The sequence below is a fragment of the Candidatus Kosakonia sp. 282A-S69 genome, from assembly GCF_029433855.1.
Classification (GTDB): domain Bacteria; phylum Pseudomonadota; class Gammaproteobacteria; order Enterobacterales; family Enterobacteriaceae; genus Kosakonia; species Kosakonia cowanii_A.
Genome location: NZ_JAROAU010000003.1, coordinates 1,716,610 through 1,774,280, shown reverse-complemented (window position 1 = coordinate 1,774,280; position 57,671 = coordinate 1,716,610). Strand labels below are relative to the sequence as shown.

Annotated in this window: 48 protein-coding genes and 1 pseudogene (1 of these 49 running past the window's edge); 29 read left to right on the top strand and 20 right to left on the bottom strand. The window is 56.7% G+C overall.

Annotated features, from left to right (window positions below; all coding sequences use genetic code 11):
- Positions 1-120 precede the first annotated feature (120 nt).
- The gene (locus PU683_RS14035; RefSeq protein WP_277172432.1) at positions 121-1,359 is read right to left on the bottom strand and encodes an EAL and HDOD domain-containing protein; all 1,239 of its coding nucleotides are present in this window, start codon (positions 1,357-1,359) and stop codon (positions 121-123) included.
- Between the two features lie 313 nt (positions 1,360-1,672).
- Positions 1,673-3,139: an L-asparagine permease gene (ansP, locus tag PU683_RS14030; RefSeq protein WP_277172430.1), complete on the bottom strand. Its 1,467-nt coding sequence runs from the start codon at positions 3,137-3,139 to the stop codon at positions 1,673-1,675.
- Positions 3,140-3,600: 461 nt separating this feature from the next.
- Between ansP and PU683_RS14025 the strand changes: the two genes are divergently transcribed.
- The 11 genes and pseudogenes from PU683_RS14025 to pptA all read left to right on the top strand — a co-directional run bounded on the left by PU683_RS14025 (position 3,601) and on the right by pptA (position 13,942).
- Positions 3,601-4,617 carry an MsnO8 family LLM class oxidoreductase gene (locus PU683_RS14025; RefSeq protein WP_277172428.1) on the top strand — a complete coding sequence of 339 codons (1,017 nt, stop codon included), beginning with the start codon at positions 3,601-3,603 and terminating at the stop codon, positions 4,615-4,617.
- Positions 4,614-5,735 (top strand): amidohydrolase, encoded by a 1,122-nt coding sequence (locus tag PU683_RS14020; RefSeq protein ID WP_277172426.1) that lies wholly within the window; start codon positions 4,614-4,616, stop codon positions 5,733-5,735. Before PU683_RS14025 ends, PU683_RS14020 begins: the two co-directional genes overlap by 4 nt.
- A 63-nt stretch (positions 5,736-5,798) precedes the next feature.
- A pseudogene (locus tag PU683_RS14015) lies at positions 5,799-8,059 on the top strand (NtaA/DmoA family FMN-dependent monooxygenase).
- 10 nt (positions 8,060-8,069) lie between these two features.
- Complete coding sequence (locus tag PU683_RS14010) at positions 8,070-8,579, top strand: GNAT family N-acetyltransferase (RefSeq protein WP_277172424.1); 510 nt, start codon at positions 8,070-8,072, stop codon at positions 8,577-8,579.
- Between the two features lie 9 nt (positions 8,580-8,588).
- Positions 8,589-9,512, top strand: a complete 924-nt coding sequence (locus PU683_RS14005; RefSeq protein ID WP_277172422.1) for an amino acid ABC transporter permease — start codon at positions 8,589-8,591, stop codon at positions 9,510-9,512.
- The gene (locus PU683_RS14000) at positions 9,496-10,269 is read left to right on the top strand and encodes an amino acid ABC transporter ATP-binding protein (RefSeq protein WP_277172420.1); all 774 of its coding nucleotides are present in this window, start codon (positions 9,496-9,498) and stop codon (positions 10,267-10,269) included. The genes PU683_RS14005 and PU683_RS14000 overlap by 17 nt, the downstream gene beginning before the upstream one ends.
- 8 nt (positions 10,270-10,277) lie before the next feature.
- Positions 10,278-11,171, top strand: coding sequence for a transporter substrate-binding domain-containing protein (locus PU683_RS13995; RefSeq protein WP_277172417.1), 894 nt, complete (start codon positions 10,278-10,280; stop codon positions 11,169-11,171).
- 286 nt (positions 11,172-11,457) lie between these two features.
- A complete protein-coding gene (locus PU683_RS13990; RefSeq protein WP_277172414.1) occupies positions 11,458-12,471 on the top strand; it encodes a LacI family DNA-binding transcriptional regulator in 1,014 nt (337 codons plus the stop codon).
- A gap of 4 nt (positions 12,472-12,475) precedes the next feature.
- Positions 12,476-13,003: a shikimate kinase gene (locus tag PU683_RS13985; RefSeq protein ID WP_277172412.1), complete on the top strand. Its 528-nt coding sequence runs from the start codon at positions 12,476-12,478 to the stop codon at positions 13,001-13,003.
- A gap of 33 nt (positions 13,004-13,036) precedes the next feature.
- Positions 13,037-13,657, top strand: coding sequence for a glutathione S-transferase family protein (locus tag PU683_RS13980; RefSeq protein ID WP_277172410.1), 621 nt, complete (start codon positions 13,037-13,039; stop codon positions 13,655-13,657).
- 54 nt (positions 13,658-13,711) lie between these two features.
- Complete coding sequence (gene pptA / locus PU683_RS13975; protein WP_023478779.1) at positions 13,712-13,942, top strand: tautomerase PptA; 231 nt, start codon at positions 13,712-13,714, stop codon at positions 13,940-13,942.
- An 18-nt stretch (positions 13,943-13,960) separates the two neighbouring features.
- Here pptA and PU683_RS13970 read toward each other — a convergent pair whose 3' ends face one another.
- Both PU683_RS13970 and PU683_RS13965 read right to left on the bottom strand, forming a co-directional pair.
- Entirely contained in the window at positions 13,961-14,533 is a 573-nt protein-coding gene (locus PU683_RS13970) for a flavin reductase family protein (protein WP_277172407.1), read from the bottom strand.
- A gap of 28 nt (positions 14,534-14,561) precedes the next feature.
- Complete coding sequence (locus tag PU683_RS13965) at positions 14,562-16,340, bottom strand: diguanylate cyclase (protein ID WP_277172405.1); 1,779 nt, start codon at positions 16,338-16,340, stop codon at positions 14,562-14,564.
- A gap of 153 nt (positions 16,341-16,493) precedes the next feature.
- Here PU683_RS13965 and PU683_RS13960 point away from each other — a divergent pair, with 153 nt between their 5' ends.
- The 5 genes from PU683_RS13960 (at position 16,494) to PU683_RS13940 (ending at position 21,376) form a co-directional block, all read left to right on the top strand.
- Entirely contained in the window at positions 16,494-16,859 is a 366-nt protein-coding gene (locus PU683_RS13960) for a hypothetical protein (protein WP_277172402.1), read from the top strand.
- A gap of 235 nt (positions 16,860-17,094) precedes the next feature.
- Positions 17,095-17,796 carry an ABC transporter ATP-binding protein gene (locus tag PU683_RS13955; RefSeq protein ID WP_277172400.1) on the top strand — a complete coding sequence of 234 codons (702 nt, stop codon included), beginning with the start codon at positions 17,095-17,097 and terminating at the stop codon, positions 17,794-17,796.
- The gene (locus PU683_RS13950) at positions 17,793-18,761 is read left to right on the top strand and encodes an ABC transporter substrate-binding protein (RefSeq protein ID WP_277172398.1); all 969 of its coding nucleotides are present in this window, start codon (positions 17,793-17,795) and stop codon (positions 18,759-18,761) included. The genes PU683_RS13955 and PU683_RS13950 overlap by 4 nt, the downstream gene beginning before the upstream one ends.
- 41 nt (positions 18,762-18,802) lie before the next feature.
- Entirely contained in the window at positions 18,803-20,458 is a 1,656-nt protein-coding gene (locus PU683_RS13945; protein WP_277172396.1) for an ABC transporter permease, read from the top strand.
- 75 nt (positions 20,459-20,533) lie between these two features.
- Complete coding sequence (locus tag PU683_RS13940) at positions 20,534-21,376, top strand: arylamine N-acetyltransferase (protein ID WP_277172394.1); 843 nt, start codon at positions 20,534-20,536, stop codon at positions 21,374-21,376.
- Here the strand turns inward: PU683_RS13940 and PU683_RS13935 are convergent.
- On the bottom strand, positions 21,373-21,948 hold the full coding sequence (locus tag PU683_RS13935) for a TetR family transcriptional regulator (RefSeq protein ID WP_277172392.1): 576 nt from the start codon (positions 21,946-21,948) through the stop codon (positions 21,373-21,375). The genes PU683_RS13940 and PU683_RS13935 overlap by 4 nt on opposite strands.
- A 119-nt stretch (positions 21,949-22,067) precedes the next feature.
- Between PU683_RS13935 and PU683_RS13930 the strand changes: the two genes are divergently transcribed.
- The 4 genes from PU683_RS13930 to fdnI all read left to right on the top strand — a co-directional run bounded on the left by PU683_RS13930 (position 22,068) and on the right by fdnI (position 28,453).
- On the top strand, positions 22,068-23,555 hold the full coding sequence (locus PU683_RS13930; protein WP_277172390.1) for a SmvA family efflux MFS transporter: 1,488 nt from the start codon (positions 22,068-22,070) through the stop codon (positions 23,553-23,555).
- A 304-nt stretch (positions 23,556-23,859) separates the two neighbouring features.
- Positions 23,860-26,907: a formate dehydrogenase-N subunit alpha gene (gene fdnG, locus PU683_RS13925; protein ID WP_277172388.1), complete on the top strand. Its 3,048-nt coding sequence runs from the start codon at positions 23,860-23,862 to the stop codon at positions 26,905-26,907.
- A 12-nt stretch (positions 26,908-26,919) separates the two neighbouring features.
- The gene (fdxH, locus tag PU683_RS13920) at positions 26,920-27,804 is read left to right on the top strand and encodes a formate dehydrogenase subunit beta (protein WP_277172386.1); all 885 of its coding nucleotides are present in this window, start codon (positions 26,920-26,922) and stop codon (positions 27,802-27,804) included.
- Complete coding sequence (fdnI, locus tag PU683_RS13915) at positions 27,797-28,453, top strand: formate dehydrogenase-N subunit gamma (RefSeq protein ID WP_277172384.1); 657 nt, start codon at positions 27,797-27,799, stop codon at positions 28,451-28,453. The genes fdxH and fdnI overlap by 8 nt, the downstream gene beginning before the upstream one ends.
- Positions 28,454-28,806: 353 nt before the next feature.
- Here the strand turns inward: fdnI and PU683_RS13910 are convergent, their stop codons facing one another.
- A complete protein-coding gene (locus PU683_RS13910; RefSeq protein ID WP_277172383.1) occupies positions 28,807-29,997 on the bottom strand; it encodes an MFS transporter in 1,191 nt (396 codons plus the stop codon).
- Between the two features lie 109 nt (positions 29,998-30,106).
- Here PU683_RS13910 and PU683_RS13905 point away from each other — a divergent pair, with 109 nt between their 5' ends.
- Positions 30,107-31,018 (top strand): LysR family transcriptional regulator, encoded by a 912-nt coding sequence (locus PU683_RS13905; RefSeq protein WP_277172381.1) that lies wholly within the window; start codon positions 30,107-30,109, stop codon positions 31,016-31,018.
- A 118-nt stretch (positions 31,019-31,136) separates the two neighbouring features.
- On the top strand, positions 31,137-32,306 hold the full coding sequence (gene araJ / locus PU683_RS13900) for an MFS transporter AraJ (protein WP_277172379.1): 1,170 nt from the start codon (positions 31,137-31,139) through the stop codon (positions 32,304-32,306).
- 267 nt (positions 32,307-32,573) lie between these two features.
- Here the strand turns inward: araJ and adhP are convergent, their stop codons facing one another.
- The 6 genes from adhP to PU683_RS13870 all read right to left on the bottom strand — a co-directional run bounded on the left by adhP (position 32,574) and on the right by PU683_RS13870 (position 40,981).
- On the bottom strand, positions 32,574-33,584 hold the full coding sequence (gene adhP, locus PU683_RS13895) for an alcohol dehydrogenase AdhP (protein WP_277172377.1): 1,011 nt from the start codon (positions 33,582-33,584) through the stop codon (positions 32,574-32,576).
- Between the two features lie 269 nt (positions 33,585-33,853).
- Positions 33,854-35,563 (bottom strand): ABC-F family ATP-binding cassette domain-containing protein, encoded by a 1,710-nt coding sequence (locus tag PU683_RS13890; protein WP_277172375.1) that lies wholly within the window; start codon positions 35,561-35,563, stop codon positions 33,854-33,856.
- A gap of 306 nt (positions 35,564-35,869) precedes the next feature.
- Complete coding sequence (locus tag PU683_RS13885; protein ID WP_277172373.1) at positions 35,870-37,573, bottom strand: NAD-dependent malic enzyme; 1,704 nt, start codon at positions 37,571-37,573, stop codon at positions 35,870-35,872.
- A 421-nt stretch (positions 37,574-37,994) separates the two neighbouring features.
- On the bottom strand, positions 37,995-38,132 hold the full coding sequence (gene sra, locus PU683_RS13880) for a stationary-phase-induced ribosome-associated protein (protein WP_023478646.1): 138 nt from the start codon (positions 38,130-38,132) through the stop codon (positions 37,995-37,997).
- 179 nt (positions 38,133-38,311) lie between these two features.
- On the bottom strand, positions 38,312-39,388 hold the full coding sequence (locus PU683_RS13875) for a mannuronate-specific alginate lyase (protein ID WP_277172370.1): 1,077 nt from the start codon (positions 39,386-39,388) through the stop codon (positions 38,312-38,314).
- A 54-nt stretch (positions 39,389-39,442) separates the two neighbouring features.
- Entirely contained in the window at positions 39,443-40,981 is a 1,539-nt protein-coding gene (locus tag PU683_RS13870) for a methyl-accepting chemotaxis protein (RefSeq protein WP_277172368.1), read from the bottom strand.
- Positions 40,982-41,457: 476 nt separating this feature from the next.
- Between PU683_RS13870 and PU683_RS13865 the strand changes: the two genes are divergently transcribed.
- The 3 genes from PU683_RS13865 (at position 41,458) to PU683_RS13855 (ending at position 46,210) form a co-directional block, all read left to right on the top strand.
- Positions 41,458-42,687 (top strand): diguanylate phosphodiesterase, encoded by a 1,230-nt coding sequence (locus PU683_RS13865; protein ID WP_277172366.1) that lies wholly within the window; start codon positions 41,458-41,460, stop codon positions 42,685-42,687.
- A gap of 77 nt (positions 42,688-42,764) precedes the next feature.
- Positions 42,765-44,315, top strand: coding sequence for a sensor domain-containing diguanylate cyclase (locus PU683_RS13860; RefSeq protein ID WP_277172364.1), 1,551 nt, complete (start codon positions 42,765-42,767; stop codon positions 44,313-44,315).
- A 116-nt stretch (positions 44,316-44,431) separates the two neighbouring features.
- Positions 44,432-46,210 carry a thiamine pyrophosphate-requiring protein gene (locus tag PU683_RS13855; protein ID WP_277172362.1) on the top strand — a complete coding sequence of 593 codons (1,779 nt, stop codon included), beginning with the start codon at positions 44,432-44,434 and terminating at the stop codon, positions 46,208-46,210.
- A gap of 124 nt (positions 46,211-46,334) precedes the next feature.
- Here PU683_RS13855 and PU683_RS13850 read toward each other — a convergent pair whose 3' ends face one another.
- A complete protein-coding gene (locus PU683_RS13850; protein ID WP_277172360.1) occupies positions 46,335-47,156 on the bottom strand; it encodes an alpha/beta fold hydrolase in 822 nt (273 codons plus the stop codon).
- Between the two features lie 167 nt (positions 47,157-47,323).
- Here PU683_RS13850 and PU683_RS13845 point away from each other — a divergent pair, with 167 nt between their 5' ends.
- Both PU683_RS13845 and PU683_RS13840 read left to right on the top strand, forming a co-directional pair.
- Positions 47,324-47,803 (top strand): GNAT family N-acetyltransferase, encoded by a 480-nt coding sequence (locus tag PU683_RS13845; protein ID WP_277172357.1) that lies wholly within the window; start codon positions 47,324-47,326, stop codon positions 47,801-47,803.
- Positions 47,804-47,805: 2 nt separating this feature from the next.
- The gene (locus tag PU683_RS13840) at positions 47,806-48,414 is read left to right on the top strand and encodes a class I SAM-dependent methyltransferase (protein WP_277172355.1); all 609 of its coding nucleotides are present in this window, start codon (positions 47,806-47,808) and stop codon (positions 48,412-48,414) included.
- A 36-nt stretch (positions 48,415-48,450) separates the two neighbouring features.
- Here PU683_RS13840 and PU683_RS13835 read toward each other — a convergent pair whose 3' ends face one another.
- From PU683_RS13835 to PU683_RS13825, 3 genes are read right to left on the bottom strand one after another with little or no spacing between them, the layout of a single operon-like run.
- Positions 48,451-49,782 (bottom strand): MFS transporter, encoded by a 1,332-nt coding sequence (locus PU683_RS13835; protein WP_277172353.1) that lies wholly within the window; start codon positions 49,780-49,782, stop codon positions 48,451-48,453.
- 22 nt (positions 49,783-49,804) lie between these two features.
- A complete protein-coding gene (locus PU683_RS13830; RefSeq protein ID WP_277172351.1) occupies positions 49,805-50,728 on the bottom strand; it encodes a hydroxymethylglutaryl-CoA lyase in 924 nt (307 codons plus the stop codon).
- A 4-nt stretch (positions 50,729-50,732) separates the two neighbouring features.
- On the bottom strand, positions 50,733-51,929 hold the full coding sequence (locus PU683_RS13825) for a CaiB/BaiF CoA transferase family protein (RefSeq protein WP_277172349.1): 1,197 nt from the start codon (positions 51,927-51,929) through the stop codon (positions 50,733-50,735).
- Positions 51,930-52,161: 232 nt separating this feature from the next.
- Between PU683_RS13825 and PU683_RS13820 the strand changes: the two genes are divergently transcribed.
- Positions 52,162-54,072, top strand: coding sequence for a sigma-54-dependent Fis family transcriptional regulator (locus tag PU683_RS13820; RefSeq protein WP_277172347.1), 1,911 nt, complete (start codon positions 52,162-52,164; stop codon positions 54,070-54,072).
- Between the two features lie 78 nt (positions 54,073-54,150).
- Here PU683_RS13820 and PU683_RS13815 read toward each other — a convergent pair whose 3' ends face one another.
- On the bottom strand, positions 54,151-54,513 hold the full coding sequence (locus PU683_RS13815; protein WP_277172345.1) for a hypothetical protein: 363 nt from the start codon (positions 54,511-54,513) through the stop codon (positions 54,151-54,153).
- A gap of 325 nt (positions 54,514-54,838) precedes the next feature.
- Here PU683_RS13815 and PU683_RS13810 point away from each other — a divergent pair, with 325 nt between their 5' ends.
- Positions 54,839-55,216 (top strand): nuclear transport factor 2 family protein, encoded by a 378-nt coding sequence (locus tag PU683_RS13810; RefSeq protein ID WP_277172343.1) that lies wholly within the window; start codon positions 54,839-54,841, stop codon positions 55,214-55,216.
- 73 nt (positions 55,217-55,289) lie between these two features.
- Here the strand turns inward: PU683_RS13810 and PU683_RS13805 are convergent, their stop codons facing one another.
- From PU683_RS13805 to PU683_RS13795, 3 genes are all read right to left on the bottom strand, one after another.
- A complete protein-coding gene (locus PU683_RS13805; protein ID WP_277172341.1) occupies positions 55,290-55,883 on the bottom strand; it encodes a hypothetical protein in 594 nt (197 codons plus the stop codon).
- Between the two features lie 10 nt (positions 55,884-55,893).
- The gene (gene ssp4, locus PU683_RS13800; protein WP_277172339.1) at positions 55,894-56,865 is read right to left on the bottom strand and encodes an Ssp4 family T6SS effector; all 972 of its coding nucleotides are present in this window, start codon (positions 56,863-56,865) and stop codon (positions 55,894-55,896) included.
- Between the two features lie 400 nt (positions 56,866-57,265).
- Positions 57,266-57,671, bottom strand: the final stretch of a protein-coding gene (locus tag PU683_RS13795) for a LysR family transcriptional regulator (RefSeq protein WP_277174294.1). Its footprint extends 500 nt past the window's final position; the window shows 406 of its 906 coding nt (coding positions 501-906); its start codon lies beyond the right edge, outside the window; the stop codon is at positions 57,266-57,268.

The window sequence follows — 57,671 nt, the reverse complement described above, 5'->3', positions numbered from 1 at the left end:
GGTTTTATTTAAGGGAAGAGTGAGTGTTAAATAATATCGGGAAGGGGTGTTAATTAATTGAAATAATATTTCACTTAAAGAGATAAATATTATTCGCGCACAGCCGTTGTGCGCGAATAATTAACCTTTAAGACTTAGCGGCAGTTCATCTGCCCACTTCGTGGCTTGCGTCATTAATTCCGATACCGCTGAGTAAGGCAGGCCGATATCGTCTGCGATTGCGCGGGTCTCGTCCCATAAACGCTGCTCATAGACGCGGGCGAGGTGAACATAGGGGTAGAGTTCACCGCTCTCTTTCTCCAGCGCCGTCGCCACATCCGGCGAGACGGAGATCTGCTCCATCAGCTCCTCCAGCGGCAGCCCGAGGATCACATCCAGCAGGGAGAAGAGCCCCACCAGAAAAGCGTCGTTGGCGACATTGTTACTGGAGGTGCGTGCCGCCACCAGTTCACAGAACTTGGCGCGGATCAGGCTCAGATAGTAGATTTCGGTATTGGTAACATGTTCAAACGAGGTAAGACAGGCCACCAGCACAAAACGGCGCATCTCGTTAATGCCGAGGTAAACCACAATGTCGCGTAAGGATTGGTTACGAAAACCGCTGATCCCGCGCGTGTTATATAAGATGTTCTGCGCGTAGCGCATGATCTTAAACGAGAGGGAGACGTCCCGTTTCAATAGCTCTTCAATACGGTTTAAGTTCGGCGACTCGACATTGACTTCCTGCATCAAGCGCAGTGCAAAGGCGCGGTTCTGCACCAGTTTATTACGCTTCGAGACCACCGGTTTGCTGAAGAAGTAGCCCTGGAAGAGGCGAAAACCCAGTTTTTTATAAGCTTCAAACTCCTCATACGTTTCCACCTTCTCCGCCAGCAGCACCGCGTGGCGCAGCGCATCGCGGTTGGCGTTGACCCAGGCCTCAATCTCTCCCAGCGAGCTTCGTCTGATATCGAACTTAATCACATCAATATAGGGCAGGAAGGCGTCCCACTGGTTGCCGGGCGCAAAATCGTCGAGCGCGACGCGAAATCCGAGCGTCTGCAGACGTTTTACCGTCTCCAGCAGCGGTTTGTCCGGCTGCGCATCTTCGAGGACTTCAATCACTACGCGGTTTTTCGGCAGCGTTTCGGCAAGGCCATCAATCAGTAACTGGTAGGGGAAATTGACATACACCGTCGTCAGATCGTTCTTACGTCCGACAGGCGCACTGAGAAACTGCTCTTCGATCAATTGGGTCGTGGCTTGCTCGGCAGAGATCTCAGGAAAGCGGTTATCCATGCTATTGCGGAACAGCAGTTCGTAACCGACGGTGTTCAGTTGGTTATCAAAGATTGCCTGTCTGGCCACAAAAGAAAACATTCACCACCCCGTACACCGTGTACTTTTCTATAAATATTAGAAATATATAAACTTATAACACACCCTGAGTAGCACAAGCGTGCGTCTGTTACTAAAAAAGTGACCTTTAGCGCTAAAAATATAGGCCAGCAAAGCGGTAAGTGTACAGGTAATGAGGATTTTCTTAAGCGTAACCGCTCAAAGTAGCAGCACGGCGCTGTAAAAAGCGGCAATTATGCAGAAAAGCGACAACCAGGCAGGGGAGAAAACAGGCGCTGCGCCTGCCTGACAGTCAACTTCACTGCCGGCACGGCGCAGCGCCAAAGGTGCGGGATCAGATCTGCGACGTCTGCTCAACCGTCGGCGCGGTGGCGTGTACTTCGTTCACGCGCTTACGCACGCCAAACCAGCCAGCAATCAGCAGAACGGCGATCAGCGGAATCGAGCCGATGGTGAAGGTGCCGTTCGGATAATCGAAGGCCATCAGCACCAGCACGCTGAGCAGGAACAGCAGCGTCAGCCAGGAGGTCACCGGCGCGCCGGGCATCTTGAAGCTGACATCGGCCGCTTTACCTTCGCGGATCGCTTTGCGCAGGCGCATCTGGCACACCACGATAAAGCCCCACGAAGCGATAATTCCCAGCGACGCCACGTTAAGCACAATCTCAAACACCTGAGACGGCACCAGGTAGTTCAGGAACACACCCACGATATAGACGCAGATCGTCGCCAGAATACCGGCATACGGGACCTGCTGGCGGCTCATCTTCGACATAAACTTCGGCGCAGAACCGCCCATCGACATTGAACGCAGAATACGCCCGGTACTGTAGAGGCCGGAGTTAAGGCTGGAGAGTGCCGCGGTCAACACCACGATATTCATTACGTCGCCAATGTACGGTACGCCAAGCTTCGAGAAGAAGGTGACGAACGGGCTTTGCCCTGCCTGGTAAGCGTTCCACGGCAGCAGCAGCACCAGCAGCACAACCGAGCCAACGTAGAACAGGCCGATACGCCAGATCACGCTGTTGATCGCTTTTGGCACCATCGTCTGCGGCTCTTTACATTCGCCTGCAGCGGTGCCGACCAGCTCAATAGAGGCGAAGGCAAACACCACGCCCTGCACCAGCACCAGCGCTGCCATCATGCCGTGCGGGAAGAAGCCGCCGTTATCGGTAATCAAATGGAAGCCGGTGCTGTTGCCGTCGAGCGGTTTGCCAGTGCCGAGGAAAACTGTCCCGACCACCAGGAACAGCACAATCGCCAGCACTTTCAGCAGCGCGAACCAGAACTCCATCTCGGCGAACCACTTCACGCCGATCATGTTCATGGTGCCGACAATCGCCAGCGCGCCGAGGGCAAAGACCCACTGCGGCACGTCGCCAAACGCGCCCCAGTAGTGCATGTAGAGCGCGACAGCGGTGATATCGACAATGCCGGTCATCGCCCAGTTGATGAAGTACATCCAGCCGGCGACATAGGCGGCTTTTTCACCGAGAAACTCACGGGCGTAAGAGACGAAACTGCCGCTGGAAGGGCGGTGTAGTACCAGTTCACCCAGCGCACGCAGAATAAAGAACGAGAAGATACCGCAAACGAGATAGACGATAGCCAGCGATGGCCCGGCCATTTGCAGACGCGCGCCGGCACCGAGGAAGAGACCGGTACCGATTGCGCCGCCAATGGCGATCATTTGTACATGGCGGTTACCCATCGCCTGGCTGTAGCCCTCTTCATGAGAGTTCAGCCAGCGACGTTTTGCCGCGTGATGCTCCGTGGTGTTGTTGTTCTCTGTTTTCATTGCATTACCCTGTTGACCTGTCTGACCTTGCGGAATGTCTCAAGCCGCAGCACAAAAACCACACGATTTGCACCGTCGGCTACACGTTCTCTCTTTCCATTGTTTCTCTGTATGGATAAGGGAAAACATGGCGCAGCATCGTAACCGCAATCGTTTACTGACGCAAAACATACCCAGCCGCAAACAGCACACTATTAGTCGAAATTGTGAAGTCAACTCCATCAAGCAGAGGAAATGATTCAGGATGGCGAAAAATGCAACAGAAAAAACCACAACCATAAAACGGTGTTTTACCCAGTCTGCACCGGGATTCAGCCTTATTTATTTCGCATGCTAATGGCTTTAGCGCCTGGCAACGCTGACTTTGCGAATTTTTTGCTTACCAAATGTAAATTAATTGTTTCACAGCAGATTCAGCGCGCTCCAATAATGGCCCATCTCCTCTGACACGAGAGCGTGCCATGTCTTACCGACTGAGTTTGCTGGACAAAAGCCCCATCGCCGGGCATGAGACCGCGCAGGATGCGCTCCTGCGCACGCTGCAACTGGCGCAGCAGGCGGAAAACTGGGGTTATCACCGCTTCTGGATAGCCGAACACCACAACACCTCACAACTGGCAAGCCCCTCACCGGAGCTGTTAATCGCCTGGATTCTCGGCCAGACGCGGCGTATCCGCGTCGGCTCCGGCGGCGTAATGCTGCAGCACTACAGCCCCTACAAAGTGGCGGAGAATTTTAACCTGCTGGCAAACCTCGCTCCGGGGCGCGTCGACCTCGGCATCGGTAAAGCGCCCGGCGGCTTACCGCTCTCCACCCGCGCTTTACAGCAGGGGGTGAACCATGAAGAGAAGGGGCGCTTTGCCGATCAGCTGGCGCAGCTCGACAACTGGCTCTCCCTGACCCCGGACGAGAGCGCAGAGGAGTCCTTACTGGCGACGCCGCTTGCAGCGGCCCCGGCGGAGCGTTTTCTGCTCGGCGCCAGCCTTGAAAGCGCCAGACTTGCGGCATCGCTCGACTGGAACTTTGTCTACGCCGCGCATCTGAATGGTGATAAAGCCCTCCTTCGTGACGTTGTCACAGACTGGCATCAACACAGCCGTCGCGACACGCTGGTTGCCGTGCAGGTGATTGTGGCCGAAACCCAGACGCAGGCTGACGCGCTGGCGCAGCAGGTGGAAGTGTGGGGCGTTGAGCTGGCGAACGGGCAAAAAGTGAGCGTGGCGAGTGAAGCGCAGGGACAGGCTTTTGCTCGCCAGGCAGGCAGCCCGGCGGTGCGTATTGCGCGGCGCGAAAGCGCAATTCTTGCCGGTACGCCAGAGAAGGTGCGGGCCGGGCTGGATGCGCTGCATCAGCAATTTGGCATTGACGAATTTATTATCGATACGCCGGTGGCGGAAGGGGGCGCACGCTTAACCTCGCTCCTGCTGCTGGCGCAGGCGGTCGCGCAGACGCCGACCCTACAGGAGGTGGCGGGATGAGCTTTACCGAACAGTTAATTGCGTGGCGGCGCGAGTTGCATCAGCACCCGGAGCTGTCGCTTCAGGAGTTTGAAACCACGCGGCGCATTCGCCACTGGCTGGAGGATGCCGGGCTGCGCCTGTTGCCGCTGGATCTGCCGACCGGAGTGGTGGCGGAAGTCGGCCGCGGTGAGAAGGTGATTGCGCTGCGCGCTGATATCGACGCGCTACCGATTGAGGAGGCGGTTGATTCGCCGTATGCCTCAAGTAACCCCGGCGTGATGCACGCCTGCGGGCACGATATTCATACCAGCGTGATGCTCGGCGCGGCGTTGCTGTTAAAAGCGCGCGAGCCGCACCTGGCGGGCAGGGTACGCATCCTGTTTCAGCCAGCCGAAGAGAGCTTTGGCGGCGCGAAGCGGCTGATGCGGGCCGGTGCGCTCGAAAACGTGAGCGCGATCTTTGGCATGCACAATGAGCCGGGCCTGCCGGTCGGGGCATTTGCCACCCGCGGCGGCGCCTTTTACGCCAATGTCGATCGCTTCAGTCTGAAGGTGAGCGGCAAAGGGGCGCACGCGGCGCGCCCGCATGAGGGCAACGATGCCATCCTGCTCGCCAGCCAGCTGGTTGTGGCGCTGCAAAGCATCGCCAGCCGCAACGTTAACACCCTCGAATCAGTGGTGTTGAGCGTGACGCGCATTCAGGGGGGCAATACCTGGAACGTGCTGCCGGAGCATGTCGAGCTGGAGGGAACACTGCGTACCCATGATGGGGCCATCCGCGCGCAGGTGAAAAAACGTGTTGAGGCGATCGCCGCCGGGATGGCGCAGGCCTTTGATGCGGGGATCGCCGTAACCTGGTTTGACGGCCCGGACGCGCTGGTCAATCACCCGCAGTGGGCGGATTTTGCCCGCGAGGTCGCCGACGAGCAGGGATACCGCACCGCAGAGGCAGATCTGCACATGGGCGGGGAGGATTTCGCCGTCTATCTCCAGCAGATACCCGGTGCGTTTGTCAGTATCGGCAGCAACAGCCCCTACGGTCTGCATCACCCCGCATTCAATCCTGATGAAGGGCTAATTGATGAGGCGGCGCGTTACTTTGCCCGCCTGGCAGAAAAAGCCTTACAGCACGTTTAACAATCCTTACATGACCTGGGGCGATGGCTCCGGGCCACCTGTTGCCTCAATTCCGGAGGGAGTATGTCTACAACTCGACAACTGCGGCTTGGCACCATCTTGCATGGCGCATCGGGAAATATGTCCGCCTGGCGGCATCCGGCGGCGGTCGCCGACGCCAGTATCAATTTTGACTTTGTGCGGGAGACGGCGCGGCTCGCGGAGCAGGGGAAATTCGATTTCTTATTTGTGGCTGATGGCTTATATATCAACGAAAAATCGATCCCGCACTTTTTAAATCGCTTTGAACCGCTGACGGTGTTGTCGGCGCTGGCGAGCGTTACCCGGCACCTTGGCCTGGTGGGCACGCTCTCAACCTCCTATAGCGAACCCTTTACCGTGGCGCGCCAGTTCGCCAGCCTCGATCACCTGAGCCAGGGTCGGGCAGGCTGGAACGTTGTCACCTCGCCGCTGGAGGGCTCGGCGAAAAACTTCTCCCGCGAAAAACACCCGGATCACGCCCTGCGTTACCGCATTGCCGATGAGTATCTCGAGGTGGTGAAAGGGCTGTGGAACTCCTGGGAGGAGGATGCCTTTGTTCGCGATAAAGCGAGCGGGCAATTTTTCGACCCGGCAAAGCTGCACACCCTTAACCACCACGGCGACTTTTTCCAGGTTGCCGGGCCGTTAAATATTGGCCGTACGCCGCAGGGCAGGCCGATTATTTTCCAGGCGGGGGCTTCAGAAGAGGGTAAAAAACTGGCGGCGCGCCATGCTGATGCCATTTTTACCCACCATGAAACGTTAGCGCAGGCGCAGGCCTTCTACCGCGACGTGAAACAGCAACTGGAAGCGCATGGGCGGCGTCATGACGAGCTGCATATTTTCCAGGGCGTCAGCGTGATTGTCGGCGACAGCGAAGAGGATGCCGAACAGCAGTATCAGACCACCGCCGCGCTGGTCTCCATAGATGATGCGCTCAATTACCTGGGGCGTTACTTCGAACACCACGACTTCAGCCAGTATCCGCTCGACGAGCCCTTCCCGGAGCTTGGCGAACTGGGGCAGAACAGCTTTCGCAGCACCACCGATGAGATCAAACGCAACGCCCGTGAACGGCAGCTGACGCTGCGCCAGGTGGCGCTGGAGAGCGCCTCGCCGCGCCCGCGATTTTCCGGCACCGCTGAGCAGGTCGCCGACGGCTTGCAGGCGTGGTTTGAGCACCATGCTGCCGACGGGTTCATCATCCAGGGCGGCACGCCGGATACCTTCCCGCGCGTTGTCGAAAAAGTCGTGCCGATCCTGCAAGCGCGCGGCCTGTTCCGCACCGAGTACCCAGGCACAACCCTGCGCGAACGTTTAGGCCTGGCGCTGCCTGCACACCCCCAGTCAATACCATAGAAGAGAACGCTATGCAGACACGTACCCTTATGCTGGCGGCAACGCTGGCATTGACGCCGCTGGCGCAGGCCAGCGACGTCACCATCAACGGCACCGGCGTCAGCCTTGAGGCCAACGCCACACCGATCCACACGGCGAAAAACCCACAGGCAATAAGCCTGCTGCCGCAAGGGTACCGCTTTGTGCAGCCGGGTAAATTCACCGTCGCGGTTGCCGCGCTCAACTCGCCGCCGCTGACCGTGTTTGCCGCCGATAACAAAACCCTGCTCGGCAGCGAAGTGGATATCGCCCGGCTGGTCGCCGACAGCATCGGGCTTGAGCTGAAGGTGGTGCCGACCTCATGGGAGGATTGGCCGCTGGGCGTGGCTTCCGGCAAATATGATGCCGCGATCAGCAATATCACCGTCACCCAGGCGCGCAAAGCGAAGTTCGATTTCGCCACCTACCGCAAGGACTCCCTCGGTTTTTATGTCAAAACCGCAAGCCCCATCACGCAGATCCAGCAGGCGGCAGATATCGCCGGGCTGCGCATTATTGTCGGCTCCGGCACCAATCAGGAGGCGATCCTGCTGGCCTGGAACGCGGAAAACCTGAAGAGGGGGCTGAAACCCTTTACGCCGGTCTACACCAAAGATGACGCCGCGCAGACGCTGGCGCTGCAATCGGGGCGCGCGGATGCCTTTTTCGGCCCCAACGTGATTGGTGCCTGGAAAGCGGCGCTGACCGGCAAAACCCGGCTGGTGGGGAGCGTTGACGGCGGCTGGCCGAAAGCGGCGCACATTGCCGTGACGCTGCGCAAAGGCAGCGGCCTGGCACCGGCTGTACAGCGCGCCCTGAATGGTGCGATGGCAAGCGGCGATTACGACAAGGTGCTCAACCGCTGGGGCGAAGGGGTGGAGCGTATCGCGCAGTCTGAGATCAACCCGCCAGGCCTTGGCGATTAAGGAGCAGTGGATGAACGAACGTTTCCGTGATGTTTCGCCCGATGCCGACGAGCTGCAACCGATCCTCACCGGGCTGTTTGCCGAGTATGCCGCCCGCTACGGCGACTACTTCTCCCGCGACGCGGAGGTGGAGCTGCCCGAATGGTATTTACCGCCGCAGGGGCTGTTTATCGTGCTTGAGCGTGACGAAAAAATTATTGCCACCGGCGCGTATAAACCCTTCGATCCGCGCACCGCTGAAATCAAACGCATCTGGACCGACGCCGCGCTGCGCCAGCAGGGGCTGGCGGCGCGCGTGGTGCAGGAGCTGGAGCGGCGCGCCGAGCTTGCCGGTTACAGCCAGATCTACCTGACCACCGGCTTTCGCCAGCCGGAGGCGGTGCGGCTCTACCTGAGCCAGGGCTACCAGCCGCACTTCGACCTGACGCGCGATGCAGAAGAGTACAGCTTGCCGCCGTTTGATGGCCGGCTGCGCTTCAGCAAAGCGCTGTCGTCGGCCCGTCTGAGCAAAACCGCCTGAGGAGCGACCATGAAAAGTACCGAAACAATCAAAGTGGTGCCGGCCCGCTACCCGCTGCGCACCGTGGGGGCTATCGTCGCGCTGTTTGTGCTGGCGACGGTGATCCAGTCCGTTGCGTTCAATCCCCGCTGGGAGTGGGGCGTCTTTGCCCACTGGTTTTTCGATCCGGTGATCCTCGAAGGGTTAGGGCAAACGCTGCTGCTGACGCTGGTCGGCACGCTGCTGAGCGTTGTTCTCGGTGGGCTGCTGGCACTGGCGAGGCTGTCGTCGTCGTGGCTGCTGAGCAGCCTCGCCTGGGGCTATATCTGGCTGTTTCGCTCGCTGCCGCTGATTGTGGTGCTGATCATTTTGTATAACTTCTCCTACCTCTATGACTCGCTCGCCATCGGCATTCCCTTTACCGGCATTGAGTGGGCGCGCTATGAGACGATTAATGTGCTCGGTCAGTTCGCCACGGCGGTGGTGGGGTTGACGCTGGTGCAGAGCGCCTATACCGCAGAGATCATTCGCGGCGGCTTTCTTGGCGTCGATCACGGGCAGTATGAAGCCGCCGCCGCGCTTGGTCTGCCCGCCTGGCGGCGCACGATGCGCATTATTTTACCGCAGGCGCTGCGCACCATTTTGCCCTCGGGGTTTAACGAAATTATCAGCCTCGCCAAAGGCACCGCGATGGTTTACGTGCTGGCGATGCCGGAGCTCTTCTACACCATCCAGATGATCTACAACCGCACCCAGCAGGTGATCCCACTGCTGATGGTCGGTGCCGCCTGGTATCTGGTGATCACCAGCGTGCTGTCGGCGATCCAGTATCTGGTTGAACGCTGGCTGGCGCGCAGTGAACGCCGCTCGGCTATCAATCCGTCCCTTTACCGTGCGCCAGCGACGGCGCTCACCCCACCTGCCACGGAGCCTGCTCATGCCCATCTCTCCTGAAGGTCATATCTCGATTAGCGGCGTCAGCAAATATTTTGGCCGCCATAAAGCGCTCGATAACGTGTCGCTGGAGATCCCACCCGGCACGGTGACAGTGATCCTCGGCCCCTCCGGCTCGGGTAAATCGACGCTGCTGCGTACCATTAATCATCTTGAGCGCGTCGACGAGGGCTTTATCCGCATTGACGGCGAGTATATCGGCTACCGCTTACAGGGCGACAAGCTCTACGAGCTGAAAGAGAAGGCGATCCTGCGCCAGCGCGCCAACGTCGGCTACGTGTTTCAGAACTTCAATCTCTTTCCGCACCTGACGGTGCTGGAGAATCTGATTGAAGCGCCGATTGCTCATAAAAAGCTGAGCCGCAAAGCTGCGGTCGAGCAGGCTTTCGAACTGCTGGATATCGTCGGGCTGCGTAACAAAGCCGATGCCTGGTCGCGTCATCTCTCCGGCGGCCAGCAGCAGCGCATCGCCATCGCCCGTGCGCTCTCGCTGCGCCCGCGCGTGATGCTGTTTGATGAACCCACCTCCGCGCTCGATCCCGAACTGGTGGGCGAGGTGCTGGATGTGATCAAAAAGCTGGCGCGGGCCGGCTCGACGCTGGTGGTGGTCACGCATGAGATCGGTTTTGCCCGCGAGGTCGCCGACCAGGTGGTCTTTATGGTTGACGGCAAAATTGTCGAGCAGGGGAGTAGTGAGGCGGTGCTGAACCAGCCGCAGCACGCCCGCACGCGCCAGTTTCTCTCTAAAGTGCTGTAGGGGGACCTATGAAACAGGCATTTGTGGCGCTGCTGTTGTTAAGCGCAGGCCCGGCTGTGGCCGCAGAGATCGATCTGCGCGCCAATGAGCAGCCGATTGTGGCGACGCGGGATGAGGCGGCAATCGCTAAAATCCCGCCGAATTACCCCTTTGTCGAGCCGGGGACGCTGACGGTTGCCATCTCTGCACTCAACTCCCCGCCGTTGGCCCTGCTGGCGAGCGATAACCGCACGCGCATCGGCAGCGATCCGGATATCGCCAGGCTGCTGGCGAGCAGCCTCGGTCTGAAGTTAAAGCTGGTGCCGGCCGCCTGGGAGGAGTGGCCGCTCGGCATCACCTCCGGGCGCTACGATGTGGCGCTGGTCAATATTGCGGTCACCGAGGCGCGCAAGCAGAAGTTTGACTTCGCCACCTATCGCGCCGATTCACTCGCCTTTTCGGTAAAAGCCACCAGCCCGATAAAGGCGATTAACGGCGCGGCCGACCTGGCCGGGCGCAGGGTGATTGTGGGTTCCGGCACCAATCAGGAGCGGATCTTGCTGCGCTGGAGTGAGGAGAACCGCGCCGCCGGGCGCGAGGCGGCAAAACCGATTTACCTGACGGATGACGCCTCCGGCAATCTCTATATCCAGTCCGGGCGTGCGGACGTGGTGTTTGGCCCGCAGTCGGTCGCGGCGTATAAAGCGGCGCTTAATGGCGCAACAAAAGTGGTTGGGCTGGGGCCGAAGAAAACATGGGTGGCAACCACCACCAAAAAAGGCAACGGCCTGGTGCTGGCTTTACAGGCAGCGATCAACGGCGCGATTGCGCGCGGTGAGTACCAACAGGTACTGGCCCGCTGGGGCGAGGAGGGGGAAGGGGTTGAAACCTCACTGGTTAATCCGCCAGGCGTAAACTGGTGAACAATGATAGCGCTAACATGCTTTCGCTGGGCTTTTGCAGCGTGTTTAGCGCACCAAACTTGTACAAAAAATGCAAAATGCGATCGGTGGCAAAAATAGTCATCTGAGGGGAGTTAGCTCACCGGTGTTAGCGCTGCTTGTTAGTGTTAGCGCTAACATTTTACGGATAAAAACAGGGTCTAACGCGCTGATTTAAAAGTGAACAGAGGTATTGATTGAAGTTATGGTTATACTACAAGATATAACGTAGCTACTGCTAACGCCTCTGCGGGCTCTGTGAGTGAAGATGGCAAGACCTTCTCGTGCTGTTACCTCCCGCGCGCCGACGCTGGATGACGTTGCCCGCGCCGCCGGGCTCTCCTCAATGACCGTTAGTCGGGCGCTTAACACGCCAGACCAGGTGCGGCCGGAAACCGTGAAAAAGGTGCTCGCCGCGGTTAAGGCGACGGGCTACATTCCCAACGCGCTGGCCGGTGGGCTGGCCTCACGGCGCAGTAAACTGGTCGCGGTGCTGGTCCCGCACCTCAACGATCCGCTGTTTGCCGATACGCTTCAGGCAATGGAAGCAATTTTCGCTCAGCGCGGTTATCAGATGCTGCTGTGCAGCACCGGTTACACGCCGCAACGGGAAACCGAGCTGGTGTCAAGCCTGATGTCGCGCCGCCCGGACGGCATTGTGCTCTCCGGCATTCATCACGGTAATGACCTGAAAAAGATGATCTTCAACGCCAGCCTGCCGGTGGTGGAGACGTGGGATATCACCCCCACGCCCATCGACATGCTGGTCGGCTTCTCCCATGAGAAAGCGGGCCAGGCAACGGCAGAGTATCTGCTGGGCAAAGGCTACCGGCGGCCGGGGCTGTTATGGACCAGAGAGCGAACGGCCACGCAGCGTAAAAGCGGAGTGTACGAAGGGCTGGCGCGTCACGGTATCACCGACGCGCCCTGCGTGGAGTCAGCGCTGCCTGCCCGCGTTGCCGATGGCCGGTCGGGGGCGGCGCACCTGCTGGAAACCGCAGAGTTAGATGTGATTATCTGCGCTTCCGACACGCTTGCGCAGGGGGCGATCGGTGAGTTGCACGCGCGGGGCCTGCGTGTTCCGCAGGATGTGGCGGTGGTCGGCTTTGGCGATCTCGATTTTGCGGCGGCAAATGTGCCCGCCATCACCACGGTGACGCTGGATCGCCACGCCATTGGTGCGCAGGCGGCGACACTGCTGGCCGATCGTATCGAAGGAGATCGCGAAGGCGGGCAGATTATCGACATCGGGTTTCATATAACTGAGCGGGAATCGGCGTAAGAAGATGAGAATCAACATTATTGGCACCAGCGGCAGCGGCAAATCGACGTTGGGAAAACGTCTGGCGCGCCAGCTTGACGTCCCTTATATCGATATGGACACCCTCTACTGGCGGCCTGACTGGCAGGGGACGCCGGACGAAGAGCTCTACGCCAGACTTGAGCAGATCCTGCAACAGCCGGGCTGGGTGCTGGACGGTAACTATAACCGCAGCCGCGAGATCAAATGGCGTAACGTCGATCTGATTATCTGGATCGATTACAGCTTCTGGCGCACCCTGCGCCAGGCGGTATTGCGGGCGATAAAGCGCGCGTGGCACAAAAAGGAGCTGTGGCCCGGCACCGGCAACCGCGAAAGTTTTCGCCGTGCCTTTCTGAGCCGCGAGTCGATCATTCTCTGGACGATCAAGACCTGGCGCAGCAACCGTCTGCGTTACGCCCAGGATATGGCCGACCCGCGCTACCAGCACCTGCGCTTTGTGCGCCTGACCTCGCCGCAGCAGGCCGACGAATTTCTCGCCACTCTGACCTAAGCTTAAGCTTCCTGTGACGTGCGAGGTAACCCTATGATCACCGTTTATGGCGTACCCGGCTTTGGATCGGCCATCAGCGAAGCGATGCTTACGCTGGCTGATATCCCTTATCAGTTTCACGATATCGCCGGGTTTGACCAGCCCGGCCCGCAGCAGGAGATGCTGCGCAAGCTCAACCCGCTCTGCCAGGTGCCAACGCTGCAACTGGCAGATGGCAGCGTGATGACCGAGTCCGCCGCCGTGGCGCTGATGATCCTCGACCGTCATCCTGATTTGGCTCCGCCAGAGGGCACGCCGGCGCGCCAGCAGTTCTGGCGCCTGCTGGTGTGGCTGGTGGCGAATGTCTATCCGACCTTTACCTATGCCGATTACCCCGAGCGCTGGGCACCGGACGCGCCGGAGCAGTTGCGAGAGAGCTGCATCGCTTATCGCAAAACGCTCTATCTGTGGCTGGAGAGCCAGCTGCAGGCCGCGCCTTACGCCTTCGGCGAACAGCTGACGCTGCTGGATATCTATCTTTGCGTCATGCGGAGCTGGGGGCCGCGCCAGGCGTGGTTTGCCAGTAACACGCCGAAGATCAACGCCATTGCCGATGCCGTCTGCGCGCTGCCAAAACTGGCTGCGGTGCTGCGGCGAAACGAAATTATTAGCTAGCGCGGGTTGCCCGCTGTGTTACCGTCCATTTTTTGTAAAAACAAGGAGCAGACCATGCCGCATATCGATATCAAATGTTTTCCCCGCGACCTGAACGACGAGCAGAAGAGCGCGCTGGCGGCAGATATCACCGAGGTGATTATTCGCCATCTCAACAGCAAAGAGAGTTCCATCAGCGTGGCGCTCACCGAGATCGCTCCGGAAGAGTGGCAGGTGAACGCCTGGGATAAAGAGATTGCGCCGCAGATGGAGAAGCTGATCAAAAAGCCCGGCTACAGCATGTAACGGCTGGCCGGGCAGAATTTACTGGCCGGCCACAATCGTTTTGCCGCTGGCGACAAAGGTACCGCCGCCGAGATGGTGGAGAGTGTTCAACTGGTCATCATCGAACTGCCAGCGCCCCTGCACAAAGGCGCGCTCATCGGCGGCGGCAGAGACCACCTCACCAAACAGCGTGTCATATCTCTCCTGGGCGGCGGTCGGCGGCAGCAAGCGGCACTCCATCCACGCCAGACACTTCTCCTCCACCACCGGCAAACCGAGCACCGGCCCGGCAAAGGCCGGAATGCCGTAACAGTTGAACTTATCCTCATCGCGACCGGTAATGCTGCCGACAGCATAGGTCCAGTTGGCGGCAGCGACGCCGGGAACCACAATACCGAACATGCCGCTGCGCTCAATCAGCTCGCGCGACCAGGTGCTTTTATCCACTACGATGGCGATGCGCGGCGGCGAAAACTCGACCGGCATCGACCAGGCGGCGCTCATCACATTGCGACGATCGATCTGCTCATCGCGGCTGGTGATCATCACGGTCGGGCCGTGATTTAACAGGCGGCTGGCGTGCTCTAACGCCACCGGGCGAAAATGGCTCATAACCTCTCCTTTAGCAAAATGACCGGTACTACCCGGCGTGGCGGGCCACCACAATCTGCCCGCGGCCCTGCTCTTTGGCCATATAGAGCGCGAGGTCAGCGGCGCGCACCAGGTTATCTGCCCTGGCGTGGCGTGGCCAGGTGGCGAGACCGATGGAGACTGACACCGGGCCGATATCCTGCGACTCATAGCGCATCGGGTGTTTAAGTATGGTGTTTAACAGCCGCTCGGCGAGCATTTTGGCTTCGGTTTCGCTCTTACCCGGCAGGATCAGCAAAAACTCTTCACCGCCGTAACGGAAGGCGACGCCGCACTCGCCAAGCGTGTCGGTAATAATGCGCGACAGCTCGCGCAGCACTTTATCGCCTGCGTCATGCCCGTACAGGTCGTTGAGTTTTTTAAAGTAGTCGACATCCAGCATCAGGCAGCTCAGTAGGGTATTGTCGACCATCGCCTGATCGATCATATTGCGCAGCGTCTCTTCAAGGCTATGGCGGTTACGCAGGCCCGTCAGGGAGTCATAGTTCGCTTTTTCGGTGAGCGTATCGCGCAGCATCTGGTTGGCTAACGCCAGCGCGAGGGTTTCGGCCAGCAGTTCAAGGTAGATATAGGGCGGCTCTTTGCCCGGTGTGTAGTTATCAAAGGTCAGCAGGCCGATACTTTTGTTCTGCGCATTGAGCGGCACGCAGATCGCCCGCGCGGCAATCTCAGGCACGACGTGATCGCAGGGCATATCGACGTCACCATTACCGGGGCTGTGCAGCTGGCCGCGCTTCAGCGCCCAGCAGGTTTCCGGCGCAAAAGGGGCATCGTCGCCGGGCGGCAACGCCCAGCGGGCAACACACTTCATCCGGTTAGTATCACTCTCCAGCAGATAGAGCCGCGCGCCCATCTCGGGGATGATCTGCGGCGCAAAACGGCTTACTACCCGCACAATCGCCTGTAGAGAGTCGCACCCCTGCAAACGCTGGGTCATGCGTGCCAGCAGGGTGCGCGTCGCCCATTCCGCATCGCGCTCCAGTTCAAGACGCTGGCGGGCTAAACCGTTCTCACGAAAAATGCGGATCGCCTGCGCCATATCGCCAATTTCATCAACCTGCGCCAGCACAGGCGCTTCAACGTTGTAATCCTGGGTCGCCAGCCGGTTCACCACGTCGCTCAGCGTCACCACCGGGCGCAGGATGCGGTGTTTGATAATAAAACCGAGCACAAAGAGAAACAGCAGGGCGGTCAGGCCGACCATAATCTCAGAGAGGGTGCGCAGGCGCAGGGAGAGGTCGGTGGCGTTAGCGATAGCACTTTGCGTGCGCTGATCGATCAGGCTGCGAAAGTGCGAAAAGCGGTACTCGGTTTCTGCCAGTCGCTCCTCATAGCTGGCGCTGAAGAGCAGGTTCATCGCCTCATCGATTTTCCCCGCCTCAATGTCACTGATGGCGATCCGCTGCTCATTTTCCAGCTGATCGAGGGTCGAGAGACCGTCGCGCAGAATAAGCAACTCCTCATCGGAGGCACCGCTATCGTGCAGCGCGGCGAGGTGATTCTCCAGCGCAATATCCTGCTCCGCGCGGGTCTTCCAGCTCTGGATTGCTTCAGGCTGCTTTTTGATCACCGCTTCGCGCGCCAGCTCGGTTAACGCCCAGGCCTCTTTCTCAAGCGTATCGGTGAGGGTATCGAAGAGACGGCTTTGCGTCACCGCCTCGCGCTCATTGCGCTCTGCGCTGGAGGCCAGTAAGAGCGCGACGCCGGAGCTGAGCGTTAACACCACCGTGGCGATATAGGCAAAATTGGTTATCGTGGCGATCCGCACGGGCATCCCTTTTGGTTATGAAGAGAATCATTTCAATTTAAAGATAGCTTTATCGCCATTTTATGCCGCTTTTCCCTCAATTGTGGGGAGTGTCCGGGATGCCGATTTCCGCTAGCATATCGGTATTTTCTGAAAAACCATAAAAGGAAGTTTATGTACAAGCCATTGACGTTTTTACTCTGTTTTGCGCCAGCCCTCTGTTTTGCGAAATTCATCCATCCGCTGGATTTTGATGGTTCAGAAGCGCAAAAGGCCGAAGTCATTAAGTACATCAAAGAGCGCGTGCATAAAGATTACTGCGAAGGTCAGCTCAATATGTGCCAGGAGAGCACGTTAAGAATGATGGAGCAGGAGAACCTGCGCGCATTTAAAGAGGCTACGCAGGCGAAAGAGAGAAAGATCATGGATAACGTGATCGATACCTACTGCAAAGGCGCGCTGGATATGTGCACCTATTCAAATATTCAGATGATGTATAACGAGAACGAAAAAGCCTCGAAGCAAGATCTGAAGTGGTAATGATGAATTGAGTAACATCACGCCCTGACATTCGTCGGGGCTATTCCTCCCTCAGAACCATTTAACCCGCAATATAAGTGTCATTTCAGCGTCACACTCCCTGCCTATAGTCAGCCGCAATCAAATCCCAAAGAGGATAACAAGATGTTCGCTCCCCTGACTTCTGCTCAGGTGGATGCGCCCTGCGGATGCAGACCGCGGGTTTCGCACGGCTCCCTGAAACAGGAGGCCGTCGATGAGCGCATTCACTGACATCCGGCTGCAAGGCGTGTCGTACGCTTTCGGCGCGCACACCGTTCTCAATCGTATCGACTTAGCCATCCCGGCGGGCACCATCGTCGCGCTGCTCGGCCCCTCCGGCTGCGGCAAAAGCACGCTGCTGCGCCTGCTGGCGGGGCTGGCACAACCGGCCGCTGGCGACATCTGGTTTGGCGATCGCTGCGTGGCGAAAGCGGGCTGGTCATTACCGCCCGACGCGCGCGACATCGGCATGGTCTTCCAGGATTACGCCCTGTGGCCGCACATGAGCGTGGCGCAAAACGTCGCCTTTCCGCTGAAGATGCGCAATGTCCCGCGCGCCGAGCGTGATGCGCGCGTCATGCAGGCGCTGAGGCGCGTCGGGCTGGTGGAGTTCGCCGAGCGTAAACCTGCCGGGCTCTCTGGCGGCCAGCAGCAGCGCGTCGCGCTGGCGCGGGCGATTGTCGCCGAGCCGGGCGTGCTGCTGTTTGATGAGCCGCTCTCCAATCTCGATACCGCGCTTCGCGAAGCGTTATGCCATGAGATGGCGCGCCTGTTGCGCCAGCTTGGCACCACCGCCGTCTATGTCACTCACGATCGCCGTGAGGCAGAGCTGCTCGCCGACCGCATTGTTCATCTCGCCTCCGGCGAGGTGGAGTCCGTTCGCACCGTTACGTCAACCTCAGGGGAATCTGCATGAAAGGCTTACTGTCCGTGAAAAAAGGAGTCGCCCTCGCTATGGCGCTGTCATCGATGATCATCTCCAGCGCGCATGCGCTGACGGTTTACACCGCCGGGCCGGGTTCGCTGGCGAAAAATCTCGCCAGCGGCTTCGAGCAGCAGAGCGGGATTAAAGTGAATATCTTCCAGGCCACCACCGGCAAAGTGATGGCGCGCCTCGAGGCGGAGCAGGCCAACCCGCAGGCAGATATTTTGATCTCCGCATCGTGGGAGACGGCGGAAGATCTGCATAAACGCGGCTGGCTACTGCCGTTTACCAGCGCCAATGCGGAAAACGTGCCAGAGACGCTGAAAAGTGCGGACTACGTGGCGCAGGGCATTTCGGCGCTCGGCATTGTCTGGAACAGCAAAAGCGGCACCCCGGAGCCGAAGGAGTGGCGCGATCTCACCGCGCCGGCGTTTAAAGATAAGGTCACGACGCCGGATCCGGCGCTCTCCGGCGCATCGCTCGATCTGCTGATCGGGCTGCAAAATGGCATGGGCGATAACGCCTGGCAGCTTTTTGACGATCTGAAAAAGAACGGCATGGTGGTGAGCGGCCCGAACGCGCAGGCTGTGACGCCGGTGATGCAGGGGGCAAAAGCGGCGGTCTTCGGCGCGGTGGATTACGTCACCTATGGCAATATCGCCCAGGGCGAATCGCTGAAGGTGATCTTCCCGGCCAGCGGCACGGTGATTGCGCCGCGCCCGATGATGATCCTCAAATCCACGCAGCATGAGCAGGAGGCGAAAGCCTTTATCGACTATGTGCTGTCGCCGGAAGGGCAGAAAATGGTCGCCGACGCCTGGCTGATGCCCGCCCGTACCGATGTTGCCGCCAAACGCCCGCTGTTAAGCGAGCTAAAACTGCTGCCGACCGGGAGCGACACCGGCGGCGAGCGCGGCGAGATCCTCACGCGCTTCAATACGCTGTTTGCCCAGTAAAACCCACCGCGGGGGCAACCCCGCTTTCAGGATCCCTTGCCGTGAATCAGACCGTTATCGCCCGGATAACCAAGGCGCTGCTGGTGATACTGGTGGCGCTGCCGTTGCTCTTTATTGTGCTACAGGCACTTTTTCCCCACTTCAGCGCAGGCTCGCTGAACGAGGCCTTCTCGACGATCCCGCACCTGCTCGCTGAGCCGCAGCTGTCGGCGATGTTTGGCGGCACACTGCAAATCGCCCTCGGCGTTGCGCTCTTCAGCGCATTGATTGGCCTGCCGCTGGGCGTCGCGCGCGGGCTGTTCAATGTGCCGTGCCCGAAGCTGTGGGATCTCTTGTTCCTGATCCCGTTTCTCACGCCGCCCTACATTGCCGCACTCTCATGGATGCTGCTGCTACAAACCCAGGGCTACCTGATGCAGCTTACCGGGCTGGATCTCAATAATCTGCTCTTCAGCAAGAGCGGCATTATTCTGGTGATGACGCTCAATATCTTCCCGGTGGTCTATTTTGCTGTCTCGCGCAGCCTGCTCGCCAGCGGGCAGCGGCTGGCGCTGGTCGCGCGGGTGCATGGCGCGACGCCGTGGCGTGCGTTTTACCACATCACTTTGCCGCTGCTTTCACCCGCGTTAGCGGCAGGGATGCTGCTGGCCTTTACGCTGGCGATTGAGGAGTATGGCGTGCCGGCGGCACTCGGTACCCGCTCAGGGGTGGTGATGCTGACGGTGGGTATTGAGGAGAAGCTCGCCGACTGGCCGATCGATCTGCCCGGCGCTTCGCTGCTGTCGCTGGTGCTGATTACGGTCGCGCTCGGCGGCTGGGTGCTGCAACGCAAACTGACCGGCGGAACGGATGTGACCAGCGTCTCCGGCAAACCCGCTGCGCATGTCGGCGCGAAACTGGGGCTGTTTACCGCACCGGTGGTGGCGGTGATGGCGATGGTCGGTTTTATTGCAGTCGTGTTGCCGGGGCTGTCAATGGCCGTGACCGGGTTTAGCGCCACGCTCTCTGGCGGGCTGGCGTGGAATAATCTCACCAGCGCTCACTTTGCCGCACTCTTTTCCCAGCGCGGCGATGCGCTTTTGGCGCTGGGTACCAGTGTTTCGCTCGCGTCTGCGGCGGCCCTGATTACCGGTCTGCTCGGGCTGTGCGCCGCCTGGCTGGTGGTGATGCAGAAGATAAAAGGGCGCGCGGTGATCGATGCCCTGTCGCTCCTGCCTGCCGCGCTGCCAGGGGTGGTGGTGGGGGTCGGGTTGATCCTGCTGTGGAACCGCTCGTTCTGGCCGCTTTCGCCCTACAACACGTGGGCAATTTTGCTGCTCTCATACTGCTGTCTGCTGCTCCCATGGCCGGTGCGTTACATCGGCAGCGCCATGCGCCAGCTGGGGGGAAATCTTGAACCGGCGGCGCGGGTACATGGTGCCAGCGCGTTTCAGGCCCTGCGCCTTATTGTGCTACCGCTGATTTTTCCGGCGATGCTGGCGTCAATGTTGATGGTTTTCGCCATCGCTTCGCGCGAACTGGTCACCTCGCTGCTGCTGTCCCCTGCGGGCACGCAGACCGTGGCGGTCTTTATCTGGCGGCAGTTTGAGCAGGGTTCGGTCGGCCAGGGGATGGCGATGGCAACGCTGACGCTGATCGTCGGGCTGGGGTTGATGCTGACGGCACTGGCCATCATGCAGCGCAGCACAAAGGGATAAAGTGAGGGCACGAAAACGCCAGTGGCGGGAAAAATATGGGTTATAACCAAAGGACATCACACGCAAGGAGCCTGTATGACCCCGTTTTTAAGCGCTTACCTGAACCGTATCGACTGGCATCACACGCCGGATGTTTCTCTTGAGACCTTACGCGCCGTGCATCTGCACCATAATGCCGCGATCCCCTTTGAAAACATTGACGTGGTATTGCCGCGTGAAATCGATCTCAGCGATGAGGGGATTTTCGCCAAGCTGGTAGTGGGCCGGCGCGGCGGTTACTGCTTTGAGCAGAACGGCCTTTTTGAGCGCGCGCTGCGCGAGATGGGGTTTGAGGTGCGCAGCCTGCTGGGGCGCGTGCTGCTGGCTAACCCGGAAGAGATGCCGCCGCGCACCCACCGCCTGCTGCTGGTACAGCTCGACGGTGAGCCGTGGATCGCTGACGTCGGTTTTGGTGGTCAGAGCCTGACCGCGCCAATCCGCCTGCAGGAGGAGATTGAGCAGGCGACGCCGCACGGGCTCTATCGCCTGCTGCGCGCGGGTGAAAACTGGCAACTTCAGTTCCGTCATCATGACCACTGGCAGACGATGTACCAGTTTGAGATGGGGGAGCAGTACCAGGCGGATTACGTGCTGGGCAACTTCCACTCCGCGCACTGGCCGACCTCCCATTTTCGCCACCATCTGTTGATGTGCCGCCATCTCCCGGACGGCGGCAAAATGACCCTGACTAACTTCCACTTTACTCACTGGCAGCAGGGCAAAGTGGTGGAAGAGGGACATCTGCCCGATGTTGCCGCGCTGTATGAGACGCTACAGCAGCGTTTCGGGCTCGGGGTGAGCGATGCGCAGTCTGGTTTTACCCTGCAACAGCTGCAAACCGTTATGGACGGCTTTGATCTGCAAAGCGGTAAGCGCTAGCAGAGCTCTTTCTCAATCATCCGTGTCAGATGGCGCTTGAAGGCTGATTCATCGACATCTGGCATACCGAGGATGCAAATCCCGTCCATGCCGCAGACCATCGCAATCAGCCGCCAGGCGATCTCTGCCGCCGGATCATGCAGGGTAAATTCGCCCGCGGCCTCGCCCTGTTTGATAAGCCTGACAACTTTGATGTGCCACATCTCCATCGTCAGCAGATAAGCGCCTTTGATTTCCGGATCTTTGCTCGCCAGCAGCAACGCTTCGCGCCACAGATGGATGTAGGGCTCCAGCCCGCCTTCATCACTGCCGAGCATGGCAAAGAGCTGCTCGCGCCACGGCGCGGTTTCCGGAACCAGTTCAACCTCCAGCAGTTCATCGATCAGCCGGATAAAGGCCTGCGATTTGAGTTCGTTAGACGAGATGAAATGGTGATGTACCTGGCCCGTTGCCACCCCGGCTTCGCTGGCAATGCGGCGTACCGTCATAGCGGAAAAGCCCTCCGCCAGCGCCACACGCATGGCGGCTTGCAGGATCACCTCCCGGCGATCGTCCCGATTTAGATAGTGCATTTAATATTTTCCCCTTGAAAGATGCCGCGGAGTGTAACAAAAAGCTGGACATGCGTTCAACAATCCGTAGGATCGCATTCCTGGACAGGCGTCCAGAATGGATAAAAGAGGAAGAAGTTATGTTTCGTCAGTGGTTAACGTTGGTCATCATTGTGCTGGTTTATATTCCGGTGGCGATTGATGCGACGGTGCTGCATGTTGCCGCGCCGACGCTCAGCACCGCGCTGGATGCCAGCGGGAATGAGCTACTCTGGATCATCGATATCTATTCGCTGGTGATGGCAGGAATGGTGCTGCCGATGGGCGCATTAGGCGACAAAATTGGCTTTAAGCGCCTGCTGCTGATTGGTAGCGGTTTGTTCGGCGGCGCATCGCTGCTGGCGGCGTTTGCCCCCACCGCAGGCTGGCTGATTGCCACTCGTGCGCTGCTCGCCGTGGGTGCGGCGATGATTGTACCCGCCACTCTGGCCGGGATCCGCACGACCTTTTCACAGGCGCATCACCGCAATACCGCGCTTGGCGTCTGGGCGGCGATTGGCTCCGGCGGTGCGGCATTTGGCCCGCTGATTGGCGGTATGCTACTTGAACACTTTTACTGGGGATCGGTATTCCTTATCAACGTGCCAATTGTGCTGGTCGTGATGGCGCTCACCGCCCGGTATGTGCCGAGCCAGCAAGGGCGGGCCGATCAGCCGCTGCACCTTAACCAGGCCCTGGCGCTGATTGCTGCCATCCTGTTGCTGGTGTGGAGTGCTAAAACCGCCATGAAAGGCACGCTGCCGCTGTGGCTGGTGACCAGCACACTGCTGTTTGGCGGCCTGTTACTGACCGGTTTTGTGCGCATTCAGCTGGCGGCGAGCCGGCCAATGATCGACATGCGTCTCTTTACGCACCGCGTGATCCTCAGCGGCGCGCTGATGGCGATCATGGCGATGGTGACGCTGGTGGGCTTCGAGCTGCTGATGGCGCAGGAGCTGCAATTTGTGCACGGCTTTACGCCTTTTGCCGCCGGGGTCTTTATGCTGCCGGTGATGATTGCCAGCGGCTTTAGTGGCCCGATTGCCGGGGTGCTGGTCTCAAAACTGGGGCTGCGTTGCGTGGCGGCAGGCGGGATGGCGCTCAGCGCAATCAGCTTCTTTGGGCTGTCGCTGACCAACTTCTCGACCCAGCCGGTGCAGGCGGCGGTGCTGATGGCGCTGCTCGGCTTCAGCGCCGCCAGCGCGCTGCTGGCCTCGACGGCGGCAATTATGGCCGCTGCGCCGAAGGAGAAAGCGGCGGCGGCGGGGGCGATTGAAACCATGTCCTATGAACTGGGCGCGGGTCTGGGTATTGCGGTCTTCGGCCTGATCTTAAGCCGCACATTTTCCGCGACCATCAACCTGCCACAACAACTGAGCGCCGAGGCGGCGGCACAGGCTTCATCATCCATCGGTGAAGCCTTCCGCCTGGCACGGGAGTCCGACCCGGCGCTGGCTGAAGGGATTATTGCCGCAGCGAAAGCGGCATTCACCCACTCCCACAGCGTCGCGCTCAGCACCGCCAGCATGCTGCTGGTGGTACTGGCAATAGGCATGTGGTTTAGCCTCGCGCGCGTTGAGAAACAGTAATCCTTCACCGCAACAGGGCGCTCTGCGAGCAGTAGAAGAGCGGGGCGCCCACCCCCTGGTCTCCCCCGGACGCTATTCCCGTCTCTATGCCTGCCAACTGCTAACTGCCAACTGCCGCTGCTTGTAAAATCAACGACCTTTTCGGTGCGGCCAGATCGCCCCTACCTCTTAGGAGGCACTCAAACGCAACGGCAGCGACTATTAGGAGTCAAGCCTCCGGCGTTATTGATTTACCGCAATTATTAAACCCCGAGAAATGTGTAGTTTCCCCGCCGCAAGCGAAGATTGATTATTGAGGAAAGCAATGAACGTCAACCGCAGACAATTTTTCCGTATCTGCGCGGGCGGGATGGCAGGAACCACAGTCGCTGCTTTAGGGTTCGCCCCAAAGATGGCGCTGGCTCAGACGCGAAATTATAAATTACTGCGCGCAAAAGAGACTCGAAACTCCTGTACTTACTGTTCCGTGGGTTGCGGGCTATTAATGTATAGCCTCGGCGATGGCGCAAAGAACGCCAGAGAAGCGATTTACCATATCGAAGGGGACCCGGATCATCCGGTCAGCCGCGGTGCGCTCTGCCCGAAAGGCGCGGGGCTGCTTGATTATGTTCACAGTGAAAACCGCCTGCGCTATCCCGAATACCGTGCGCCAGGCTCGAATAAATGGCAGCGCATTAGCTGGGATGAGGCGTTTAACCGTATCGCCCGCCTGATGAAAGCGGATCGCGATGCGCACTTTGTCGAAACCAATGACGCCGGGGTGAAGGTTAACCGCTGGCTCTCCACTGGTATGCTGTGCGCCTCGGCGGCAAGCAATGAAACGGGCATGCTGACGCAAAAATTTGTGCGCTCTCTCGGCATGCTGGCGGTAGATAACCAGGCGCGCGTCTGACACGGACCAACGGTAGCAAGTCTTGCTCCAACATTTGGTCGCGGTGCGATGACCAACCACTGGGTTGATATCAAAAACGCCAACGTGGTGATGGTGATGGGCGGCAACGCCGCTGAAGCCCACCCGGTCGGTTTCCGCTGGGCGATGGAAGCCAAAAACAGTAATGACGCGACGCTTATCGTTGTCGACCCGCGTTTTACACGCACGGCATCGGTGGCGGATATCTATGCGCCGATACGCTCCGGGACGGATATTACCTTCCTCTCCGGCGTGCTGCGCTACCTGATTGTAAACAACAAAATCAACGCGGAATACGTCAAACACTACACCAACGCCAGCCTGCTGGTGCGGGATGACTTTGCCTTCGAAGAGGGCTTGTTCAGCGGCTACGATGCTGAAAAACGGCAGTACGACAAAACGACGTGGAACTACCAGTTTGATGACAACGGCTATGCGAAACGCGATGAGACGCTGACCCATCCACGCTGTGTCTGGAACCTGCTCAGGCAGCATGTCGACCGCTACACGCCGGAGACGGTAGAGAATATTTGCGGTACGCCCAAAGCGGACTTCCTGAAAGTGTGCGAGGTGCTCGCCTCGACCAGCGCCGTAGACAGAACCACCACGTTCCTCTATGCGCTGGGCTGGACGCAGCATACGGTCGGTGCGCAGAACATCCGCACCATGGCGATGATCCAGCTGCTGCTCGGCAATATGGGTATGGCCGGCGGCGGGGTTAACGCCCTGCGCGGCCACTCCAATATTCAGGGGCTGACGGATCTGGGGCTGCTCTCGACCAGCCTGCCGGGTTACCTGACGCTGCCGTCGGAAAAACAGACCGATCTGCAACAGTACCTGGCGGCAAATACGCCGAAAGCGATGCTGCCCGATCAGGTGAACTACTGGAGCAACTATCCGAAGTTCTTCGTCAGCCTGATGAAATCGTTCTATGGCGATGCGGCGCAAAAAGAGAACGACTGGGGCTTCGACTGGTTGCCGAAGTGGGATCAATCCTACGACGTCATCAAGTACTTCAACATGATGGCGAAGGGCGAAGTGACGGGCTACATCTGCCAGGGCTTCAACCCGGTGGCTTCGTTCCCGGATAAGAACAAGGTCGTCAGCACTCTGAGTAAGCTGAAGTACATGGTAGTGATCGATCCGCTGGTGACCGAAACCTCCAGCTTCTGGCAGAACCACGGCGAGATGAACGATGTTGATCCGTCGACCATCGAGACGGAAGTGTTCCGTCTGCCTTCTACCTGCTTTGCGGAAGAGGATGGTTCGATTGCCAACTCCGGGCGCTGGCTGCAGTGGCACTGGAAAGGTCAGGATGCGCCGGGCGAAGCGCTTAACGATGGTGAGATCCTGGCAGGCATTTACCACCGGATGCGCGAAATGTACCGCATGGAGGGGGGCAAGGGCGCTGAGCCGCTGCTGAAGATGTCCTGGGGCTACAGCCAGCCGCATAACCCGCATTCCGAAGAGGTGGCAAAAGAGAACAACGGCTACGCACTGGCGGATCTCTATGACACCAACGGCCAACTTCTGGCGAAGAAAGGGCAGTTGCTCAGCAGCTTTGCGCTGCTGCGTGATGATGGCTCCACCGCCTCGTCCTGCTGGATCTATGCGGGCAGCTGGACCGAGCAGGGTAACCAGATGGCAAACCGGGATAACGCCGATCCGTCGGGTCTGGGCAATACGCTCGGCTGGGCCTGGGCGTGGCCGATGAACCGCCGGGTGCTCTATAACCGTGCGTCTGCGGATTTCCAGGGTAAACCCTGGGATGCGAAACGGATGCTGATCCAGTGGAACGGCGCAAAGTGGGTCGGGAATGACATTCCTGACTACAACACCGCGCCGCCGGGAAGCAACACCGGGCCGTTTATCATGCAGCAGGAGGGGATGGGGCGTCTGTTTGCGCTCAATAAACTCGCCGAAGGGCCGTTCCCTGAGCATTACGAACCGGTGGAAACGCCGCTTGGCACTAACCCGCTGCATCCGAGCGTGGTCTCCAGCCCGGTGGTGCGTATTTACGCAGAGGATGTGAGGCGCATGGGGAAAAAAGAGCACTTCCCTTATGTTGGCACCACCTATCGTCTGACGGAGCACTTCCACACCTGGACCAAGCACGCGCGGCTCAACGCCATCGCCCAGCCGGAGCAGTTTGTTGAAATCAGCGAAACGCTGGCCGCGGCAAAAGGGATCCGCAATGGCGATCGCGTGACGGTCAGCAGCCAGCGCGGTTTTATTCGCGCGGTGGCGGTGGTTACACGGCGTCTGCAAACCCTGCAGGTGCATGGTCAACAGGTTGAAACCGTGGGCATTCCGCTGCACTGGGGCTTTGAAGGCGTGGCGCAGAAGGGGTATATCGCCAACACCCTGACGCCTAACGTCGGTGATGCGAACTCGCAAACGCCGGAATATAAAGCGTTTTTGGTCAATATCGAGAAGGCGTAAGGGCGCGACATTATGGCTATGGAAACTCAGGACATTATCAAACGCTCTGCGACTAACCCCGTCACGCCGCCGCCAGGGACGCGAGACTATAAAGCGGAGGTCGCCAAGCTTATCGATGTCTCCACCTGTGTTGGCTGCAAAGCCTGCCAGGTGGCCTGCTCGGAGTGGAATGATATCCGCGATGAGGTGGGACACTGCGTCGGGGTCTATGACAATCCCGCCGATCTCAGCGCTAAATCCTGGACGGTGATGCGCTTTAGCGAAACCGAACAGAACGGCAAGCTGGAGTGGTTGATCCGCAAGGATGGCTGCATGCACTGCGCAGAGCCGGGCTGCCTTAAGGCGTGCCCCTCTGCCGGCGCAATCATTCAGTACGCGAACGGTATCGTCGACTTTCAGCAGGAGAACTGCATCGGCTGTGGCTACTGCATCGCCGGGTGTCCATTCAATGTCCCGCGTCTCAGTAAAGAGGACAATCGGGTCTATAAATGTACGCTCTGCGTCGATCGCGTCAGCGTGGGCCAGGAGCCCGCCTGCGTGAAGACCTGCCCGACTGGCGCTATTCATTTCGGCACCAAAAAGGAGATGCTGGAGCTTGCCGAGCAGCGCGTTGAAAAGCTGAAAGCGCGCGGTTACAGCAACGCGGGCATCTACAACCCGCAGGGCGTGGGGGGTACCCATGTGATGTATGTACTTCACCATGCCGACCGGCCGCAGCTTTATCACGATCTGCCCAACGATCCGCATATCGATACAGCGGTCGGGCTGTGGAAAGGTGTACTGAAACCGCTGTCGGCGGCGGGCTTCCTCGCCACGTTCGCCGGGCTGATTTACCACTACATAGGCATTGGCCCCAATAAAGAGGTGGATGACGAAGAGGAGGATCATCATGAGTAAGTCGAAAATGATTGTGCGCACTAAGTTTATCGATCGCGCCTGTCACTGGACGGTGGTGATCTGCTTCTTTCTGGTGGCGCTCTCCGGCATATCCTTCTTCTTCCCGACGCTGCAGTGGCTGACGGAAACCTTCGGCACACCGCAGATGGGGCGCATTCTGCATCCCTTTTTCGGGGTGGTGATCTTTCTGGCGCTGATGTTTATGTTCGTGCGCTTCGTGCACCACAACATCCCGGACAAGAAAGACTGGCCGTGGGTGAAAAATATCGTTGAGGTGCTGAAAGGTAATGAGCATAAAGTGGCGAAGGTCGGCAAGTACAACGCCGGGCAGAAGATGATGTTCTGGACCATTATGAGCATGATGAGCGTGCTGCTGGTCACCGGTGTCGTTATCTGGCGCCCTTACTTTGCCCACTACTTTCCAGTCCAGGTCATTCGCTACAGTCTGCTGCTGCATGCGACTTCGGCAATTATTTTGATCCACGCCATTCTGATCCATATGTATATGGCCTTCTGGGTGAAAGGTTCGATCAAAGGCATGATTGAAGGCAAAGTGAGCCGCCGCTGGGCAATGAAACACCATCCGCGCTGGTATCGCGACGTTGAGCGTCTCGAAGCTAAAAAAGAGAGTACGGAAGGCATTCAGTAACGCGCTTACCGCTCCGGCATCGCGCCCGGAGCGGCTTTTTGGCTGCTTCTTATTACGCTTTACCTCCGCTTTGCTGCGTACATTAACGCAATTTACCTCTCTTTTAATTCCACCCATACGCATCATCTCCCTGGTTATGTGCTGCGGAAATTAGCAATCCGCGCCCCCGCCAGCAATCTCTTCTCTTCAGGCTCATGCAGAAATTGCGAGGTCGCTTCCTGAATAAAGTAACGCCATGCAACCCGTGAAAATCTTTGCGAAGCATCTTCCATACTCCGGCATTACCGCTGGTTTAGCTGGTGACGCCGAGCGCCGTTATGACGATGATTGCACCCGTGATAAACACGCCGACCCTATTTGTTTGTGCATGGAGCCGGGTTGCGTGCCGCCAGCTTCCTCTGCAGCACCGGCACCAGCAGAGGAAAGAGAAGGGCACTGAGGGCGCAAACTAGCAGTAACGGTCGCAGAGCATCGAGTGTCAGCATGCTGGCGGAGAGCAGCCATGAAGAGAGTGAAAACGCGGCGGTGGTGATGAGGTGGATCAGTGCCGTTTGCAGTGAGCTATACCCCGCGCGTTGCGCATTATCCGGGAACTGCAGGGTGAGCACCGATGAAGAGACCAGGCGGCTATAAGCACCGGCGAGAAACAGCACGATAAAAAGCCACGCATTAGCGTAGTGCAGCGTGGGAATCAGCAGGCTGGCAATAAACAGGACGCTGGAGGCGAGCGCCAGCGTCAGGATGGTATAGCGTTGCGTGAGCAGGCCCGTAAGCCGGGTCGCGAGATACCCGGCGATTCCCCCGGCAAAAAAGAGCCAGGCAAGCTCCGTGACCGATGCACCTAGCAGGTGCATCAGAGGCACCAGCAGAGGAACGAGCAGCATTGGGCTGAACTGCACCAGCGCATTGCCAGAGGCGAAGAGCACTGTTTGAGCATCAAGGGTTATCTTCTGGCGTGGGCTTGCGCACGCCTGCTGGGCGGGAATAAAGCGCGCAATCAGTACCAGTGCCACAAGGCAGCAGGCGCTGATTGACAGAAGAGCGCTTTTCCATCCCCAGCGGGAGCAGATAAACAGTACCGCTGGCATGCCGACAATGCTGATCATGGAGAACGCGGCGATCACCGTCGACACCATTTTGCCGCGTAGCTGCGCTGGCGCAGCGTTGATGAGCAGGCTTATCGCCACACCCATGGTCGTGCCGCCGACCAGCCCGGCAAAAAAGCGCAGCGTCAGCAGCACGCCAAAGTGGGTGGTGAGTGTCGTCATGGCAGTCAGCATGCAGAGCAGCGCCATATTGCTGAGCAGGAAACGCTTCTGATTGATGACGCCGATGAAGTAGAAGGCGATCAGTCCGGAGAACATCGCCGCAAACGTATAGGCGGCAGAGACATAGCCAGAGAAGGCGAGCGGCACCGCAAAAGTCGGGGCCATAAAGGCGAACAGGGGATTGAAGGCCATATATTCCAGCGCGTTAGCGAACTGGATAAAGGAGACAGTGATGGCCATGCAGGTAAGAGTCCGGGACGCGTTTTGTTGTGACATAAGCAATAAGTTGAACCTGTAAAAAAGGGGAGTGGGCACTCTAATACCTGGCGGTTTTGAGAATAAGTCGGTAAAAATGACCATCATTGTTATCAAAAGTGGGATAAATATGCGGGCAGGACTCGATTTCACCGCGTTGAAGATCTTCTGTGCGGTGGTGGATAAAGGGAGTTTTGTGGCGGCGGCGAAGGCGCTGGCTATGCCGACATCAAATGTCAGCCGGACGGTTGCCCGGCTTGAAGAGATGCTCAACGTGCAGCTTATCGAGCGCACGACGCGTCACCGGAAACTGACACCCTCCGGGCAGCTTCTCTACACGCGCTCCAAACCCCTGCTTGAGTCGCTGGAGCAGACGGAGGCGGAGTTGATGTCGCGGCAGGTGCAGCTCAAAGGGCCGCTGCGCATTTGCATTCCGAGCGAGATGGGGCCAGCGCTCCTTGGCGATCTGCTGGCAGAGTTCGCCTGCCGTTACCCGGCCCTGGAGATAAGCTGCATAACCAATTTGTCCGGCTTCGAATCCCTGCGCGAAGAGGTGGATGTCGCCGTTATCGTCACCCGCGGAGAGCTGGATGACAGCGATTACATCGCCCGTCCTCTGGCAACGTTTCCCTGCACTATCGTGGCTGCGCCCGCGTTAATTGAACGCTATGGTCTGCCGGTTTCCATCCGCCAGTTTGAAACCTTACCCTGCATTACCACCGTCAGCGCACTGAACGGCGCGGCCTGGCAATTTGTCGATGCGGCGGGTAAGCATGAGGTGGTCAACGTGAAGGGCCATTATCGCGTTAACAGTGGTGAGATGGCCTTTAAAGCTGCGCTGGCGGGAGTGGGCTTCGCCATCCTGTCAAACCATGCCTGCCGGCAGCCCATCGACGAGGGGCGTCTGGTGGAGATCGCTTTCCCTGAGGCGGCCGCGCCGCTGCGTCTGGTTGCGATCTACTCCAGCCGACGCTATCTGCCGGTCAAAACACGAGCGCTAATTGATTTTCTGCAGCAGGGGCTGCAGAGCCCGGTTGATTAGGCAGGGGCAGAAAAACTGTATTCATGGATTAAAACGTCAGCGGGCAGGTTTCAACTGGTCTGCCTTACGCGAATGGTCAATAATGCCCGTCGCAAACTTTCAATAAGTGGTTAGTGGTATGAAAAAAACGGTTTTTTCGCTGGCACTTGCGACCTTTGGTCTTGGGATGGCTGAGTTCGGTATTATGGGCGTGTTGACGGAGCTTGCGAATAACGTGGGGATCTCCATTCCGTCGGCGGGGCATATGATCTCCGCGTATGCGGCGGGGGTGGTGATTGGCGCGCCAATCATGGCAATCTTCTCCAGTCGGTTTTCCCTCAAAAAAGTGCTGCTCTTTCTGGTGGCGCTCTGTTTTGTCGGTAACACGATTTTCACCTTCTCCAGCGCCTACCCGATGCTGGTGATTGGCCGGCTGATCTCTGGTTTCCCGCACGGGGCTATTTTTGGCGTCGGCGCCATTATCCTCTCTAAAATCGCGCCGCCGGGCAAAGTGACAATGGCAGTGGCCGGGATGATTGCCGGGATGACCGTCGCTAACCTGATCGGTATACCTCTTGGTACGTGGATCGGGCATCTCTTTAGCTGGCGCTACACCTTTGTGCTGATCTCGCTCTTCTTTGTGCTGGTAATGGTGTCGGTCATTTTCTGGGTACCGAGCCTGTATGACACCGCGCCGACCCGCCTGAGCGAGCAGTTTCACTTTCTGAAAAAGCCGGAGCCGTGGCTGATTTTCGCCGCCACCATGTTTGGTAATGCCGGGGTTTTTGCCTGGTTCAGCTACGTGAAGCCCTTTATGGTGAGCGTCTCCGGTTTTTCGCAAAACGCCATGACGCTGATTATGATGCTTATGGGGCTGGGGATGGTGCTGGGGAACATGTTCAGCGGCAAACTGTCGGCGAGGTTCAGCCCGATACGCATTGCGGCAGCGACTGAACTGGTGATCATGCTGGCGATGGTGGCGCTATTTTTCCTCGGTGACAGCAAAGCGGGTGCGCTTTCGTTAGGCTTTTTATGCTGTGCCGGGCTGTTTGCGCTCTCCGCGCCGCTGCAAATTATGCTGCTGCAAAATGCGAAGGGCGGCGAAATGCTGGGTGCCGCAGGTGGGCAGATGGCGTTTAATTTCGGTAACGCGGTGGGGGCATGGTTTGGCGGGCTGATTATCGCTTTCGGCTTGACCTATGACTATCTGGCGCTGCCAGCGGCGGTGTTGACCTTCGCCGCGCTCGCTTCGCTGCTGATTTACAACCGTCGCATTACCAGGCATCAGGCAGAAGTGGTGACAGTGTAACGCGTGACCGGGTGGCGACTTATGCCTTATCCCGCCAGCAGAAGATGAGAGAGTCAATGCTCCGTAGGCCGGATAAGCGCCGCATCATCCGATAAGCGGTGAATTCCTTTGTTATCTCGTATTTGAATCTCGCCCTCATCAACCAGGGAGCGCCAGAACAAGGGAATAGAGGAGATGAGACAAGCTTTTCAGAAAAACGCAAAACGGCGGGGATGGGGTGCAATTGTGAGAGCGGTGCAGGGCGCAAGCACCCTGCACCGTGCGCGATCAATGACGTAAATCGATCACCATACGGCCACGGATCTGGCCTTGCTCCATCTCTTTAAAGATGGCGTTGATATCTTCCAGCGGGCGCAGGGCGACTTTCGGCACCACTTTCCCTTCGGCGGCGAACTGGAATGCTTCGCTCAGATCCTGGCGGGTGCCGACCAGCGAACCCACTACCTGGATGCCGTCCAGCACCAGACGCGGAATATTAAGGCTCATCGCTTCCGGCGGCAGACCAACGGCGACAACGCGTCCACCGGCGCGCACGGCGTCAACCGCAGAGTTAAAGGCTGATTTCGCCACGGCGGTAACCACGGCCGCATGCGCACCGCCGGTTTTCTCCTGCACCACTTTCGCTGCATCTTCGCTGCGCGAGTTGATGGTCAGATCGGCACCCATGCTGGCGGCAAGCTTAAGCTGTTCGTCATTAACATCAATGGCGATCACTTTGGCATTAAAAACATTTTTCGCGTACTGCAACGCCAGATTGCCGAGGCCGCCCAGACCATAAATTGCGATCCACTGACCCGGTTTGATCTGCGACACTTTCACCGCTTTATAGGTGGTGACACCCGCGCAGGTGATGCTGCTGGCTTCCGCGGAGCCGAGGCCGTCCGGCACTTTTACCGCGTAATCCGCCACCACAATGCACTCCTGCGCCATGCCGCCATCTGCGGTGTAACCGGCGTTGACCACATCGCGGCAGAGGGTTTCATTGCCGCTGTTGCAATATTCGCAGTGACCGCAGCCCTGGAAAAACCGCGCAACAGAGGCGCGATCGCCCGGTTTAAGCGAGGTGACGCCTTCGGCGATCTCCGTGACGATGCCAATCCCTTCATGACCGAGGATCACCCCGGTTTTGTCGCCAAAATCACCATTTTTAACATGCAGATCGGTGTGGCACACGCCGCAACACTCCATTTTCAGCAGTGCTTCGCCATGTTTCAGCGGGCGCAGCGTCTTCTCTGCAATAGTGACCTGGTGATCCTGAGTAACAACCGCAGCTTTCATCTTTAATCTCCTTGCTGGCAAAAGTACGATGAAGCGCTATCGCTTCATCCCCCTATACCCTTTAAGAGTTAATGGTTCAGGGAAGGGATTCAATAGCCTGGCAACAGAATGACATACTTTGCTGGCATTACCCTTATATCAGGTAGGGTAAATGGTTAGTAATCATACGGTTAATACGGTTACAAATCGTGCTGCGCAGATGTCATCAATGTGTGGGGAATATGCAAAAAAAGGCACCTTACGGTGCCTTTACAGGAAAAGTAAAACGACTACAGCAGTAAGCGAAGACGCGCAATCTCCTCGCGCCACTGCGCCTGCAGCTGGGGCTTTTGATGCTTCGCTTTGCGCGCCAGATCCTCCTCCAGCCGCGTTTCCAGATCGATTAACCGCTCCAGCAGGATATCGGCATCGTCCGGCAAAGCGGCGTGGCCGGGCTGTGCGTCAACCGCCGCCACCGCCGAGCCAGCGCGTTCACGCAGACGCGCAAACACCGCGTCTGCATCATGCCACTCGCTCAGTTGACCCTCTTCCACCAGCCAGAAGCGGTTACAGCTCTGGCTGATGAGTTGCCGGTCGTGGCTCACCAGCAGCACGCCGCCGCTGAACGCTGTTAGCGCCTGGGCCAGCGCCTCTTTGCCCGCCATATCAAGATGGTTGGTCGGCTCATCAAGCATCAGCAGGTTAAAGCGCGCCAGCGACAGCCCGACAAAGAGCAGCCGTGAGCGCTCGCCACCGCTGAGCGTTGCCACACGCTGACCATGACGAGAGAAGGCAAACCCGGCGCTGATCAACGCCATTTTCCTCTCACCTGGCGCGGGGGCGAAAGGCTCCAGCGCATCGAACAGGGTCGCTTCATCCGGCAACTGGTGCAGGCTCTGATCGTAATACCCGGCATGCAGCCGCGGATGCAGGCGCAGGCCGTCGAACGCCTGCTGGTGGTAAACCTGCCAGATAAGCCTGAGCAGGGAGGATTTCCCGCAGCCGTTGCGTCCGAGCACCGCCACCCGATCGCCGCTTTTCAGGCGGGTAAGCGGGATACGGAACAGCGCGGGCAGCCCCGGCACGGCAGAGACCGCCAGGTTCTCCATCTCCAGCAAACGGTCAGCCGCTAAGGGCTCGCCGTGCAGCGCCAGCCGCCACTGGCTGCCGTCGGTCAGCGACGTCTGGCTCGCTTTCAGACGTTCCACCTGGCGAACCATCTGTTTCGCTTTGCGCGCCAGGTCTTCGTTGTCGTAGACGCGTCCCCATGTCGCCAGCCGTTTAGCACTGGCAGTCACGCGGTCAATCTCCTTCTGCTCCGCTTTATGCCGCAGGACATCGCTCTCATCCCGCTCCTCCAGCGCGTTGCGCGCCAGGGTGCAGGGTAAGGCGAAGCCGTGCAGCGTCTGGTCGCGCAGGATCCACGTACCGTTGGTGACGGCATCCAGCAGCGCGGCGTCGTGGGAGACCATCACAAAGCTGCCGGACCAGCTTTGCAGAAACTGCTCCAGCCACAGCAGGGTTGGCAGATCGAGGTGGTTGCCCGGTTCGTCCAGTAACAGCAGATCGGGCTCGCGGATCAGCGCCCGCGCCAGCAGCAGCCGGGTATGTTGCCCGCCGCTCAGCGTCGCGGCCGTTAAGGCAATCTCCTGTTCGTTGAGCCCCATTGTGGCGAGCAGCGTTTCTGCGCGCCAGCGCTGGGTTTCCCGTTCAGCAGGGGGGATCCGTGCCAGCACGGCATCAAGCAGCGTCATCGCCAGCAGCGCATTGGGAAGATGTTGTTCCACGCGCGCCAGCAGGCAGTGGTGCGCCTGTGTCACCGTACCGGAAAGCGGGGAGAGAGTGCCATCAAGCACCTTCAGCAGGGTGCTTTTGCCGCAGCCATTGTCGCCAATAAGCCCGAGGCGATCGCCCTTTTTCAGGGTAAAGGAGAGGTCAGAAAACAGCGGACCGAACGCGGTCTCAACACGGATTGATTGTGCAGATAGTAGTGTGCTCATTGCTTACTCAAGAGTTACAGGCGTGAAAACGCCTCGTCAAACATCGCTGACGACAACCCGGTAAGCCCGAGGGAAGGGAGAGTTATGCTTCGCTCAAGCAGAGGTTATCGCAGCACGATACCGGTAACGCTTGAGCTGGCGCGATCGCCAAATGCATGTGAATAGTCAAACAATTCACAATACAGCATAGGTAGCCTCCTTTTTTATATTCAGTAAGTTGATGGGTAAAAAGGAGTTTAGCGAGGAAGTGAATGATTTACCAGCAACAAAAAACCCGGAGCGGTGTGCTCCGGGTTGCGGTGAGAGTTAAATCGAGGTACGGCGGTAGTTGCGGTACTGCGGCTCCCAGAAGTTGTCATCAATGGCCTGCTTCAGCGCTTCAGGGGAGGTTTTCACCGCCACACCCTGCTGCTGCGCCATTTTACCAACGGCAAAGGCAATCGCACGCGACACTACCTGAATATCCTTCAGCTCCGGCAGCACCAGCCCTTCGCCGTTAAGCAGCAGCGGCGAGTACTCAGCCAGCGTCTCACTTGCCGCCATCAGCATATCGTCAGTGATACGCGATGCGCCGGAAGAGATGACGCCAAGGCCGATGCCCGGGAAGATATAGGCGTTGTTGCACTGGGCAATCGGGAAGGTTTTATCCTGCCACTGCACCGGGGCAAACGGGCTGCCGGTGGCAACCAGCGCCATGCCGTTGGTCCAGCTGATAATGTCCTGCGGCGTCGCTTCCACACGTGACGTCGGGTTAGAGAGCGGCATCACGATCGGGCGCGGGCAGTGTTTGTGCATCTCACGGATAATCTCCTCCGTGAACAGCCCGGTCTGGCCGGAGACACCGATCAGGATATCCGGCTTCACATTGCGCACCACATCAAGCAGGGAGATCGCTTCGTTCTCCGTACCGATGTCCCAGCTCTGCAGATTTTCGCGTTTCTGTACTAACCCGGTCTGGAACGGCAGCAGATTCGGCATACCATCGGTCAGCAGACCGAAACGGTCGACCATATAGACTTTCTGTCGCGCCGCCGCTTCGCTGAGCCCTTCACGCTGCGTCTGGGCGATGATCTGCTCGGCGATGCCACATCCGGCTGAACCGGCACCGAGGAAGACAATTTTCTGATCGCTAAGCTGGCTGCCCGCCGCGCGGCTGGCGGCTATCAGCGTACCGACGGTCACTGCCGCCGTGCCCTGAATGTCATCGTTAAAGGAGCAGATCTCATCGCGATAACGATTAAGCAGCGGCATGGCGTTCTTCTGCGCGAAATCTTCGAACTGCAGCAGCACATCCGGCCAGCGCTGTTTCACGGCCTGAATGAATTCATCCACAAAGGCGTAGTAGTCATCGCCGGTAATACGCGGATGACGGGAGCCCATATAGAGCGGATCGTTGAGCAGTTGCTGGTTGTTGGTGCCGACATCCAGCACCACCGGCAGGGTGTAAGCCGGGCTGATGCCGCCGCAGGAGGTGTAGAGCGACAGCTTACCGATAGGAATGCCCATCCCGCCAATGCCCTGGTCGCCAAGGCCGAGAATGCGCTCGCCGTCGGTCACCACAATCACTTTGATATTGTGGTTCGGCACGTTTTGCAGAATGTCATCCATGCTGCCGCGGTTTTGCCAGGAGATGAACACACCGCGCGCGCGGCGGTAGATATCTGAGAAGCGTTCGCACGCCCAGCCGACCGTCGGGGTGTAGATCACCGGCATCATCTCTTCGAGGTGGTTTTCGACGAGGCGGTAGAAGAGGGTTTCGTTGGTGTCCTGAATGTTACGCAGGTAAATGTGTTTATCGATATCGGTCTTAAAGCCCTGATACTGCAACCAGGCGCGCTCGGCTTGCTCTTCAATGGTTTCGACCACTTCCGGTAGCAGGCCCAGCAGGTTGAAACTGCTGCGCTCTTCAACGCTGAAGGCGCTACCTTTGTTCAGCAGGGGAAACTCGAGCAATACGGGTCCTGCGTAGGGAATATACAGCGACCGATTCTTATTATGTTTGGCATTCATCTAACAGCTCCTTGAGAAACGAACGCGCGCGGGGGGTGAGGTCGCACGCGGGTACAGCGGCGGGCGCAATTATAAAGCATTGAATGAGCAAATACTTCCTGATTGACCTATTGGTTGATTGAATTTTTATCAACTTTCCTGGTAATCGGTATCTGGCGAGCCGAAACGTGAGGCTGGCGGCATAACAAAAATAAAACCCGAAGCCGTTCACGATCTTCATGCAGTCAGAATAGACCTTCGGAGCCTGGTCGCCGACGAGGAAAACTGGCATGCAACCGTAAAGTTTCAGGGTCAATTCATTTTTGATGACGCGGTTTACGTTCAGGGAGCGGACGGGAAGCGGGTGAAGAAAGCAGAGACAGAGTAGTGCGAAGCAAACCGGGGATAAACACCACCCCGCAGGGTGGTGCGGGAGTGGGTGTTAACCCGCGCGGCGATGACGGCCGGAGCGGTGGGAGACAACGGTCTCTTCGTTGTTGTCTTTAGTAACAACCTTACGGGTGTTCGACACTTTGTAATCCAGTCCCATAAGATGACGTGCCTGACGGTTCGATTTCATGCTTACTCCTTAATCCAGTTGCGTGTTTCAAGGACAAGCCCGGTAACTGGCCGGGCGAAATACAATCACATCATTGCAAGGTATGTCTCCATACCGAACGATTATCCTCCGCTATCGTCGCGCAAATCGCAACCGTATCGGGCACTTTTAAGAACAGTCTCGCTACCCTGTGCGCCGCGTCACGCTTTTGGCCCGATCAGCAGCGTCACCGGCCCGCCGAGGCGCCTGTTTTGCAATGGTCGCAGGTTGGCCAGCCGCGTGCGCAGGGCGTTATCGCAGTCTGCGAGCTGACACCAGGCCTCAAGCCAGGCGAGATTGGCCGGATGCTGTAAAAAGGCGATATCCTGCGCAGCCCCGCTGCGTTCGGTGAAGGGTTGCGGGTTATCCAGCCCGGCAATCACCTGCGTGGCGAGGCGCGGTAACGCAGTGCTGTTTTCCTTAAGGGTATCGACCCCATTAGCGCGGGCGAAAAGGGCGATCATCACCAGCGGTTGCAGGGCGTAGTTGTGGTAGGCAAGCGCCCGCTGGCGGCGGCGCAGTTCATTGGGCAGAAAACCCTCGGCATCAATCTGTTGCAGGGCGGTGCGGTAGATCGTCAGTGACTGGTCAAAGAGATCCTGCCGCCCGGTCGCCACCGAGGTTGCCATTAATGCCCATGCCGCCCAGTAGCTGTGGTTGTTGACTTTGTTCAACGGTAAATCGCGCCACTCGCTGGCGGTCAAATCACCCATCTCTCCCAGCCAGCGGGTTATGTTTTGCGTCTGCTCAGGCCAGGCGCTCAGCGGATGGCTTTTCGAAAATTGCAGCTGAAGCCAGCCTGACGAGAAGGTCGCCAGCGCCCATTTGCGCATCGATTTGCCGGTGTGATTGCGCGCCTCGCCGAGTAGCGCCCCGGCTGTTGCCCAGCGATTCAGCGCGGTGACCAGACAGGAGACCTCACGTGTATCACCACTGCGGTGCCAGGCGGTGATATGCGCGCTGACAAATTTTTCCATTTCGGCGATGGCGCGGGTTTGCTGGTGGAAGGCTGCTTCCGCCTGCGGATTGAGCGTGGCGCGGGCGCTATCTGAACCTTCATATTTACTGCGAAAATCGAGTGTACCGGTAAAGGGCGGTGGGGCATCGGGGCAAGAGAACGTTTCAGCCAGCGCATGCGCTGCCGGCGGCTGCCTGAAACCGGCGGGGGGAACAAGGGGCGCGGCGAGCGTCGCCGCGGTTAAGAGAATAAAGATCAGCCCTGCGCGCAGAAACACCATGCTACGTTCTCCTTCCGCTACTGGAAGGGGGACTATAGCATGGGGGTTTGCTTCTCAGTTGCCGCCAAAAACATGCACCGCACGATTCAGGCGCGCGGCGCGGGCCGCGAGATTTTCTGCCGCCTGCGTGACATGGTCAACCATGCCGCTGTTGGTTTGCGTCATGCCGCCGAGTCGGGAAACCGAGTCATTAATCAGCGCCAGCGCCTGCGTCTGTTCATGGGTGGCGGTGCCAATCTCTTTTATCATCGTCGACATAGCGATCACATTGTCGATCATCGTCGTCAGATGGTTTTCCGTGCTGGCGACTAGCCCGACACCGCTTTTGACGTTTGCCACATTGTGTTCAATCAGCGTCTGGATCTGCCGCGCCGCTGAGGCAGAGTGCTGGGCCAGATTGCGCACCTCGGTGGCGACCACCGCAAACCCGCGGCCCGCTTCACCGGCGCGCGCCGCTTCCACCGCAGCGTTGAGCGCCAGAATGTTGGTCTGAAAGGCGATGCTGTCGATGACGCCGATAATATCGACGATCTTGCTGTTATCTGCCGAGACAGCCTGCATCATGGCGATAGCCTGTTTCATCGCCTCTCCGCTCTTGATCGCGCTGGCGCTGGTTTCGTCCGCCCGGCTCATGGTGTCCGACGCGGTTTCCGCCGTCTGTTTCACCGCGCTGGCGATCTCCTCTACCGCCGCCGCCGTCTGGTGCAGGTCGGCGGTAGTTTCTGCCGTACGGGTGTGCAGCGCGTCGCCTTCACGAGCGATCTGCTCGCTTACGGCGCGGATACCCGCAATCTGCGCCGAGACATCGCCAACCAGCGAATTGAGGTTAAGCCCGGACTGATTCACCAGGCGCATCAGAAGCCCAATTTCGTCGACGCGATTAAAGTGCCGGTAATCGGCTTTGCGGCCAGAAACCACGCGCTGCATTTGTGCGAGGACGATTTTCAGCGGGCGGGAGAATTGCTGCTGCAAGAAGAGCGTGAGCAGGGCAAAGATAATTAACACTGCCGCAGATTTTTCTATGTTATTTAATGAGAGGAACTGCAATGCCATTAACAGGACCGCAGAGGTGATGACGCCGAAATAAATGCGGCCAGCTGTGCTGATGCGCTGAAATAACGATAAAAATGAGAGTATACCCCGTCGAACCAGCAATCCTTTATAAAATTTATAACCTTTCGTTTTATTTTCATTAACGCGCTGATAAAACGTCGATGTGGCGTCAATCTCCTCGCGCGCCGGTACATTACGCACCGAGATATAGCCGGTTAACTCCCCTTGCTGATATACCGGCGTCACGTTGGCGCGTACCCAATAGTGATCGCCATTTTGACGGCGGTTCTTGACCAGCCCGGTCCAGCTGTCGCCTTGCCTGAGCGTAAACCACATATCGCCGAAGGCGGCGGGCGGCATGTCCGGATGCCGAATAATATTGTGCGGCTGACCTTTTAGCTGTGCTTCCGTAAAGCCGCTGGCTTCAATAAACGCCGTGTTGGCATAAGTAATGTGGCTTTGCATATCGGTCGTCGACAATAATGTCGAGTCTTCGTTAAGCAAATATTCTTTTTGTGTAACGGGTGTGTTGAGTTTCATAATAATCCCACGATGGAACGCGCCATTTATTGCCACAGGCGCAAAGAGCATGTTCATTTTTCTTAATGAAATGTCGTTATTGTTTTACCCGGGCATTTTCCATGAAGTTATGCGACACGAAAAGCCGTTAGATTAATTATTTTTTAAGTGTCGCTTGAGCAGTAAAGCGACTGATTGTTATTATTTTGAAAAATAAAATTCGGTGGGGAATAAATCCCGGAGGTAAGTAAAACCTTAAGCTAAACTGATGGTGAGCGATGCGGGAAAGGGTGAAAAAGCCTCCCCGGAAAAAGGCGCTCTTAACATCGGGCGGCGAGTATGGGTGGTGCAATTCGCAACGTGAATACGCTCTAATCTGCGATCACACTAACAGATTGGTCTCTGTTCAACGAACGGGATGAGCAGTCTATTGTTAGACTCCCGCGATGGGCACCATCCAATCGGATTCTTTGTGGGCATTTTGAGGGTAGCATCGCGTGTTAGCGACTTTGATATACCGTAGCCGACTGAATCGGGCATTAATTCCCTCTCAACTGACTGCTATCGTCGAGCGAGCGAACCACAGCAACGCAACGTTGCAGGTAACGGGTATCTTATTGTTCGACGGCGAGTACTTTTTGCAGGTTCTTGAAGGACCGCTGGAGTCGGTCAACAGCGTTTTTGAGCGCATCAACAGTGACGTCCGCCACGGCAATATCGTTGAGTTGCTGCGCGATTTTGCGCCGCGCCGCCGCTTTGTCGATCGCGGGATGGTGCTCTTTGACCTGCGAACGGTGCAGCCCGCGACGGTATTACGCGCCGTGTTACGCTTTGGCATGGTGCGCTACAACCAGGCGAGCAGCGATCGCGCCTACAAATTTATCCGCAATTTTATCTCCTGCGCGAATAACAACGGCGGCGTACGTAATACCTCGCCCGACGAGTGGCGCTTTATCCGCAAAGAGTCGCCGTTTAGCCATGAGACGCTGTCTGTACTTGAGGGGCAGCCTTGTCAGTTCGCCTTTCAGCCGATCATCGAACCGATGCGCGGCAAAATCTCCTCGCTGGAAGCGCTGATCCGCGGGCCGGATGGCGGCAGTCCGCAGGACTATTTCGCGACCATTGCTTCTGAGAAGCTGCATGAAGCGGATCTCGCCTCCAAAGCATGGGCGCTGGCAATGGCGCGACGCATCGGCATTGGTCATCACAAAATCGCTCTTAACCTGCTGCCGATGTCGCTGGTGAAGATCCCGGGTGCGGTGGATATTCTCCTCGAACACGTTGCGCGCAATAAGCTCAGCCCCGGGCAGATTATTGTCGAAGTGACGGAAGATGAGGTGATCTCCAGCTATGACGAGTTCACCTGGGCGATTCGCCAACTGCGCGCTGCGGGGATTGGTCTGGCGATTGATGATTTCGGCTCCGGCTTTGCCGGCCTGTCGCTGCTGGCCAAGTTTCAGCCCGATAAGCTGAAAATCGACCGCACCATCGTTACCGATATTCATCTTCATGGCCCGAAACAGGCGATCGTGAAAGCCATTCTCGAGTGCTGTGCAGAGCTACAAATTAGCGTTGTCGCGGAAGGGGTCGAGAAGGTGGAGGAGTGGTGCTGGCTTGAAGCCGTCGGTATCGAGCGTTTTCAGGGTTTCCTCTTTGCCCGCCCGATGTTAAATGGCGTTCCGGCAATTAACTGGCCTGAGCGCGTTCCGCTTGGCAAGAAACCCTGATGGCATTCGGTTTGGCTTATGGATCATCGTGCTTCTATGCTTAACCAATCGACAGTGGATGTGACAAAGGAGCGTGGATGAAATTTAGAAAGCAGCTCGCACGGAAACTGGCTCTCGAATCTTCGCTGGGGCGCAGTATCACCTTTTTTATCGTCACATTGCTGCTGGCCGGGGTGGCAACCACCACCTGGACGCTGACTCGCTCCTGGGAGCGCACGATCGAGGATATTGAGCGCGATGCGGTTAATCTCTCTATCTCGCAGGCGCGGCAAGCGGAAGATACCTTTCTGCAGACGGAGCTGGTGCTGCGTGATATCCGTCGTAATCTGCCTGTCGAGAACGTTGACCAGATTAACGCGCAACAGTTTGATATCTATCTTGCGGATCTGAAATCCCGACTGCCGCAACTGCATGGCCTGATGGTTTATGACGCTCAGGGGAATATGAAGTCGACTTCGTTTGGCAAAATCCCGGTGATGTCCAACAACAGCGACCGCGAATATTTTCTCTATCATCGCCGTAATGGTCACGGTGGTGTGCACATTGGTCATGTGATCCGCAGCCGCACAACCGGAGATTTAGTGATCCCGGTGTCGTTACGCATCAGCGACAAAGCGGGTGGATTTGAGGGCATCCTGCTGGCGACGGTAAGAATCGACTACTTCCGCCACTTTTATGCCTATTTTGAATTGGGTAATCGCGACATGCTCGCCCTGCTGAATGTTGATGGCACCGCGCTGTATGTGCGCCCCTATGGTGAGGAGATTATCAACCGCAATCTCTCTGCCAGCCCGCTCTTTACCCGAGAGCTGGCGCGAAAAGATCGCGGTAACGGGACCTGGGTCTCCGCCCTTGATCACGTTGAGCGGACCTACGGCTTTGCCCGGCTTGAGCGCTATCCGCTGGTGGTCGCCGCTGGTTACGACAGACCGGCGCTGTGGAACACGTGGTTGCAGGAGAGCCTGCCGGATTTGGTGCTTAACGGCATGCTGCTGCTCGGCACCCTGTTGATGGGCTCGATTATTTTTCGCCAGGTGCGGCTCAATGTGCGTAATCAGACCGAGCTTGCGGTGTTGCGTGATGAGCTGACCAGTATCAACCATACGCTGCAACTGATGGCGCTGGCCGATGGGCTGACCGGGCTTGCGAACCGTCGCCAGTTCGATCTCTTTTTAAGTAAAAGCCTGAAGGCCTCTGCGCTGACGGAAAAACCGGTGGCGCTGATCATGATCGATATTGACTATTTCAAGCGCTATAACGATTTTTATGGCCATGTTGCCGGGGATAACTGCCTGCGGATGGTAGGAGAGATTCTGCAAAAGCTCAAACTGCGACCGAATGATTTAATTGCTCGCTACGGCGGCGAAGAGTTTGCCATTATTCTGCCGGATACCGGGCCTGAAGCGGCGCTGTTTGTCGCCCGACAGGCGGTGACCGCGGTGCGTAATGCGCAGATCCCACACGTTAAGACCAGCGCGCAGCAGAGCATTGTAACCATCAGCGCCGGGTGTTACAGCCTGGTTGCCGATCAAAATTACGATGACGCCATTCGCCTGAAAGAGGGGGCGGATAAAGCGCTCTATCAGGCGAAAATTGACGGGCGCGACCGGGCGCTGGCCGCCTCCTGATATGAGATCCTGCCGGGTGGCGCTGCGCTGACCCGGCCTGGGACTTCCAAATCCAATACCTGCATCAGCATCGACTACCCTTAATGTTTCTAATGAAGCTGCAAGGAGAAAGCACGATGAGCATGAAAACCAGCGATTTCTTCGTTCAGCGCCTGAAAGAGTGGGGCGTGACACGTATTTATGGTTATCCGGGAGACGGCATCAACGGCGTGCTCGGGGCAATTCAGCGCGCGAATAAATCCGGCGACGGCATTGAGTTTATCCAGGTGCGTCATGAAGAGATGGCGGCCTTTATGGCGGTTGGCCATGCTAAATTTACCGGCGAGCTGGGCGTCTGTCTCTCGACCGGCGGCCCGGGGGCGACCCATATGCTGACCGGTCTCTACGACGCCAAAATGGATCACGCCCCGGTGCTGGCGATTGCCGGTCAGGCGGAGACCACCGCGCGCGGTGCCAGTTATCAGCAGGAGATGAATCTTGATCGTGTCTTCTCCGATGTCGCCAACTTTGTCCAGGAAGCCGCAACGCCCGCGCAGGTGCGTCATCTGGTCGATCGCGGCGTGCGCGTGGCGATGGCACAGAATGGCGTCGGGGTAGTCATTATCCCGAAAGATGTGCAGGACGAGCCCTGGCAGGCCCCGCAGCATGCCCACGGCTTTACCCACTCCGGCTCGGGCTATCAGCGCCCGCGCATTATTCCTCATGAAGCCGATCTCAAGCGCGCCGCAGAGGTGCTCAATGCCGGTAAAAAAGTGGCGATCCTGATTGGTGCCGGTGCGCGCAATGCGGCGGTCGAAGTGGTGCAGGCGGCGAATGTGCTGGGTGCCGGGGTGGCAAAAGCGCTGCTCGGTAAGGATGTGCTGCCTGACGATGCGCCTTTTGTTACCGGCTCGATTGGCCTGCTCGGCACCGAACCTTCGTGGAAACTGATGCAGGAGTGCGACACGCTGTTGATGATTGGCAGCGGTTTCCCGTGGACCGAATTTTTGCCGCCGGAAGGCAGCGCCCGCGCCGTACAGATTGATATCGACCCGGCGATGCTGGGGTTGCGTTACCCGTGCGAAGTGAACCTGCACGGCGATTCGGCTGAGACGTTACGCGCCTTGCTGCCGCTACTGGAGCAGAAAAGCGACCGCAGCTGGCAGGAGTCGATTGCCAAAAATGTGCGCAGCTGGTGGGAGCTGATGGAACAGCGCGCCATGGCACCGGCGAACCCGGTCAACCCGCAGCGTGTGGTGTGGGAGATGTCGCCGCTGCTGCCCGATGACGCAATTGTCACCTCCGATTCCGGTTCGTGCGCCAACTGGTTTGCCCGCGATTATCGCGTTAAGCAGGGGCAGCGCGCGTCGCTCTCCGGCGGGCTGGCCTGTATGGGCGCGGCGGTGCCCTATGCCATTGCGGCGAAATTTGCTGCGCCGGAGAAGGTAGTTGTCGCGCTGGTGGGCGATGGGGCAATGCAGATGAACAACATGGCCGAGCTGATTACCATTCAGAAGTACTGGCAGCAGTGGGCCAATCCGCGGCTGGTGATTTGTGTCTTCAACAACCAGGATCTCAACCAGGTGACCTGGGAGCAGCGGGTGATGGAGGGCAATCCACGCTTTGAGGCGACCCAACAGCTGCCGGATGTGCGTTATGCCGAGTTTGCGCAATCGCTGGGGCTGGGCGGTATTTTTGTTGATAACCCGGATGCGCTCTCAACCGCCTGGCAGCAGGCGTTGCAGTCCGATCGGCCGGTGGTGCTGGAGGTGAAGACGGATCCGGAAGTGGCACCGTTGCCGCCGCATATCACCTTTAAGCAGGCGAAAGCCTTTATGGCCTCAATGGCGAAGGGCGATCGCGGCGCGGTGCAGGTGATTAGCGACACCGCCAGCCAGCTGTTCCATAAGAAGTGATGCAAAAGCCCGGTGACAATAACGTCACCGGGCAGTGAGGGGATTTGTAGGCCCGGTAAGGGTAGCGCCACCCGGCAAAATGCCTGATGGCGGCTCCGCCTTAATACGGCCTGGAGAGTGTCACTCAAATCTTCTGCAAGAAAGCCAGCAGATCGTCGTTAAGCTGATCCTGGTGGGTCACGGCAAAGCCGTGCGGGCCGTTGTCATACACCTTCAGTTCGGCACCGGGGATCATCTCGGCAGAGAGTTTACCGGTCGCCTCAAACGGCACCACCTGGTCATTGCTGCCATGAATCACCAGCGTCGGTACATCCACTTTTTTGATATCTTCGCGGAAGTCGGTTTCGGAGAAGGCGGTGACGCAATCAATCGTCCCTTTCAGCGACGCCAGCAGGGCGATATTCAGAGTTTGCGTGAGTACGCCATCGGAGACCTTCTGCCCGGCATTAAGCCCATAAAAGGGCGTGGCGAAATCGCTGATAAACTGCGCGCGATCTTTGCGCAGACCCGCTTTGATCTCATCGAATACGCTTTTGTCGACGCCCTCAGGATGGTCGTCCGTTTTGCCAAAAATAGGGGTGACGGCACCCAGCAGCGCCAGGCCTGCCACGCGTGAAGTGCCATAGCGACCTATGTAGCGTGCCACATCACCGCCGCCCATGGAGAAGCCGACCAGCGTGACGTCATGCAGATCCAGCGCGGTGATCAAATCGTTGATATCGGAGGCAAAGGTATCGTAGTCGTAGCCGTTCCACGGCTGCCCGGAACGGCCAAAGCCGCGACGGTCAAAAGCGATAACCCGATAACCGCGCTCGGCGAGGAAGTTGAGCTGGCTGTCCCACATATCACCATCCAGCGGCCAGCCGTGGCTGAACAGCACCGGTTTACCTGAACCCCAATCTTTGTAGTAGATCTGCGTTCCATCTTGCGTTTTGATAGTACTCATTGCCTTACCTCATCGTTGAGTGGTGACACATTCTTTCTATTTATTCATTAATGTTCGTATCGCGGCCAATTCGCTTCGCGTTTCGAATCACTACCGTAAAACTGTAGCAGCCCATTGCGCGCGTGCAGAGCGTGCGGATGGAATCGGAGAATCCGTAAGGAGAGAGAGTGGCGATCAGGCTGGCACACCCCGAAGAAGCACCGGTTATCTGGCATATTCGCAATGCAGCGATCCGCCACGGCTGCAAAGGCGTCTATGCCGATGAGGTCATTGCCGCCTGGACGCCGGAGGCCATGCCGCAGGGGCAGGTGGCGATGATTAGGGAGAACCCCTTTTATGTCGCGCTATCTGAAGAGGGGCAGCCGGTGGCGACGGGCTTTCTCGATATTGCCACCGGTAGCATCGAGGCGATTTTCACCCTGCCGGCGTGGGAGGGGCACGGGATGGCGACGCGCATTCTGGACGTTCTGAAGCAGGAGGCGCTGCGACGAGGCTTTAGCCATCTTCGGCTTGCGGCTACGCCCAATGCCTGCATCTTCTATCAGAAACGCGGCTTTGCCGTCGTGCAGGAGAGCGTTTATCACTCGCAGCTGGCGAAGGCGGATCTGCGTTGTATTGAAATGGTTTACCCCTTAAGCGGAGAGTAAGGATGAGCAATAAATCCGCAGAGGAGATTCTTGCGCTCTATCAGCGCCATGCCGCGGCCTTTGCAGAGCAGCGTTCACGGGCGCTGTTTGAAAAAAGGTGGCTGGAGAAGTTCACGGCCCGGTTGCCATCACAGGCACGGATTGTGGACATCGGCTGCGGCAACGGCCACCCCATCGCGGGCTGGCTAATTGCGCAGGGTTTTCAGCTTACGGGTGTCGATGGCGCACCCGCTATGATCGATCGCGCCCGCGAGGCGTTTCCTCAGCAACGCTGGCTGTTACAGGATATGCGCCAGCTGGCGCTGGGTGAGACCTTTGACGGGCTTATCGCCTGGGACAGTTTTTTTCATCTGACACGTGACGATCAGCGGCAGATGTTCCATCGCTTTAAACAGCACAGCCATGCAGGCAGTGTCCTGATGTTTACCAGCGGGCCGGAAGAGGGAGAGGCGCTCGGCCAGCTGGAGGGCGAAACGCTCTATCATGCCAGCCTTGCGCCGCAGACTTATCGCGCACTGCTGTCGGAGATTGGGTTTGATGTGGTTGAGGTGGTGCTAAATGATGCGCACTGCACCGGGCATTCCGTCTGGCTGGCGCAGCGTCAGCGGTAAGGGCAGAAAAGGGGCGTTTACGCCCCTTGATAACGCTTATCTGATGATTTTTACACTCTTCGACAGCGGCTCAATCACCGTCGAGACCATAATAAAACAGAGTACGCAGAAGCCGGTCATCGCCATAAATACCGCGTCCCAGTTCCAGGTGTCGAGGATCACGCCAACCAGCAGCGGCATACACATCCCGCCGAGCTGCCCGCCCATGTTGATCACGCTGTAGGCCACCGGGTAGATCTCTTTACTGGCGCGGCCCATGGCATAAACGGAGTAGGCCGAGTAGCCCAGCGACAGCATCAATCCCAGCATAAAGAGCATCAGCGAAAGGACTATTTTGCTCTCCGGCGCATAGACCAGCGAGTACATGGTGAAGATGGTGGCACCGGCGCTCAGCAGCATCAGCGGTTTGCGGCGTTTATTTAACACCCGATCCGACAGCACGCCGCCAAGAAAATTGCCTAATACCGTGCCCAGGAAGGGAGCCGCTGCCAGAAAGGCAGAGCTGGTTAAGTCGAAACCGCGTTCGGTAATCAGATATTTGGGCAGCCAGGACATCAGCACGCTGACGATGCCGACCATCGAAAAGTAGCCCAGCGCAACGCCGTAAATATCCCAGCAGCGGAAGACCTGTTTTGAGGTGGTAAGTTCGTCAACCTGCTTTGTGCGAATCAGGCTATCCAGCCAGCTATATTTCAGCGTGTTCTGTTCCAGCGTCTGGGGGGTAGTCGGCGACTCTTCACGAATATAGGCAATCTCCTGATCATTGACGAAGCGGCTCTCTTCCGGTTTGTTGCGCACCATGAGGTACCAGAACAGCGAGAGCAGGATGCCGGGAATGGCGAAGAAGACAAAGATATAGCGCCAGCCCCAGTTCATAATTATCCAGGCGCAGAGGGCGGGCACAATCAGCGGGCCGAACTTGGAGCCCGCGAGAAACAGCCCCGTTGCCGTGCCTTTCTCTTTCGCCGGGAACCACTGATTAATGGTCGCCGTTGAGCCAATCACCACCGGCGCTTCGCTGATGCCCACCATGCAGCGCAGCAGCTTCAGTAGCCAGACATTATTCACCACGCCCATAAAGCCGGTAAATATTGAGGTGAGCAGCATACCGAGAGCGAAAATATTACGCATGCCATATCGTTTAATTAAATATCCGGCGGGTATCTGAAAAAAGGCATAACCGGCAAAGAAAAGACTGATAAGCACACCTGCCATGGTGTTGGAGAGATTAAATTCCTCCTGAATAAAAGGGATGGCGAAGCCAATATTGGCGCGATCCGCATTGGCCACGGTGTAGATGACAAAAATAAAGCTCATCACCCACCATCTGTAGTGCGTCATTTTAGGTCTGACTGTTTTATTATCCATAAAGGTAATTCCGTAGGGTTTATTATTTTTTATCGCCGCAAAAATCAAATTCGCTGTAAGGGCGCGCCCGGGAAAGGGCGCTTAATAGCTGCGGCTCGATGGTTTCCCGTATGCCTGAGGCGACGGTTAGCACTGCTTCAAGAGAAATTCCGGTGTTGACGCCCATGCGGTTAAACATATTTACCGCATCTTCCGTGGCGCAGTTTCCGGCCGCGCCGGGAGCGAAAGGGCAACCGCCCAGCCCGCCCGTCGCCGTTTCAAAACGCCTGATGCCGTTCTGGTAACCCACCAACATATTGGCGAGCGCCATACCGTGGGTGTTGTGCATATGCAGCGCGAAATCCACCTCCGGAAAGTGCTGCTGCACGGCTTGCAGCACCCGTGCGGTCTGGTGCGGATTGGCGACGCCAATCGTGTCGCACAGGGTGACGCGGCGGATGCCCAGTTCATGGGCAGAGTGGATGAGCGCCAGCAGGGTGTTGCTGTCCGTTGCGCCAATAAAGGGGCAACCGAACGCAGTTGCCAGCGAGAGCGTGATGGTCAAATCCGGCCAGCGGTGGCGAATCGCGTGGAGATCCTCCAGCGACTCCTGATGGTTGCGGTTGATATTGGCCCGGTTATGCGCCGGGCTGACCGATATCACATAGTTGATATGCTTAACCTGATGCTCGTGCGCTAACTGCGCGCCTTTACTGTTAGGCACTAATACCCAGGGCGTTATCTGCGGGTGTTTAGCGAGCACATGCGCAATAACCTCACCCGCATCCGCCATTTGCGGAATAGCTTTCGGGCTGACCAGCGAGGTTATTTCAATCTGCGTTAAGCCTGCGTCAACGAGTTTATCGATAATCAGCGTTTTTAAATCCGTGGCGATAAACGATGGAATATTTTGAAAGCCATCGCGTGGTCCCACCTCGGTAATCTGAATAGCTGTCGGCATCATCATCTCCTTATAAAACGCCTGTCTGCATAAGCTGTGCGATCTTTTCATCGGAGTAGCCCAGCAGCTCTTTTAATACCTCATGGTTGTGCTGACCGAGGGTAGGGGCAGGGAAGCGAATAGAGGCTTTCTTATTGGTGAATTTGACCTGGTTTCCGGTCATGGTGATTTTTCCGGCGACCGGGTGGTCAATATCGATAAACATCTCGCGCGCTTTGGCAATATGCGGATCTTGCGTGACGCGATCGATGGTATTGATCGGCGCTGCGGGGATCCCGGCTTCCAGCAGGCGCTCGACGATGCGATCAATAGGCAGCGTACGCGTCCACGCCTCGATAATCGGCTTTAGCTCCGCGTGGTGAGTGACGCGATCGATATTGGTGCGGAACTTTTCATCCTCCAGCGCCGGGATAGCGAGGGTCTGCTTCAGCAGGCCATAGAGCTTGTCGTTACCACAGGCAATGATGACGTAGCCGTCTTGCGCTTCGAAGGAGTCGTAGGGATAGATGGCCTCATAACGGTTGCCAATACGCGTCGGGATTCGTCCCGTATTCAGGTAGATGATATTGATGATCTCAAGCGAAGAGACCATCGAATCAACCAGCGCAATATCGACTTTATCGCCCACGCCGGTCTTCAGGCGGTTCGCATAGGCCGCCAGCACGCCGATGGTGCAGCTCATGCCGCCAACCACATCCGCAATCGCTGTGCCGGTGCGGGTCGGCGGTGTGTCTGACCAACCGGTGGTGCTCATCAGGCCGCTCATCGCCTGGCCGATAATGTCGTAGCCCGCGCGCTTCGCATAGGGGCCGGTATGACCAAAGCCAGAGACGGCACCATAAATGATCGCCGGGTTAACTTTTCGCAAATCCTCGTATCCGAGGCCGAGTTTCTCCATTACTCCAGGGCGATAATTCTCAAGAACAATATCGCTATTGCGCACCATCTCAAGAAAAATAGCGCGACCTTCTTCTGATTTTAAATTAAGTGTGATGCCACGCTTATTTCTATTTAAGTTCATAAAATAGGCGCTTTCGCCGTTAATTTGCGGCGCATTAGCGCGGGAATCATCGCCTCTGCCCGGTAATTCCACTTTAATTACATCGGCACCAAAATCCGCCAGCATCATACCGCAATAGGGGCCTGCTAATACGCGCGTTAAATCGAGAACGCGCACCCCGGATAATACACCTGTCTGATGACTCATAACTGATTCCTTTAACGTTAAGAATGAATATTGGGCGGGTATTCCCCCGTTAATAAGTAATCAAGATGTATGCCAGAAATGATGGATACTGGTGCTTTTAGTAAGTTGTTGATAATTATCTTATTTAAATTTTCACAGCGATCTGTGTAGCGTAATAAAGCCATCGCAATTGTGTTAACGATTTCAAATGTGTTATTCAGTTAATAAGATAACAACAAAGCAGATCCACAATATGAAACATAAATCTCTACCCAATCTGGCGTTAATTACGCCTTATACTTATTTAGCGAATGTCGTAATTGCGCAGTGCGCGGGAATATTTAATTGTCACGTTTATCATGGCAGCCTGGAGAAAGCGGCGAACATCGCGCGTACGCTTGACAAAGAGTATTACGATGTAATTTTAAGCCGGGGAGGAACCGCAGAGTATATTTCCTGTGCGACGGATATTCCGGTTGTCGCTATTCAGATGTCAATTTCTGATTTACTGAAAGCATTCATTCCGATCAGAGATTGTCAGCGGCCGATCGCTTTTTTTAATTACCAGCGCTATTTACCCGATGTTGTGCTGCTGGCATCCACACTCAATATCGTTATTGATGAGTTTGTCTTTGTCTCTCAGGAGGATATGACGTCACAACTGAAACAGTGTTATGCCAGGCACTATACAATCGTGGCGGGCGGTTGCCCGGTGACCGAAACGGCACAGCACTATCAGATGCAGGGAGTTTTGATTGAAAACGGCGTGGAGTCGGTCAACAGTGCCCTGCGAGAAGCGCTGGCGATCGTTGAGACGACCAAACGCAAAATGCTGGATATGACGCGGCTGGAGATCATTTTGTCCTCAATCACTGAGGGGATTATCGTCACCAATGAAAATAATGACATTCAAATCTTCAATCAAGCGGCTGAAAAGATCATTGGAATAACCGCTCCACAGGTGCTGGGCAAACAAATTGACGACGTCATTAAAAACACTCGCATTAATCAGGTGTTGTTATCAAAGTCACCGGAGATCCGCGAACTGCAGGAGCTGGAGAACACATCGATTATTACCAGTCGCGTACCGATGTTTATGGGGAAAGCCTGTATCGGGGTGGTCTGTTCGTTCACCGATACGCCGCAGATCCAGAAAGTTGAGCGCATTATTCGTGGCAAATTACAGAAAAAGGGCTTTCATGCCCGCTATACCTTTGATCATATCCTGACCACCGACAGCGGCATGCAGGCGGTGAAAAAACTGGCACAAGTTTATGCGCTAACCGATTCGCCGGTAATGATTTATGGCGAATCCGGCACCGGTAAAGAGCTGTTTGCCCAAAGCATTCATAACCACAGTCACCGCAAAAATGGCCCCTTCGTGGCAATTAACTGCGCCGCCATCCCGGAGAGTTTACTGGAGAGCGAGCTGTTTGGTTATGAGGGCGGTTCGTTTACCGGCGCAAAGCGGGAAGGGAAGGAGGGGCTGATTGAGCTGGCACATCAGGGCACGCTTTTTCTGGATGAGATTGGCGAACTGCCGCTGCCGATTCAAAGCCGGCTCCTGCGTGTACTGCAGGAGTATGAAATCATGCATATCGGCGGTAAAGATATTATTCCCGTTGATGTCAGGATTATTGGCGCGACCAACCGCGCGCTCTCCACGATGGCTGAGGAGGGAAGTTTTCGCCGCGATCTCTTTTACCGGCTCAATGTTTTACCGTTGACCGTGCCGCCGCTGCGCGATCGCGTGGGTGATTTCCGTTACCTGGCGAGCAAGTTTCTGTGTGACGCGTCGTCAGAGCATCTGCTCGGGCAGTTTCTTGATCTCTTCGCGGCTTACGCCTGGCCGGGCAACGTGCGCGAGATGCGTTTTATCATCGAGCGGCTGGCGCTGCTCGCGGTCGGATTTCCACACTACTCATTACAGGAGATGCTTTCGCTTACCGGTTCTGCTTGTTCCGCTACGCCAGCGCCGCACCACACCACGCCGTTGCAGGTCGATCTGACAAAAGGCTCACTGAAAGAGATAACCAAAGATGTGGAGCGCCAGGTGATACGGCTTTATCTTGACCGGTATCAGCAGAACCAGGAGCAAGCGGCGGCTACGCTGGGTATCAGTAAAATGAGTTTGTGGAGAAAGCTGAAGACGTTGAGCCATTAATCTTGCGGATGGTTGATCATGCTGGGTGTGTCGCGATAATGCCAAAGCGCCGCATAAACGCGGCGCTGGCGTATGCGTTTAACGCTGCTTTTCCGCTCGGGTGTGGTAGTAATAGATGTAAGCCAGTCCCAGCGGGGCGATGAAGATAGATAAGAACCAGCAAACCAGCATGGTCATCATTTTCACCATCATCATCAGGAGCGCGTTAACAAAAAAGACATTTTGACCCATGATGAATCCAACGATGGTCTCATAGACAAAGCGGGAATAGGGGTACAGGAACGCATTGATAACAAAGAGAATCATATTTCCCGTCTTGTACCCATGCGGGTTGTGCAGAGAGAAATAGATGAAGATCGCGGAGATCAAGGCACCAAAAATAAAGTGACGAATGTAATAGCTGGCTTTCAAACCACCCAGCGTTTTACGAAAAAAATCCATAATTAACTAACCCCCTTTTTGTTTTGCGATGATCAAGACCATTTGGTTCGTGAGTTATCTTCTCACTGTTTTCAAAATCGCCCATTCAGACCCGGACAGCCGCAGGTCAACTGCGCGATAGCCTTGCTCGCACAGAAGAGCATGCCGTCGAGCAACGGATCTGAAGGGTATTTTGACCGCACATAGCACTTTAATCCAACGTAGTCATGTGCTTACTTTTGAATGTGACTTTATATCAAAATATCAGGCGTAAGGATATGAAAGAAAAATCATCGCGAAGCGAAAGAAGTATGGCAATGACAAACAATTAAAGACCGGAGTAGATATGGACGAAAACCAGAAGCTGTGCGCGCTGCTCAGCAAATGTGAACAGGAACTGCATTGCCTGAAAACCCGTAACCAACAGAGCGTGGTCGACGAATTACTGCATGAATCTTTTTTTGAGATTGGTCGCTCAGGGGAACGTTATGACAGAGCGCAGGTTGTTGCCGCGCTGATCAACGACGCGCCGGGAGATGAAATCCATGCGGAAGATTTCTCCGTCACGATGCTGAGCGAAGAGTGTGCGTTGTTGACATATCGCAGTTTCACGCGTGATGCACAAGGCGCAATCGGCAAGCCAACGCTGCGCACATCGATCTGGATCAAAACGGATAAAAGCTGGCAAATGCGGTTTCATCAGGGTACGCCAGAGGCGTGTTGAAGGCATTTGTATGTTGAAAAGGCTGCTGTGAGTGTCTCGCGCAGCAACCTTTAAAAAAACGTTATCATGCATACTAACGGAGGTGATTTTGCTCTTGTATTTTCATTTGCTTACGCCAAACGCGATTATGCAAACATAGGGCTACTGAGCGATAAAAGAGGGGAGAGTTGAGCCATTTGCAGTTAAGCAAAAGGAACAGAATGCCTAACAGAGAGGTTATTTGCGGCGTGTAGTTAGAAATATTATCGACGAGTAGTGAAAAAAATGATGAGCAAAAAAAGATAACAGCTACCATGCCTGTTAACGTTATTAAAGAAAGATACAGTTTATAACCGATAAGCGAACCCCGCGCGGTAGCAAACATCGTTGTCACGATTAGTATGGTGTACGCAATCGCTGCGAAGAATACACCCGCTAATACTTTATATTCCGGTATCATTAACCATTTTATAATGATTGTAGAAACAGCAACTTGCGGCATGGCGTAGCAAAAAATTGCAAGAACTGTGCTGATGCCTAACGGGATGCCCGTCATATGCAGACCTATCGGATTACCGAATCTACTTTTCAAACGATCTTTTATCTCTTCAAGCCGTTGCGGATCGTTAGTTGTCATTTTTTTACTTACCACGGTGCTCAAGGCAAGGCTTTTTTTTATATAGTTCATCGTTGAACGCTTAATTAAGTCCTGAAGATGCGAATGATTGTATTAAGCCAATAACGTATTTACCAGACTGTATAACATTTTGTGGATTTTTTATGGTGCCTGATAATGCGCTGCCAAAGAAAGCAGATGAATTAGTAATGGCATTCATCAACTCTCGTTGCAGTAAAATTTGCAGAGCTTCAGAGGGGTAACGCTTCGGATAAATTCCCGCTTTCATAGCAGCCTTAACCCCCGAAGGCGAAATACCTGGGTTGCGAATACGGATAATTTCTTCAGTTAAGCGTTTTCGATCAGCTCGGCTCATTGTTTTCAATAAAGTTCGAATATTGCTCTGAGAGGAGCTCTTAAGCAATCGGTAAGTAATGCTTGCACTCTTTAAACCAGCGCCAGCACCTGCAAGAGAAATAAGGTCTAGTGCGGTGTTTGTAGCGGTATACCACTCGCTGGAATCGAGCCATGCAATATAATCATCATGGCCAACGGCAATTAAAGAAAGTCGCCCTATACCATTAAGGCATTGAATACCTGTTGCGATACCACCTGCGGCGATAACATACGCTACAACGCCGGATGATCCTGCGCTGATCGGTATTGCAGCACCAGCCCCAGCCGCAAGTACGAGAGTAACTATTGCAGCACCACAGGATATTGCTGTTGAGCCAATTTCATTCACTAAATTGGGCGCCTGAATGGTACTTGCCACCGCCTGAGCCGCGTCATTCGAAGAAGGCGAATTAACTTTCGTGACTACAACATGGCTTACCGAGCTTTCATTAGTTGTTGCGACCCGTCTGGAGGGTCTCACCAACCACTGGCTATTGCCATCCGAGTAAATAATTCCCGCCTGATTAAAGTTACGAGTACAGTCCAGTTGTTTAGCGAGGCAATTAAAATCGAAATCGGCACCAGAAGTAAGGCCAAGGCTACGGGCAAAACTATAATCAGGGAGAGTATTGCCAGAGGGTCGCTGCGGAAATGTCATTAATTATCTCCATGTCTGATAGGACTCATGAGCTATGGCATCAAGAGTAAATGTCAGCCTAACGCAAAAAACTAAGAATCATCCGAATGGCTTTAATGTTTGAAATACCTCCAAACAAGCAGAAGCATACCTGGCCAAAGCGTCAATCTCTAAGCACAGATACTGCAAATTTTTATAGATTTAACTAAACCAAAAACATGAGAGCACTGCGTGCAGGGAAAAAAGTGTAATGAGGCATCACTGAGAACAGATGGAGAATCCATGGCCATATAGTTTCAGAATTTCGTGGCACACCCATAGGTGCGTATAATGTATATTATGTTAAATTCGATATCAGTATTGCTCAGACCCATTTTCCCCCGCAGTGCGCCAGCCCTGAAATCATCCCTGCTCTTTTCCATCAGCATGTTCTACGACACACCTCCATAATCTTCTCTCTCAGCCATTTGTGCCCGGGATCCCTCTCCATTCTGGGGTGCCACATCTGCGACACCGTCAGGGTGCGTGTTTTAAACGGCAGTTCAAAAACGTGCAGACTCTCTGTCATCTGCTGATTGAGCAGATAGAGCGCCGGCACCATGGCAATAAGATCGGACTCAAGCGCAACGGAGAGCGCCGTTGGAAAACCCGGCACGATGCTGGCAATGTTGCGCTTCACACCGGCCTGCGTTAACGCCTCATCGACAAAACTATTGATGGCGCCTTCGGGAGCCACGACCACATGGCCCCATGAGACATAATCATTGATGCTGATGCCTGGTAACGCAGCCAGCGGATGCGCCTTACGCACTGCACCGATAAACCGA

Coding starts and splice junctions, on each gene's coding strand:
- PU683_RS14035 (WP_277172432.1), bottom strand. CDS start 1,359: ATGTTTTCTTTTGTGGCCAGACAGGCAATCTTTGATAACCAACTGAAC.
- ansP (WP_277172430.1), bottom strand. CDS start 3,139: ATGAAAACAGAGAACAACAACACCACGGAGCATCACGCGGCAAAACGT.
- PU683_RS14025 (WP_277172428.1), top strand. CDS start 3,601: ATGTCTTACCGACTGAGTTTGCTGGACAAAAGCCCCATCGCCGGGCAT.
- PU683_RS14020 (WP_277172426.1), top strand. CDS start 4,614: ATGAGCTTTACCGAACAGTTAATTGCGTGGCGGCGCGAGTTGCATCAG.
- PU683_RS14010 (WP_277172424.1), top strand. CDS start 8,070: ATGAACGAACGTTTCCGTGATGTTTCGCCCGATGCCGACGAGCTGCAA.
- PU683_RS14005 (WP_277172422.1), top strand. CDS start 8,589: ATGAAAAGTACCGAAACAATCAAAGTGGTGCCGGCCCGCTACCCGCTG.
- PU683_RS14000 (WP_277172420.1), top strand. CDS start 9,496: ATGCCCATCTCTCCTGAAGGTCATATCTCGATTAGCGGCGTCAGCAAA.
- PU683_RS13995 (WP_277172417.1), top strand. CDS start 10,278: ATGAAACAGGCATTTGTGGCGCTGCTGTTGTTAAGCGCAGGCCCGGCT.
- PU683_RS13990 (WP_277172414.1), top strand. CDS start 11,458: ATGGCAAGACCTTCTCGTGCTGTTACCTCCCGCGCGCCGACGCTGGAT.
- PU683_RS13985 (WP_277172412.1), top strand. CDS start 12,476: ATGAGAATCAACATTATTGGCACCAGCGGCAGCGGCAAATCGACGTTG.
- PU683_RS13980 (WP_277172410.1), top strand. CDS start 13,037: ATGATCACCGTTTATGGCGTACCCGGCTTTGGATCGGCCATCAGCGAA.
- pptA (WP_023478779.1), top strand. CDS start 13,712: ATGCCGCATATCGATATCAAATGTTTTCCCCGCGACCTGAACGACGAG.
- PU683_RS13970 (WP_277172407.1), bottom strand. CDS start 14,533: ATGAGCCATTTTCGCCCGGTGGCGTTAGAGCACGCCAGCCGCCTGTTA.
- PU683_RS13960 (WP_277172402.1), top strand. CDS start 16,494: ATGTACAAGCCATTGACGTTTTTACTCTGTTTTGCGCCAGCCCTCTGT.
- PU683_RS13955 (WP_277172400.1), top strand. CDS start 17,095: ATGAGCGCATTCACTGACATCCGGCTGCAAGGCGTGTCGTACGCTTTC.
- PU683_RS13950 (WP_277172398.1), top strand. CDS start 17,793: ATGAAAGGCTTACTGTCCGTGAAAAAAGGAGTCGCCCTCGCTATGGCG.
- PU683_RS13940 (WP_277172394.1), top strand. CDS start 20,534: ATGACCCCGTTTTTAAGCGCTTACCTGAACCGTATCGACTGGCATCAC.
- PU683_RS13935 (WP_277172392.1), bottom strand. CDS start 21,948: ATGCACTATCTAAATCGGGACGATCGCCGGGAGGTGATCCTGCAAGCC.
- PU683_RS13930 (WP_277172390.1), top strand. CDS start 22,068: ATGTTTCGTCAGTGGTTAACGTTGGTCATCATTGTGCTGGTTTATATT.
- fdxH (WP_277172386.1), top strand. CDS start 26,920: ATGGCTATGGAAACTCAGGACATTATCAAACGCTCTGCGACTAACCCC.
- fdnI (WP_277172384.1), top strand. CDS start 27,797: ATGAGTAAGTCGAAAATGATTGTGCGCACTAAGTTTATCGATCGCGCC.
- PU683_RS13910 (WP_277172383.1), bottom strand. CDS start 29,997: ATGTCACAACAAAACGCGTCCCGGACTCTTACCTGCATGGCCATCACT.
- PU683_RS13905 (WP_277172381.1), top strand. CDS start 30,107: ATGCGGGCAGGACTCGATTTCACCGCGTTGAAGATCTTCTGTGCGGTG.
- araJ (WP_277172379.1), top strand. CDS start 31,137: ATGAAAAAAACGGTTTTTTCGCTGGCACTTGCGACCTTTGGTCTTGGG.
- adhP (WP_277172377.1), bottom strand. CDS start 33,584: ATGAAAGCTGCGGTTGTTACTCAGGATCACCAGGTCACTATTGCAGAG.
- PU683_RS13890 (WP_277172375.1), bottom strand. CDS start 35,563: ATGAGCACACTACTATCTGCACAATCAATCCGTGTTGAGACCGCGTTC.
- PU683_RS13885 (WP_277172373.1), bottom strand. CDS start 37,573: ATGAATGCCAAACATAATAAGAATCGGTCGCTGTATATTCCCTACGCA.
- sra (WP_023478646.1), bottom strand. CDS start 38,132: ATGAAATCGAACCGTCAGGCACGTCATCTTATGGGACTGGATTACAAA.
- PU683_RS13875 (WP_277172370.1), bottom strand. CDS start 39,388: ATGGTGTTTCTGCGCGCAGGGCTGATCTTTATTCTCTTAACCGCGGCG.
- PU683_RS13870 (WP_277172368.1), bottom strand. CDS start 40,981: ATGAAACTCAACACACCCGTTACACAAAAAGAATATTTGCTTAACGAA.
- PU683_RS13860 (WP_277172364.1), top strand. CDS start 42,765: ATGAAATTTAGAAAGCAGCTCGCACGGAAACTGGCTCTCGAATCTTCG.
- PU683_RS13855 (WP_277172362.1), top strand. CDS start 44,432: ATGAGCATGAAAACCAGCGATTTCTTCGTTCAGCGCCTGAAAGAGTGG.
- PU683_RS13850 (WP_277172360.1), bottom strand. CDS start 47,156: ATGAGTACTATCAAAACGCAAGATGGAACGCAGATCTACTACAAAGAT.
- PU683_RS13840 (WP_277172355.1), top strand. CDS start 47,806: ATGAGCAATAAATCCGCAGAGGAGATTCTTGCGCTCTATCAGCGCCAT.
- PU683_RS13835 (WP_277172353.1), bottom strand. CDS start 49,782: ATGGATAATAAAACAGTCAGACCTAAAATGACGCACTACAGATGGTGG.
- PU683_RS13830 (WP_277172351.1), bottom strand. CDS start 50,728: ATGATGATGCCGACAGCTATTCAGATTACCGAGGTGGGACCACGCGAT.
- PU683_RS13825 (WP_277172349.1), bottom strand. CDS start 51,929: ATGAGTCATCAGACAGGTGTATTATCCGGGGTGCGCGTTCTCGATTTA.
- PU683_RS13820 (WP_277172347.1), top strand. CDS start 52,162: ATGAAACATAAATCTCTACCCAATCTGGCGTTAATTACGCCTTATACT.
- PU683_RS13815 (WP_277172345.1), bottom strand. CDS start 54,513: ATGGATTTTTTTCGTAAAACGCTGGGTGGTTTGAAAGCCAGCTATTAC.
- PU683_RS13810 (WP_277172343.1), top strand. CDS start 54,839: ATGGACGAAAACCAGAAGCTGTGCGCGCTGCTCAGCAAATGTGAACAG.
- PU683_RS13805 (WP_277172341.1), bottom strand. CDS start 55,883: ATGAACTATATAAAAAAAAGCCTTGCCTTGAGCACCGTGGTAAGTAAA.
- ssp4 (WP_277172339.1), bottom strand. CDS start 56,865: ATGACATTTCCGCAGCGACCCTCTGGCAATACTCTCCCTGATTATAGT.